Source organism: Neochlamydia sp. EPS4 (genome assembly GCF_000813665.1).
In the GTDB taxonomy this organism is placed as follows: domain Bacteria; phylum Chlamydiota; class Chlamydiia; order Chlamydiales; family Parachlamydiaceae; genus Neochlamydia.
Window position 1 is genome coordinate 1 of record NZ_JSDQ01000006.1, and the last position, 57671, is coordinate 57671.

The following is a 57671-nucleotide window of genomic DNA, read 5'->3' on the forward strand; positions in this document are numbered from 1 at the left end:
TCTTGGCAATAGCCGAGAAGGTCAGCTCGCGTTGTGGCAAGTGATAGCACGCGTATTAGAGCAAGGCTCAAGACTTTCTGCCGTCAGGTTGGCAGAAACATATGCCCTTACTTCTGTAATTGACTTGCAAGAGGGCTTTAACGAAGAAGATCTTTATAAGAATCTTTTGTGGTTATGCCAAAGCCAAGCCTCTATCGAAGATCGATTGTTTACTAAAAGTTTTTGTAAAAAAGCTCCTCACTTATTTTTGTATGATGTGACTAGCTCGTATTTAGAAGGCGAGAAAAACGAGCTTGCCGATTGGGGTTATAACCGAGACAAAAAGATAGGTAAGAAGCAAATTGTGATAGGCTTGCTAAGTTCAGCCGATGGCACACCCGTATCAACCGAAGTGTTTAAAGGCAATATGCAAGACACTTCTACCTTTTATGCCCAAATCAAAAAAGCTAAAGAACGCTTTAAATGTGAAAAAGTCACTTTTGTAGGCGATAGAGGGATGATTAAAAGCGGGCAGATCGAAAATTTACAAGAGCATGGTTTTTATTATATTACCGTGATGACAAAGGCTCAAATCTTAATGAAAAGAGGTGTGATCGAATATACGCTATTTGATAAAAACTTGGCTGAAGTCAAAGAAGGGGGGATAAGATATATTCTTAAACGTAATCCTGTGCGCACCCAGGAAATTGCCCATTCTCGTACCAGCAAGCTAGCTAGCATAGAAAAATTGGTCGCTATGCAAAATGCCTATCTACATGCGCATCCCAAAGCACAGGTAGAAGTAGCGCTGAAAAAAATTAAAGCTAAAATCGAACGTCTAGCGATTAAGACTTGCGTGACAGTTAGCGCACAAGATAGAAGCTTATCTGTATGCCTCAATCAAGAAATACTAGCTGAGGATGCTAAGCTAGATGGTTGCTATGTGATTAAAACCGATCTTGCTTGCGACGAAGTGAGCATGCAAGAAGTACATGATCGTTATAAAGATTTAGCTAGAGTAGAATCAGCTTTTAGAACAGTAAAAAGCGATCTTGAGATACGGCCAGTCTATGTACGTTCAGAAGAAAGTACAAGAGGCCATGTTTTAATTGTAATGCTAGCCTACATGATTATCAGAGAGCTTGATAAAGCCTGGAAGGACCTTTATTTAACAGTAGAAGAGGGCTTACGCAGTTTATCTACTTTAACGCTAATAGAATGGACAGTAAATGAAGGCTTAAGTTTTCAGCAAATCCCCGGACCACGTCACCAAAACAGACAAATACTTGAAGCCTTAAAAGTAGAGTTACCAAAAGCTTTACCAAAGAATCATGCGCATGTAGTCACCAGAAAAAAGCGCCGATAACAAGCATAATCTGTTAATTCAATAAATTTTTTATTACTGATTGTTTCTAAAAAAAAAATGGAACTTCCGTTTTAAAAAGCCAATATTTATCATGTTGCTAAGCATTAAAGCCTTTATTGCCTTAAGCTGTTAACATTTTAATTTGAGCTACAAGTAAAAGTTAAATTTTCTATAATCCTGTAATGTTTAAATCCTCTTGATAAATAGGAGGTATTTATTTAGGATGCAAACATATATATACCTTCACTATTTGTTGGCATGAAATTTTTTTATCGCTCAATTTATATCTGTACTAAAAAATTCTTTTCATTGTTATTTCGCCATCAAGTGTATGGAAAACACCACCTCCCTGCAGGGCCCTGCATTCTTGCTCCTAACCATGCTTCTTTTTTAGATCCCCCTCTTGTAGCTATTTCATGCGATGAGGAAGTCAACTTCCTTGCAAGAGGATCTCTTTTCAACAATACAATCTTTAAAAAGTTGATTTCCCACCTAAATTCTTATCCTGTAGGTGGCATCTCGCAAGATATAACCTCACTTAAATTAATTCTTCAATTATTAAAAGATAGTAAAAAAGTAGTAATTTTTCCTGAAGGCAAGAGAACCCCTACCGGACACTTACTACCCATAAAGCCTGGCATAGGAATGCTTATCAGCAAAAGCCAGTGCCCGATTATACCTGTCTATATTCATGGTACCTATGAAGCCTGGCCCAAAAAAAAGTGGATACCTAGGTTAGAAGGACAAACGGCTTGCGTTTTTGGTAAGCCTATCTATTGGGAAGCGTATAAAGATCTGCCCAAGAAAAAAGCACAAGAAGAAATTTCAAATGCTATCCAAAAATCTCTAAAAATGTTAAACTTCTGGTATTTGAATGGTGCACAAGGAGAACCGCCTTAATGTAGTACGCCTAGCATTGTTTTCTTTTGGAAAATAAATGCCTATTGCATATAAACAAATAGATGGTTTTTAAACTAACCGTAATTTAAATTTTTTCAATTTCAAAGGGGTAATTTTTATGTCTACATATTTGGTCACACCTTTTATATCAGGTGAATATCCTAATAAAGTTATCAAATGGACTACAGAGCATTTAGAAAAGGCCAGAGAATCTAAAAATAACAAGCAAACTTTAATAGCAGCTGGCGTGTTAGCTGCTGACACAGCTATCCATGCTATTGCCGTGCCCTTATTTGCAATTGCTAGTGCGTTTAGAGTACCTGTGCAAGTAATGTTTTCAAAGAAACCTTGGGCTATTCAGCTCCTTAATAAAACTAAGCTTGCTAGTCCTAAGAATGTAGCCAAATTAGCCCTCCGTGTATTAGCAACTGCTTTTGCAACTTTGGCCACCTTGGTTATGTCTTTCATCAAGCCTACAGAAGCTACACGAATTCATGAAACGCTAAAAATCCTTCCTAAGAAAAAAGCTGCTCCTTCAAAAAACATTGAAGAGACTGCAGGTAGCCAAGAAGAAGACCATGTTGAAGGTAGCGAGGAAGAAAAACAGCCAATTTCTATGAAGGAAGAAATAGCTGCTAAAGCTTATGAGAAGCATAAACACAATGTAGAAGCTATCCAAGATCATGAAACAGCAGAAGCTTTACACCCCGCTTCTATTATCGACAAAAAAGAACTATCGACAAACGTGCAAAAGGTAACTCATAAGACAGCTGTTGAAGACTCAGAAAAAGCTAAAGAGGAAGCAGAGCTAGCTATGCAACCGAAAGTGGGCTTTACCGAAGAGCTCGTAGCTAAAGCTAAGGCCAAGCATGCTGCAGCAGTAGAGGCTGTAGTTGAATTAGAAGAAAAAAATGGAAAAGAAAAAGCTGTAGAAGAAGAAAATGCTGTGGTAGCTGCAGAAGCAGGTATTCCAGAAGCTCCTCAAGCACCAGCAGCCGAAAAAATTGTAAGCTAAAACTTAAATTTAATTTGGACTTACTGCTGAGATAGCACATATTAAAGGGGTTTAAAAAGGGTAATCTTTCTAAACCCCTATTATTTTGGCTTGCAAATATCTTTTTTTCTCCCTCTTCGTTAGCCAAAAAAGTTTTTCTATAATAGGTCTTTTAACAACCCATTCCTACAGATTGCCTAAGCTAGGATGTTCAATAACCTGGAGCGTAAGATTTTATTTACGCGAGAGTCAAAGAAGCTTCTCATCCTCTAAACTTTTTGTTGATAACAGCTTAAGCTACTCTTCTCTTCCTAAGTAAATATATAAAGGCAGGAGGAAAACCCCTCTAGCTATCCCATAATACTAAAGGTCAACTAAAAAAGATCTCTTAGTCTATAAGCTTTCTGCTTCTAGGCTCTATATCTTAATGTTCTCTTTTTAAATAGCGCCTGCTTTTCCTAGGATTAATACATAGGAAGATTAAGGGATAGGCTATGAAATAGGTTAAAGAGAATTTTAAACGATCACCCCTGTAGTCTCCTATTTTTTTAAGACCTACGTATGATTATATATTTTAAGCGTTATAGGAAGTAGAGCTTACTTTACCACCCGTACCCGTCCAATTCGTGTGAAAAAACTGACCTCGCGGATGATCTAGGCGCTCATAAGTATGCGCTCCAAAGTAATCACGCTGGGCCTGTAATAGATTGGCTGGTAAGTTAGGACTGCGATAACCATCATAAAAAGCAAGGGCAGTGCTGAAACAAGGAGTGGGAATACCTAGCTCTACAGCTTTAGCTACTACCCTTCTCCAATCGCTTTGTGCTTTAACTAATGCAGTTTTAAAAAAATCATCTAATAGAAGGGTTTTTAAGGCAGGTTGCTTTTCATAGGCATCTTTAATATTGTTAAGAAACTTACTCCGAATAATGCAGCCGCCTCGCCACATGAGAGCCACCCCTCCAAAATTAATCCTCCAATGATAATCTTTGGCTGCCTGCTGGATAAGCATGAATCCTTGCGCATAGCTAATGATTTTAGAGGCATATAAAGCTTGCCTGATACTTTCAATAAATGCTTCTTGATTTCCCTCATACAGAGGAGAAGGTCCCGTCAACACTTTACTGGCTTCAAGACGCTCTTCTTTGATAGCCGATAAACAACGCGCAAAAACAGCTTCTCCAATTAAAGTTAGAGGCATCCCCACTTCTAAAGCATTTATGACCGTCCACTTACCCGTACCTTTTTGCCCTGCTACATCTAAAATTTTATCTATCAAAGGCTGGCCATCTTCATCGAGTTGCTTGAAAATAGCACTTGTGATTTCAATTAAATAACTGTCTAATTCTGTTTTATTCCACTGAGCAAAGACTTGCGCTATTTGCTGAGGATTTAGCTTTAAAGCATGCTTTAAAAGGCTATATGCTTCGCAAATCAGTTGCATATCACCATATTCAATTCCGTTGTGAACCATTTTAACATAATGGCCCGCACCCTCATCTCCGACCCAGTCGCAACAAGGTTCACCATTATCAGCTTTGGCGCTAATAGATTGAAAAATATTCTTTACTAAGGGCCACGCCTCAGGATTTCCACCAGGCATGATTGAAGGGCCATGCCGCGCGCCTTCTTCCCCCCCGGAGATTCCACTACCTATAAAGAGAAGACCTTTCTCTTTTAAAGCTTGAGTACGTCTATTGGTATCGCTAAAAAGGCTATTTCCCCCATCAATAATGACATCCCCCAGCTCTAAATAAGGTATTAGCTGCTGAATGCACGCATCTACAGGCTCTCCTGCTTTTACCATTAAAATAACTTTTCTTGGACGCTTTAAAGATTGGCAAAATTCCTCGATAGTAGAAGCACTTATAATTTTTGATCCTTGGGCAGGGCCGTTTAAAAAACTGTCAATGGTGGCGCGCGTACGATTATAGACGGTAACAATGAAGCCATGATCATTCATATTAAGAGCCAAGTTTTGACCCATGACTGCTAATCCAATTAAACCAATATCCGCTTGCCCCATAGATTTCCTCCCTTGAGTGATTTTTTCGTAGTTTAGTGCGAGAAGAAATGAATGTAAAGAGCAAGTGCAAGAAAAAGCAAAAGAGTTGTCCTCGGCGCGATTCGAACGCACGACCTGTTGCTTAGGAGGCAACCGCTCTATCCTACTGAGCTACGAGAACATGTTCTTCAGCATAGAGAATGTAAGAAATTTTGTAAAGTAAGCATTGGTAAGAGGACTCTCTATTACTTTATTCAGGGGAAAAATGATAAATAGCTATATTCTTCTTAAAAAAAGCCCTACTTAAGGCAAAGAAACAGCGCGCTCATTTAGATAAGCCTCCACCCCTTTGGCAATACCCCAAGCAATTCTCTTAATATAAGCTGGCTCTTTAATCTTATTCATTTCCTTTTCGTTAGTCAAAAAACCTCCTTCAATCAGTACGGCAGGCATCTTTGTCTCTCGAATGACTGCAAAATTCCCCTCTTTTACTCCACGAGATTTAGCTTTTGTGGCTTGTATAACCTGGGCTAAAATAGAAGAAGCTAATTGACTAGATTGCGTTGAACGCTTCTTATTTATTTCCGATTTATAATAAAAAATTTCAATACCATCGGCTTGCTTGGCCGGCGCAGAGTTATAATGCACGCTTACAAATAGATCGGCTCCTTGGTCATTTGCAAAATTTGCTCGCTTCTGCAAAGAGATAAATTCATCATTCGAACGTGTCAGCCTAGTTCGATACCCCATCTTTTGCAGAAACTCATTTAAAGCTAAAGAGGTAGTAAGGTTAAGAAATTTCTCATGGTATTTGGGCTGTGATAAAGAACGGGTACCAAAATCATCACCCCCATGACCGGCATCTATTACAATCAATGCAGCTTTGGAAAGTTTGGGCTTTTTAATATCCTTTATAGGATGCTTTACGCCCATCATACTCTTAGCAGGAAGCTGAGCTACAGGGGCAGAATGCACAGCAGGTTGGCTAGACAGCTCTTTGGAAGGGCACCTACATCCTCCAAGGCTTAGCAACAAAAAAATCCATAGACAGTTTTGAAAATTTTTTATCATAAATTTATTTTTTTATCATTTCATCTTTATATTTTTCCAAGCATATCTGAGCAGCAATTTTTCTATCGTCAAATTCAATGGTTTTGTAGGAAAAAATTTGATAGGCTTCATGCCCTTTACCGGCAATAAGAATCACATCCGCGGGATTAGCCATGTAGATGGCTTTTTTAATAGCCTCGTATCGATCTATTTCTATTTCCCAATTCTGTTGATTAAACCCTCGCGCAATCTCCTGGCAAATACTTTGAGGATTCTCAGAACGGGGATTATCGGAAGTCACAATACAATAATCGGAAAATTTCTCAGCCACCTGCGCCATTTTTGGGCGTTTAGAAGCATCTCTATTGCCTCCGCATCCAAATACAGTAATAATTCGGCCTTGCTTAAACTCTTGCAAACATTCTAAAACGTTTGTAAGTGCATCATCCGTGTGAGCAAAATCGACAAATATATTTAATCCTAATTCATTATAGACCGCTTGCATACGACCTGGAACGGCTGGAAAAGAGGCTATAATTTCTACCAATTTTTTCAAAGGCTCTTTTCTTACAAGGCCTACGCAAATAGCCGCCAAGCAGTTATAGATATTGAAACGCCCTACTAAAGGACAGTGGCAGGCAACTTCTTCCCCACCATAGCCGATAGTAAAGTCTGTACCCAGAGAGGTTAAGACTATGTTCTTGGCTTGTACATCTGCAGCAGCACTTAGCCCGTAAGTCAGAATTTTAGCTCTACAGCCTTTTACCATCATCTGATGCCAAGGGCTATCGATATTAATCACTGCCGTGCAAGGATAGTTTTTCCCTGCCTTATTTTTTTCAGGATTTAAAGTTTGAAATAGTTTTTGCTTAGCTTGGCAATAGTTGTCCATCGATTGATGATAATCTAAGTGATCAAGCGTCAAATTAGTAAAGACGGCCACATCATATTCAATATTAACTGCCCGGCCTTGATCTAAAGCATGTGAAGTTACTTCCATGACCGCGGCTTTACAATTTTGCAAAACCATCTCTCTTAACAACTTATGATTACTAATAACATCGGGCGTTGTGCGAGTGGCTTGGTAACGATGCTTACCTATAATATATTCAATTGTCCCTATAAGTCCGCAGGGTACCTTTAAATGATCGAGTAAATGCTTAACAAGAAAAGAAGTGGTAGTTTTTCCATTCGTACCAGTGATACCTACCATGAATAGCTCTTGGCTAGGAAACTGATAATAGTGAGCTGCTAAAAGAGGCTCTACTAAAGGTATCTGAGGATGAATAATTTGAGTAATAAAGTGCAAAGAGGGATCGAAGATGTCGGTTAAGATAGCACTAGCCCCCGCCTCAATAGCTTCATGAATGTAGTGAGCGCCATCATCCATGCGACCTTTCTTAGCGACAAATAAATTGCCAGGAGCCACCACCTTAGAATTTGCACAAATTCCGGTAATAAAAACCTCTTTAGAACCTTTAACTTCTTGAACGGAAATATTTTTTAATAGTTTTTTTAGTTTCATTCTCAACTCGCACTTCTCCTCACAGCCATTTAAATCACCTAAGTTTTTCCAGGCTCTTTGTTATTCCACTTTTCATACATTTCTTTCAACTCTCTAATTTCATGAGCCCAATGTGCTTTTTCTTGGCAACGTCTAGGGTCCCCCAGAGGATAACCGTAGGGATCATCCGGAGCTATACCTAAATAGGCTAAAGACCTCTTAGCTATTTCGCAAAACACCGGAGCAGCACAAGTTCCACCATGGTGCCATGACCCTACTCCTGGTGTATAACCATATTCAGGCTCATCTAGGGTAACAAGAAGAATAAAAGCAGGCTTATCGGCAGGAGTAAAACCAATGAAACTTGGACAATAAATTTTATCAGAATAAGCACCATTGACTATTTTCTTTGCAGTGCTAGTCTTGCCTGCTTCAGAATAGCCGGGCACATCTGCACGTCTAGCGGTACCCCCCACTTTAGTCGTGTATTTTAAGCCTTTTACTATTTCACTACAGCATTCTTTCTCTAGTACTTGAGGAAATTGCTGGGTTCTGCCTAGATGAGTATGATCTACAAAAATGGTTTGAGCTCCTTCTTCAGGATTACTAGCAATTTTACGGATAAGGGTAGGCTGCACAAGATACCCTCCATTAACAAAAACAGCAAAAGCTCTAAGCAGCTGAATGCTATTTACTTGAATGTTATGGCCAAACGCTAAAGAATAGGGGGTAGAAATCGACCATTCATCTTTACCATTAGGATGTTTTTTGCCTGGTAAAGGTACCACTCCTGCACTCTCAGCAGGAAGCTCAAGATGAGTTTTAGAACCAAAACCAAATGTTTCGGTTAGATGTTTGCGAATGAAGGAAGCCCCTAACCGTTCAACCACTTTCTCCATTAATCTTGCTGGATAAATATTAGAAGATTTCTGAATAGCCATATACATATTTAGATAGGGGTGCATATGAGTATCTACTAAAGGCTTCCCGCGTCCTTTAAAAAAGCTATTAGAAGTAGGCATCATCGCATGAGGATCGAACAGCTCACTTTCCCCTTTTTTACGCAACTCTATATTTGCTTTCAAAGCGATGGCTAGAGCGATAGGCTTAAAAGTAGAGCCAGGCTCAACAGTATCGGTCAAAGCTTTTACTTTAGTATGCTCTATCATCTGGGGATCATTGAAATAATCTTGATAATGGGGAGGATAAAAATAAGGATACTGGGCTAAAGCCAATATTTCGCCACTATAGGGATTCATCATCACTGCCCACCCCCCTTTAGCTTTAGCTTTTTTTACTCCTTTTTCAAGCTCTTCTTCGGCTATCGCTTGTAAGCAATGGTTAATGGTTAAATAAACATCCGCTCCATTCTGGGGCTTGGCAATAACTTCGCCCATTTCAAACGCATTTCTAGGAGAACGCATTAACCGTCGTTTTCCCATTCTTCCTTTAAGAAAATGATCAAAACACAGCTCTAAGCCGCCTGTAGGGATCGCTTGTTTTGTAACCTCATCTCTTTGATTTTGCACCGTATGTAAAAGCTGACCCAGTAATTTTCCAAAAGGATACGACCGTTGATAATCACTGGCAAAAAAAAGAGCATTGCGGGCAATTTTATTTCGTTTAGCATAGGGCATCCACCAGTCTAAAATTGCATCACGTGTTTCTTTTTCTAGCCACATCTTTAACTTTCTATTGCGGCTTTTATATCCAAATTGTTCACATAAATGGGAATGTTTTTCAGCAGGAAGGTCAAGGATTTGGATAAGTTTTTGCGCAATTTCAGCATGATGTTGAGGGGGAATGGATTCGACGTCTACATGCAAATGAAATTTAAGGATATCGACGACCAAAGCCTGTTCAATTTCAGGATGAGCTCTCTGTATACTTGTATTAGAGATAAATCTTCCACGCAAGAAAGGTTCATTAACAACAAAATAATGCTGCCGATTAGCTAGGTGCGTCCATTTTTCTCCTTCGGCAATTTGCAGCATATAAAACTTAGCCACAAGTAAAGAAAATAAAAAAATGATAAAAAAGGCCACACACAACAACCTTCTTCGATCACTGGCCTGAGGAGGAAGTGGGGGTCGTACAGGCATTAGGGCCCATTCTCCTCTTGCAAATCAGCAAAGTCTTTGCCCGGAACTGGCGAGGTTAAAGGCAGAACAACTACTTGCGAATTATAAGCAAATTTTAAAGAACTAAATTCTGGCATCCGCATGATTTCCATAAGATGAATGGGACTTTCGAATTGATTAATCTCATATTTTAAACGGTTATTTTCTTCATGAATTGTGCGCACTTCTTTAGCTAAGGAAGGAATTGCCATGCGCAATTCCGTTAATTCATTTTGCTTAAAAATATAACTATAAAGAGCTAAGCCGGCAAGCACAACACAGATGAAAAGCTTTATAATCAACTCTTGGAAATTACTTTCGACTCTTCTCATATTTTTTCGATCACTCTTAATTTTGCGCTACGGCTTCGAGCATTCTGGTTTATCTCTTTTTCGCTGGCTACTAAGGGCCTTCGGGTAAGAATATGGGCTTCAGGAGACTTATCTAAAAACATCCCGCCTATCCCGGAGGTTTCATATTTATCACTGGCTGCAAATCTGAAAAAATTTTTTACTAAGCGATCTTCTAGACTATGAAAAGTTATCACCGCTAGCCTTCCGCCAGGAGTTAAAAGTGAAAGCGCGTCAGGTAAAATTTTTTCCAAGACTTCTAATTCTCGATTAACGGCAATACGTAAAGCTTGGAAAATAAGAGTAAGAGGGTGGATACCTTTTTTTGCCCGATAGCGTAAAGCTGGTAGAAGAGCCTTTACTAAATCTTGGGTAGTTTTTAAAGGTTTTTCCTGGCGCACTTTTACCAAAATGCGGGCGGCTGTATGCCACTGCTTTTCTTCCCCCCACTCGCGAAATATTTTTCCTAATTCTTGTTCGGACCAGGTATTTACAATCTCTTCAGCAGTTAAATCATGGGAAGGATCCATGCGCATATCTAAAGGTCCTTCCTTAGAAAAGCTAAAACCTTTAGAAGCCGTATCAAGCTGCATAGAAGAGACGCCCAAATCTAAAAGAATGCCATCGATGGGAACAGGATAAGCAGAGAGGCTACCTTTCATGTGAACAAAGTTAAGCTTAAAGAAATCAATTTTTGATTCCCAGGTTATCAATCGACTTTTTGCTAGAGACAAAGCTACAGGATCTTGATCGAACCCAACAAGTCGATTAACTTCTGGATGGGCTTGCAAAAGAGCAGCCGAATGGCCGCCAGCACCCAAGGTGGCATCAACAAAACCGCGAATGGTTTTATCTGCAAAAAAACTTAAGAATTCAGGTAATAGAACGGAAAAATGAGGAGAAGACGACATGGAAAAACATCCTTAAAGTTTTTTAATAGAATGCAGGCAAAAGATTAGGGGAAAATATTATCTACATAGGACAACATTTTTAAACAGTCAGCATACGATTAAAAAGCATTTATATAAAGCATTTATACTCCACTAACTATTCGTCCAATCGCCAAGCTTTGCTAAATAATTATAAACATGCTAGAATAGTACTTGGGGCTTAAATAGAATAAATTATGTGTTTGTAAGCTTTTACGCTGCAAGGCTATCCTATAAAAAAGAGTGAGTTTCTATGGCAACGATTGATAAGCTAGACATTAGTGTCTACAATCTCTATGCAATCCGCACACGGATGATCGAGCAGATCAACCAACAATTCCAGCTAGATCAAGCAGCCAGTATACCTGCACAATTGCAAGTTTTAGATAATTATCCTAAACCTACGGAACTTGATGTTCTGCTAGGCATTGCTCCCCTTTACACACCCTGGGCTTATTTCTTTCCTCCTCCCCGTTTTCGCTTTATGCGCCGCTCTCCCTTCTCGTATCGTGTGATTCCCAGTTTTGGCTCCTATGATGAACAAGCCTTGCACGAGCAAAAGTTGGAAGAAGTTTTGTGTCGTACTCCTGAGGAAAAGCAAGAGAAAGAGACATTAAAAAGCTGCTTTCGCGAAATTGAAAAATTAAACAATTGGCTAAACTTTATTGTAGGTAGGGTAGGCCAGTTTTTACAAGGATAATTATGCACAAACTTAATTGGCGAGAATCTTTAGGCTGGTCGGAAGAAATTTTGGAAGAAATGCGTTCTGCTGGATATGCTTATATTCGCCAAGGCAAGTATGAGATTGCCCTGCCTTTTTTTGAAGCTTTATGTGTGTTAGATCCGGAAAGTGCTTACGATGCTCAGACGTTAGGAGCTTTGTATTTGCAAAGCAATAATGCAGCTAAAGCACTTAAATGTTTTGATAAAGCTTTAAAAATCGAAGGTGACCATTCACCTACTTTATTGAATCTGGCTAAGGCTCTGTTTATGCTAGGTAAAAAGGAAGAAGGCTTAAAAGTAGCTAATATTCTTAAGAATGAAGCTAATGCCGCGATTTCTAATGTTGCCAAAGCACTTATCCTGGCACATAGCTAATTAAAACTATTATTTACTACTCTCCTTGCAAGGCTTTTTTAAGCGTATTGACTACTTTTTCGACCTCTTCTAGTTGAAGATCATAGTAAAGAGGCAAGGAAAGAGCTTGAGAATAATAGGCTTCCATTTTAGGGAAATAGGCAGAAATGTCTCCGCAAAGGTTTATAAAGTAAGGATGCTTATAGATAGGAATATAATGAACTTGCGTTCCAATCATTCTTTCGCGCAATCTATTCATCACCTGCGCACGTGTAGTTTTATAAGCGTTAAAATTAATTTGAACTACGCATAAATGATAAGCAGTATAGGCATCGAAATCTTCTGCAAATAAATGAAGATGAGGAATTTCTTTTAATAAGGCACGATAAGCTTTCATCAATTGCCGCCGCTTTTCCACAAAGGTATCCAAGCGCGCCATTTGGCTCAATCCTAAAGCAGCCTGCAATTCTGTAAAATTATAGTTACCGGTAAGATGTTGCACTTCGTAATACCAGGGTGCTGCCTCTCCTTGTAAATAAGGCCCTTCGCGTTCAATTCCATTATTTCTAAACAGCTTAAGACGGCGATAAAAATCTTCGCTATTTGTGGTGACCATCCCTCCTTCCCCTGTCGTAATTGTTTTGGCCGCATGAAAACTAAATATAGTCATATCACTCCATCGACAAGAGCCTACTTTTTCTCCCGTAAAGTAAGTAGATCCTAAGGCATGGGCGGCATCTTCAATCACTACAGTCTCAGGATTTTGGATAGCTTGATCTATTTTTTGCATATCCACAGGTATGCCCGCAAAATGGACAGGCGCCACACAAATGCGACCGCGTGAAGAAGGGCGAGCAAGATTATATTTCAGCTGCTGTAAATCCATATTTCCGCTAGAGCAATCAATATCTAAAAAGACAGGGGTAGTTCCTCGTTGTACCGCTGCGCCTGCAGTCGCTACGAACGAATTAGGTGTGGTGAGTAGAGAGTCTTGCTGACGCAAGTTTGCTGCAAAGTAAGCACCCATTAAAGCGGAGGTTCCACTGCTGAAGGCAACAGCATATTTGACCTGACAATAATGAGCTACGGCACTTTCAAAAGCTTCCACCAGAGGGCCGCGTGTTAAATAATTGCTATTTAAAGCTTTAGTTACTTCATGAATATCAATCTGATTGATGGATGGCTTGGTATAAGGCAAAAAATTTTCTTTAGTCATAACTTTTAACAAAACCTACTCAACAGTGTTTGACAAATTGTCATCAGACAATGAAGGATATCTTTAGAGGTGTCAAGCTACAATTAGACCTTTTTACATATTTTTGATCTCTCTTTTTTCCTTCACCGACAGAAAAGCATATAATTTAATTTCTTAAAATCATAAATAAAAATTCTAACTTGTTGTTTAAGAAACGAGAAACTTTACCTAGCGAATTAGAGAAACTCCCTCAATTATAAACGAGCAGGAGTCATGCTTATCTCTTTATTCATCAACAAGCTAATTGATTAGACAATTCTTTTGGATGTTGTAGCAAGTAGTGGAGTTATATAAACGCTCCTTCTCAGACGCCATAGCAAACTCAACGCTTTAAACTCGCAGATTTAAAAAAAATTTATTAAAAAACATAAAAGGGGAGATAAATAATATTCCCCTTTAGCCAATAAAATAGTTATAAAGAGATTAACTTTATAATAAGATTATTCGTTTTTTATTTCTATCCCCTCTCTAGTTTACTTCTAATAAAATCCATCCAAGGCTCTCTCCCCACAAGATTTATTGTTGCAAGCTGCTAGAAACCATCACTTAAGAACCTAAATCATTTTAGCAATTTTTCACAAGTTACTGATTAACAGAAACTTATGAAAACAAGTTTTTTATAAGTGGATACGGAAATATTTTTTATTGCCGCGGCATCTGATTTTCAGCGATTTAATGCCAAATACCCCAAAAGGGGATGATAATTTTCTTGCAGGCAATGCAGCCCACATGATAGCTTTTTCCAACGAAATACCTCCAGAACATCTTGTGGAAACGTTGTTTATAACTTAAATACACTTTTTCCAGGACTTATATTATTGTCCTTTTGTACAATAAGAGCTTTAAAATAACTGCTCGGCTCCCGTTAAGGGACCTTTATTTATTCACAACGATTGCCCCTTTGAACTGTAATTTTTGATTAAGGATCCAAACTATGTTAGTTCTTGAGACAGAAGATATTTGGACTCAATTTTTAGAATGTGTAAAAGCAAAGTGCTCAGCCACAGCTTTCGGCAATTGGCTTTCCCCTATTCGGGTGATAGAAAATGCTGAAGATAAAATCATTCTTGAGATTCCTAACATTTTTGTTAAAGAATATCTTTTTTCCAATTTCCATAGCGAACTTTGCGCTTTTTTACCTGTTAATGCCAACGGTGAGCCTTCTATTCAATTCAAATTGGCAACGCCAGCTAAGAAAACATCCTCTACCCTTCTTAACGTACCGGCGAGTTATACCCCGCCAGTAGAAGAGCAAACTTATGAAGTAAAGTTAAACCCTAACTACCGCTTTGAAACATTTATTGAAGGGCCTGCTAACCAATTTGTTAAATCTGCTGCCATAGGGATTGCTGCTCGCCCAGGTCAATCTTACAATCCTCTCTTTATTCATGGGGGTGTGGGCCTAGGTAAAACGCATATTCTTCACAGTATTGGACACTACATTCGTCAAAATAATAAGAAATTACGCGTTCAATGCATTACCACAGAAGCTTTTATTAACGACCTTGTCGACAACTTACGCAACAAATCTGTCGATCGCATGAAAAGGTTTTATCGCTCGGATGTCGATGTTTTACTGGTGGATGATATCCAGTTTTTACAAAATCGCCTGAATTTCGAGGAAGAATTTTGCAATACTTTCGAAACTCTCATTAATCAAAATAAACAGATTGTCATTACCAGTGATAAGCCTCCTTCTCAACTAAAACTCTCTGAGCGTATGATCGCTCGTATGGAATGGGGGTTAGTCGCCCATATTGGCGTACCAGAACTTGAAACGCGGGTGGCCATTCTCCAGCATAAAGCCCAGCAAAAAGGCTTAGAAATTCCTAATGCTGTTGCCTTCTTTATTGCTGAACATATTTATAACAATGTCCGGCAATTAGAGGGAGCCCTTAATCGTTTAAGCGCCCATAGCCGACTGTTGAATCTTCATATTACAGAAGAATTTGTAGAAAAAACTTTACGCGAGATGCTACAACATGCGCCGCGTCATAAAATTACTGTCGATCAAATTTTGAAAAGTGTAGCCGCTATCTTTCAAGTACGGGTTAGTGACCTTAAAGGTTCTATGCGTACAAAAGAAGTTGCGCTGCCTCGTCAAGTAGCGATGTACCTGGCCTGTAAAATGATCAATGAATCTCTTCAAATGTTAGGCGCTGCTTTTAATAAAACTCACTCTACCCTTCTCCATGCTTGCAAAAACATTGAAAAAAAGCTCACCGCTGATGAAACTCTAAGACGGCAAATTAGCATGGTTGAACGCAACATTCATGCTTAGAATAAAAGCTCGCTATGAATAAACCTTGGCTCCAAGGAATTACCTAACAAAAAAGCTTAGTTAAGCTCTTTTATAGTTAATATTTTATAAACTAGGGATTATAAAACAGCTTTAACTTGTATAAAAAGTTTTTATAGTGTCCATTTCATGGCTTTAAAATCTAAGAAGCTCTCACAGGCTTACAACTGTTAAGATTAGTTACTTTCCTCTACATATTTAAAGGAATCACTGTAAGCGGCCACGGAGCAAGCCCAGCTTTAGATGTAGTTTTCTTCAGGCATCTGCTAAGCTAAAAATACTTGTAAATAGCTGGTTTTCCTATTTACTGCACTTTCTGATTTACATTATCTTCCGAACATCAAGAGCGTAAACAGTTCTGTCCCCAGTGACCGCTTACTAGTCACGGGCTATGATAGGTTTTACCGACCCCCGGCTAAAGTTTATCTTGTAGTCAATCGAACAAAAAATGGCTCCAGTTTGTTTCAATTGCCAGTTGATATATTTAACCTTTTAAAACTTCATTCCTTAGATCCAAGCTTTATACTTCTTAAAGCACACTAAAAAGGCTGCCTTTTAGATAGATCATCCTCAGCGGAAAGAAAAAAATTTGCTTAACAATTAACTTTCTAACTCTAAAAGAGTTATCCTAGTAATTTATATTATTTACCCTTGTTTGGTTTTTTAAAGGTTCATACCTTTTCTTCACTTTGAAAGGTATTTCATTTTTAAAAAGGTTAATTTGCAAAACATCTAAATGGTTTTGTACTTCTTTAGAAATAGGTTCTTTATGTACTATCTCTATAAAATTTGATTCATTCCAACTCTCTGCAATTAACAGCTGATCCCGCATGACCTTAAATTCAAGATACTCTTTTATTATAACTTGGTTATCCGAAAGAGTAGCTTTTTTAGCATCTAACAATTTTACATTATAAATTCCTTTAGCCCGCAAAATGATCTCTTCATCCTCAAAACAAATTTCGTATGTTTTTGTAGGTTTGGTACGCGAAGAGTTTCTAAAAGAACTTATCAATTTTTGACCCATTAACCTTTCTTGTAGATAATTTAAAGTAGAGGGTCCATAAGCGTAAGCACTAGTCTGATGCACAAATTTTAAGACAGCTAACAAGCTAGAAAATTCTTCTCGAGAATAAACTACCTCTTGGCACATCTTAGAAAACTGCTCACATCCTTTTATGATAGCCTCTTGCATAATTTCTGAATCATCTTCATGGATAACAAAATAATTCAGAAGAGCTTCTATCTCATGCCGCTCATATCCTAGCTGTTGCGTAAGGTTTTTAATAAAATCGGCAAAAAAGTTTTTTACTTCCGCTAAGATTTTCAAGCTACCGTAGATCAAAAGATCTTGACGACCTGCGATAAGCTTTAATGCTTTAGATTCTAATACATAGAGCCATTCGGTAGCTTTACCAGCCTGAGTCATTTTTGCGGAGGTAATATATTTTCCTACGCTGCCTAAATTTTCATTGAATCTAAAAGCTGCTAAAGCATTTTTATCCGACTCCCAATATTCATCTTTTTCTTTATACCATTTATTTTCTCTTTCTTCTAAAAAATAGACAGGAAACTTTTTGCTTACCCACAGTTCATGCTTGATACGTTCATCAATATTAGTAACAATATTTTTTAAAGAGTTGATGATCTGCTCATACCTTAATTTAACATAATTAATGATTCCTTGATTCCTCCCCTTTTCACTACGAGCAGCCACAGTATCCCCAAAAGCCCGTCTGAGTCCTAAATTAATTTCATTCAAGAGAGAAGCGATTTGGATAGAAGTGTCCAAATCCTCTGCCATTTTTTTAAGAGCATCTGCTTTACGATCATTCCATTTAAAAATCACTTTTCGAAGCTTGCCAGAAAAAGCAAGCGCTCTTTTCTCATTTTCTATTAGGGTCACTAATTCTTGCATAGCTTTTTGATACAAATATAGATTGAGGATAGGAGATCGACTCACTTGGCTAGCATCAATCCATTTCAATAAATTTTTCGCATTGGTAGAGGATTTTTTGCCCTCTACCGGAATTTTTCGATTTTTTCCCAAATCCAGAAGAAAACCTGCTAAAAGATCGACGATGATGTGATGCTCCTCAGAAGGTTTTACTTCCGCATTGAATAAAACTTCTTTGAAATCTAAAGCAGTAAGCCCAATGGAGCCCCGCTTACGAGCCGATGTGAAGGAAAAATCCTTTAAATTTCTTTCTATTAACGCCTCAGCGCTTAGTATCATTTCGCTAAGAGCCTTTTTAAGAGACTCATTTTTAGATAAATCCCTATAATTTTCTTTAATAAATTGAAGATTTTCTTCGAGGTTTTTTATTTTTTCAATCCCAGCTAGGTCGAGGGTAGGAAGGCTTTGGCGTTTTCTTTCCTGGCTAGCTTTATTATCTATACGAGGATGTCTCATTAGGCTATCGCTAGAGGCAGGAGAGGGAAGACTCTTACGGACTGAACGGCTATTGAAAAAAGGTTCATCTTCTTCTAAAGAAGAATTTAAAATTTTATACCTTCCAGACAAAGAGGTTGACGAGATAGCATGGCAAGCAGTTTTTTCTGAGTCTGCCAGCCCTGATCGATTTTTTGCAGGGAGGCTTGTTAGCTTAATCCGAGCCTCTTCATTAACATCATACTTGTCTTTAGGATATTCAAATTGGATGCGCTCAGTTATGTTTGCCTGAATGACTTTTAAAGAACAGATCACTTCATGATAACGCATGATAAAATAATTGTTGCGCTCTTCTTCTTTTATTCTATTTTCTGCTTTATCTAAGCTGTTTATCTCCTCCTCTTCGTCTATAGCTGCTTCATCTTCAAAAGCACGGTTTACACAGCGGCTAAGATCGTATAGTATCGTGGCAAGTTGCGGTGTTGTCTGTAACGTCTCTATCATTTGAATGACTACCTGGTTTTTCGCAGCATCTCTCCTAAAATCTGTCCGAATGGTACGATTAGTGGCAATAAAAGCTTTTTCATTCTCTAATAATTCTATTAAAGCTCCTATAGCATTTTGATAAGCCATAAGATTTTTTACTACTGAAGGACCTATTTCTTTTAAAGCTATCCATTTGACTAAATTAGTTTCATTGGTAGAATTTTTCCAATCATATCCTTCCTGTACGGGAACTTGATGATTTTTTTTCAAGACAAGTAGACACTCTCTAAGCATCCTAGCAATGGCATCATGGCCTGTCGAGGGTTGAACTTTTAGGTTGAACAAAAATTGGCTAAAATCACCTAGGGTCACTCCAATCGATACTACTTTTCTTGGAGAATAAAATAGATTACCCTCCGAACATAATTCATTATAAAATATTTGAGAAAGAGATTTTATTTCTACTAAAGCGGATCTTAATTCCCCCCTACTTTCATCGCCAAGCTTATTAGCGACTAACCGAATCTTTTTTTCTAAATCCCTCAAATAGCAGCTCGCCTCTGTCTTAATAGAAGATGTAGAAGGCAAGAAATCTTCATGCTCCTCTTCTTTCCTTAGAATAGTATTTTGTACAGGCTTAAAAGCTTCCGATACACCAGCTTTAACAGATAGGACTCGAGAAAAACTGGCGCTACGCACTTTTTCAGTGGGGGAATTTTTTAACTGCTCAAAAGTTACTTTTAAGTCTTGAGAATTTTTTTTATTAACTGCTTTTTCTTCCGAAGACAGTTGGGAATGATGGGGATTAAAATTAAGAATGGATTTTTCTATCCCAGGGTAAGGGGTCATACTAGCACTCCTAAATATTAAAATTATAACAGGCGCCTTTTAGTGTATTATAATCAAACATTTAAGGACACTTCTTATAAACCCATTTAGGATAAGGGAATGATCTATTCTCTCTATCCTATCGCATGACATTTCTTTAGATGTTAATCCGCCCTTATACTAAAAGTTATATTGTACTTTGATTTTGAAAAAGCCTACTTCTTTCTTTGCAAGATTAAAGGTTAAAGATATACTTATAGCATATTCTTGTATCTTTCGCTTACTCTCTATAGACCTTAGCACTAAAAAGGCTAAAAGTATGGATAAATCTTAAAGAGGTCGTAAAATTGAATCCTAGCTCTTCTATTACCATTGAACATCTACCTAATGAAATACTACTCTCTATTTTAAAGAAGTGCGCTAGCCCATCCTTATTCAGTGTAGGTAAAAGATGGCACCATCTCCTAACTAATGAAGTCATGCCTTCTCTTTATAAGAAAATAGGTAAAGTACATGTCCCTCAAGGAAATTTTAACAAACAGGCTCTTATTTTAGACAAAACTTATAGGCTAGAAATTGGGCTTTCTAAAGTTGCTAAAGTAAATGTAATCTTTAAACAAATCTTTGCTCTAGCTAACTCTCTTTCACCTTTAGAATTAGAATTTAAATGGGTAACCAAGGAAAAAAGATATTTTACCTTCGTTAATTACACCTCTTATCTATTAAATATTAATCGCCTGTTAATGTGGAACACACTGCCTGGTGGAAGTGAGTACTTAGAGCAAGAGAAAATCAAATATTTGTCTTTAGAAAAAAAGGGGGAGCTTTTTAAAAAGTGGATAGAAAGGCGTGGTAAAGATATTACTGGTCTAGAGATAACAACAATCGGCTTGACGTTTTTACCTTCAGAAATACAGCACTTATCCAAGCTAAAACACCTTAACCTAGAAAATAATAAGCTAACATTTCTTCCAAAAGAAATAGGCCAACTAACCCAGCTGCAGAAGCTTACCTTAAACAACAACCAGCTAACAAGCCTTCCCGCTGAGATAGGACAGCTATCCACGCTGATTGAGCTTAACATAAACGATAACTATTTAACCTCCCTTCCTTCAGAGATAAAACGAATAGCTTATCTGCAAGACCTTGACTTAGGCAACAACCAGTTTGCTGTTTTTCCCTTAGAAATCACCCATTTAGTTCAACTAAAGTGGCTTTTCTTGCAAAGTAACCAGCTCACCAGCCTTCCTGCAGAAATAAAGCAACTCTCTCAGCTAGAAATAATTAGCCTAGACCACAACCAGCTTACCTTTCTTCCTGCTGAGATAGGGCAACTCTCTCAGCTAGAAATAATTAACCTAGACCATAACCAACTTACTTCTCTTCCTGCAGAGCTAAGGCAGCTTTCTTATCTAGAAAATCTTAGCGTAATCAGCAACCAAATTGATAGCCTTCCTGCAGAACTAGGACAACTACCTAAAGGAGTAAATTTTAATTTAAAGGAAAACCCACTGAAATCCATTCCAAATGAAATAAAGCAGCGTTTTAATCCTTAATCAGAAAATTTCGCATCTTTATTACCAATAAGCTGAAGGAGTGATTACTATGGGCAGAAGGCTGTAAAGATTCTTACAGCGTTTTATATCTCGCATTCTATAAGTTAATTTCCCTCGTCATCTAACTTCTGCCAGGGAGGCCTAAAACCAGTAAAACATGCCTCATGTTAGGGTTTAAATTAAGGATTAATTCTTTTATGCTTTCATGTATAGGGCCTAAGGTAAAATCCGATTCATTAATTATCATTAACTAAACGCTTTTCCTGTGATCATAATCGCTCTGGAGTCTGAAGAGACCACCTGGACTATCATCATCCCTTGGGGTAGTTTTGTCACTCATTGCAAAACCAATTTTAAGGTGAGCAAGACTCGTGCTACTATACTTTTCCATCGTTTATGTTCTCACTTTCTTTGCTTTAAAAAGGACAAAATTAGCCTTTTAAAAAAAACTTAAGGCAATTTCCAGTATCAATAAAAATAATATTCGGGAATCGCTATAACCTGCGGAATGTGAGGCATATTCCCCTATTTCAAAGCTTAAAGGCTTAAGGAGTTCCTTTCTAATATTTTCTTGTATATTTTGGGTCTTTTCCCTACATTGCTCAAAAAACATGTATAACACTTAAAAGCGCCCTTCAATGAATCCTAGCTCTTCTACTACCATTGAACATTTACCTAATGAGATACTAGTCTCTATTTTAAAAGCTTGTGCTAGCCCTTGCTTGTTTAGCGTGTGTGGAAAATGGCACTATCTCCTAGCTAATGAAGTCATGCCCTCGCTTTATAAGCAAATAGTTAAAATGCATGTTCCTCAAGGAGATGTTAGCAAGCAGGCTTTTATTTTAGATAGGATCTATAAGCTAGAAGAAGAGCTCTCTGAGATAGAAAAAGCCAAGGCAATCTTTGAGCAAATCTTTGCTTTGGCTAGCTCATTTTCTCCTATGGAGTTAGAATTTAAATGGGAAACCGAGGAAAAAAGATATTTTACTCTGGCTAATTACTCCTCTTATGTGCTGAATATCAATCGCCTGTTAATGTGGAAAGTATTACCTGATGGAAGAGAGTACTTGGATCAAGAGAAAATTAAATATTTGCCTTTACAAAAAAAAGGAGAACTTCTCAGAGAGTGGATTGAAAGATATGGCCACGATATTGAAGAGTTATATTTAAACGAGATTGGCCTGACCTTTTTACCTTCTGAGATAGGGCAACTTTCTCAGCTACGACAACTTGATTTAAGTAACAACCAGCTTACCTCCCTTCCTGCAGAGATAGGCGATCTTTCTCAACTGCAAGAGCTTTACTTAAACAATAATCAGCTTGCCTTCCTTCCTTCTGAGATATGGCAGTTATCCCAGCTGGAAGACCTTGACTTAAGCAACAATCAACTTACCACTCTTCCTACAGAGATAGGGCAGCTGTCTCAGCTAAAATGGCTTAAATTAGAAAGCAACCAGCTTATCTCCCTTCCTCCAAAGATAGGGCAGATGTCTCAGCTGGAAGACCTTGACTTAAGCAACAACCAGCTGGCCTTCCTTCCTAAAGAAATAAGGCAACTCTCTCAGCTGCGACAATTTGATTTAAGCAACAACCAGCTCACTACTCTTCCTGCAGAGGTAGGACAGCTCTCTCAGCTATACAGCCTTTACTTAATCAACAATCAGCTTACCTCTCTTCCTGCAGAGATAGGGCGGATATCAAACCAGTTAAATCTTAAGTTAAATGGAAATCCACTGCAAAACATTCCTGCTTAAATCAAGAAGCGTTTTAAGCTGTAGCTGAAAAAGTTGGCTTCATCCCCTAATGTTTTAATGAAATGAAGAGGGTTGTTTTCAAAAAGTTTTAAGAACATAGAAAACTTCCCAGCTTAGCAAGAGACATTATCCTCTGCAGTCTTATTTGCTAAAGGAGGGAAAGAATTTTCTAACAGCGTTTTATCTTCCACTATTTCCAATTTTAAAGGATAAAAATCTATTTATAGCATTTTCTTGCATTTTTTGCTTTTCCCTCATATACTTTGACACTGAAAAAGCTAAAAAAATGTATAAATCTTAAAGAGACGGTAAAATTGAATTCTAGCTCTTCTATTACCATTGAACATTTACCTAATGAAATACTTATCCCTATTTTAAAAGCTTGCGCTAGCCCTTCCTTATTTAGTGTATGTGGAAGATGGCACTATCTCCTAGCTAATGAAGTCATGCCCTCGCTTTATAAGCAAATAAGTAAAGTGCATGTTCCTAACGGAGATGTTAACAAGCAGGCTCTTATTTTAGATAAAATTTATAGGCTAGCAGGTAGATATAGGCTAGGAGGTAAACTTTCTGAAACAGTAAAAGTAAATGCAATTTTTAAACAGACCTTTGCTTTAGCTAGCTTTCTTTCACCTCTAGAATTAGAATTTAAATGGATAACCGAGGAAAAAAGATATTTTACTCTGGCTAATTACTCCTCTTATCTTGTAAATATTAATCGCCTATTAATGTGGAATAGAATCCCTGGGGGAAAGCAATACTTAGACCAAGAAGCAATCAAATATTTGCCTTTAGAAAAAAAAGGAAAGCTTTTTAGTAATTGGATTAAAAGGTATGGCAAAGACATTACGAGCTTATGCTTAAATGTACTGGACTTAACCTTTTTACCCTCAGAAATAGGGCAGTTATCTCAGCTGCAAACGCTTGAATTAAGCTGCAATCAGCTTACCTTTCTTCCTCCAGAGATAGGGCAGCTATCGCAGCTGCAAGAGCTTCACTTAAACGATAACCAGCTTACCTTCCTTCCTCTAGAGATAAAACAACTGCTTAAGCTGCAAACGCTTAACTTATCCGGCAACCAGCTAACTGCTCTGCCTGCAGAGATAGGGCAGCTATCTCAGCTGCAAACGCTTAACTTACGAATGAACCAGCTAACTGCTCTGCCTGCAGAGATAGGGCAGCTTTCTCAGCTGCAAACGCTTAACTTACGAATGAACCAGCTAACTGCTCTGCCTGCAGAGATAGGACAGCTTTCTCAGCTGCAAACGCTTGACTTAAGCCACAACCAGCTTACCTTTCTTCCTCCAGAGATAGGGCAAATCTCCCAGCTGCAAAAACTTGACTTAAACAGCAACCAGCTTACCACCCTTCCTGTAGAGATAGAGCAGCTATCGCAGCTGCAAACGCTTGACTTAAGCCACAACCAGCTCACCTCCTTTCCGACAGAGATAGTTCAGCTATCTCAGCTGCAAGACCTTAACTTAAGAAACAACCAGCTTACCTCCCTTCCTGCAGAGATAGAGCAGCTATCTCAGCTGCAAACGCTTGGCTTAAGCCACAACCTGCTTACCTCCTTTCCAGCAGAGATAGCTCAGTTATCTCAAATGCAATACCTTGACTTATACCACAACCAGCTTACCACTCTTCCTGCAGCGATAGGACAGCTATCTCAGCTGCAAGAGCTTTACTTAAGCCACAACCAGCTTACCACTCTTCCTGCAGCGATAGGACAGCTATCTCAGCTGCAAAAGCTTGACTTAAGCCACAACCAGCTTACCTCCTTTCCGGCAGAGATAGTTCAGCTATCTCAGCTGCAAAAGCTTTACCTAGAAGGCAATCAGCTTACCTCCCTTCCTGCAGAAATAGGACAGCTATCGCAATTGCAAAGCCTTGACTTATCTAGCAACCAGCTGACCTCTCTTCCTGCAGAGATAGGGCAGCTATCTCTGCTGAAATATCTTAACTTGGAAAACAACCAGCTAACTGCTCTGCCTGCAGAAATAAGGCGGATATCAAAGCTGCAAACGCTTAACTTGCAAATAAGCCAGCCTACCTTCTTTCCTCCTCCTGAAATAGGGCGGATATCAAACCAGTTAAATCTTAAGTTAAATGGAAATCCACTGCAAAACATTCCTGATCAAATCAAGAAGCGTTTTAAGCTGTAGCTGAAAAAGTTGCCTTCATCCCCTAATGTTTTAATGGAATGAAGGAGGTTGTTTTCAATAAGTGTTAAAAACATAGAAAACTTCCCAGCTTAACAAGAGGCATTATCCTCTGAGGTCTTATCTGTTAAGAGAGAAAGAATGTTGAGCAACGTTTTATATTCCGCTATTTCCAAGTTTAAAAGTTAAGGGTCTGTCTACAGCATTTTCTTGCATTTTTTGCTTTTCCCTTATATACGTTGATGCTAAAAAAGCAAAAATATGTACAAATTTTAAAGAGGCTCTACATTGAATTCTAGCTCTTCTACTACCATTGAACATCTACCTAATGAAATACTAGTCCCTATTTTAAAAGCTTGCGCAAGCCCTTCCTTATTTAGTGTATGTGGAAGATGGCACCATCTCCTAGCTAATGAAGTCATGCCCTCGTTTTATAAGCAAATAGGTAAGGTTCATGTTCCTCAAGGTAATATTAAAGAGCAGTCTCTTATTTTAGAGAAGATTTATAAGCTAAAAGAAGAGCTTTCTGAAACAGCTAAGGTAGATGCAATCTTTAAACAAACCTTTGCTTTAGCTAGCTCTCTTTCGCCTTTAGAATTAGAATTTAAGTGGATAACTGAGAAAAAAAGATATTTTACTCTGGCTAATTACTCCTCTTATCTTTTAAATATTAATCGCCTCTTAATATGGAAAAAATTACCTGGTGGAGAGGAATACTTAAACCAGGAAGCAATCAAATATTTGCCTTTAGAAAAAAAAGGAAAGCTTTTTAGTAATTGGATTAAAAGGTATGGCAAAGACATTACGAGCTTAAATCTAAGAGAAATTGGCTTAACCTTTTTACCCCCAGAGATAGTGCAGTTATCTCAGCTACAACGCCTTTACTTACAAAACAACCAGCTTACCACTCTTCCTGCAGAGATAGGACAGCTTTCTCAGCTGCGAAGGCTTGGTTTAGGCAGAAACCATCTTACCACTCTTTCGGCAGAGATAAGGCACTTAGCTAAGCTGCAAGTGCTTGCCTTAGACAGCAACCAGCTCACATACCTTCCTGCAGCGATAGGGCAGCTATCTCAGCTGGAAGAGCTTCACTTAGAAAACAACCAGCTCACCTACCTTCCCCCAGAGATAGGGCAGCTATCTGAGCTGGGAATACTTAACTTAAGCAACAACCAGCTCACCATCCTTCCCGCAGCTATGGGGCAGCTATCTCAGCTGCTAATACTTTACTTAAATAGCAACCAGCTCACCTCCCTTCCTCCTGAGATAGGACAACTTTCCCACCTGCAAAAGCTTGACTTAAAAAGCAATCAGCTTACCGCTCTTCCAGTAGAGATGGGGCAGCTATCGCAGTTGCGAAGGCTTGGCTTATCTAGCAACGAGCTGACCTCTCTTCCTGCAGAAATAGGGCAGCTATCGCAGTTGCAAGAGCTTTACTTAGAAGGCAACCAGCTTACTTCCCTTACTCCAGAGATATGGCGGCTTTCTCACCCGACTTTGACAGTTGCATACATTCGAAACACTTAAGTTGCTAACGATCAAAAGCTTTTAATTTATAGTATTGTGCATGCAAATATTGTTAATCTACTCATTAAAAGCTGATATAAAGGAGCGCATGTATATAAGAATGAAGACATCTAAAAAAGCAAAATATCCCACTTTGCAAGTTGTTGAGGGTGTAAGGGAAGGCAAAAAGGTAAAGCAGCGCACGATTGCTCATTTAGGAGTGATCAAAAACCAACAAGATTTACAGCGACTTAAGAATCTAGCGGATAAGCTTATTTAGGGATTAGAAAAAGAAGGCCTTGAAATTGACCCTAGCTTCGAAGTTAAAGAATTAAAACATAAAAAACTATATATAATGCTTTTGGATTAGTTCTCGATTGACTGATGGACCTAACAGGTTTTAATAAGGTCATCCATTCAGCTGGGCGAAAACATCATTTCAGCCTAGAGGAAAGTATTAAGCTCATGCTGGTGCAAAAACTTGATTTACCTAGCAGTAAGCAAAGAACCTATAAGCGCCAAGAAGAGCATGGTTTTCAAGGAATTGATTTATAGCCTATTTATCGCTCGATGGGTGCTATTGCCTCCTTGGAGGAGGCTATTCAACAACAGGCTTTTCTCATCCTCAACAACTTACGTTTCTAGATGAGGTCGCTTCTTCTTTCCTTAAGTAATAGAGTTTTTGCTTTTATTGATCCTTTCGGATGATTACTTTTTAGCAAAGCTTGGCGAGCCAGTAAATTAGAAGACTTGGCCTTAATTGAAGTATTTTCCCACGACATCCATTAAACTCTCCCCTGCTTAGCAAATAAAAAAAGCTCTATAGGATGTTTGATACCTGCTAAAGAGGGATTAGCTTTTTTGGAATATAAAAGAAGAGCTTTAATGAGGAGATAAGCGTATTGATGGGATATTAAGTGGATTTACAGAACGAAAGCCCATAAATAGCTTTAGGGAATCCTTCATAAAGAACTTCTGCGCAACAATTCAAAGTATGACCAGTCCTCACCTTATCTTTGACTAACAAAATCACTTTATCTTGCACATTAATTTCTTTTTTTAATAAAAAAGAATTGGTACTTAAATAATTCCCTCGCTGTTTTGCTTTTCCTTCATAGTCCTCATTCCACAAACTTTTATACAAAAGGGATTGCACCGGGCGCTTCACTATCTCTCCTAAAGATTCTGCTAATAAAAGGCTTGTATTATACCCTTGTGAGATACGCTGCGTAAAGGTTAAGGGTACGGGTACAATTAAATCGGGTAACGGCCATTTTAGATTTAAGAGCTGTAAAACCATGTAAGCTGCTGCCCCTTGAGCAAGATAGGGTTGATTCGCATACTTAAGCTTATTTATTAGAGAAGCTGCCACATCCTGATCATCAAATGCTGCTGCATATTTTTTTAGAACAGGTGGTTGCATAAAGCAAAGATAGCAAATAGGATGTTCAGGTTCATACTCTGCACTAAAGCAGCAGGGACAGCGCTCTTCCATATTTATAAGAGTCAGTTGAAGAGCACACTTAAAGCAAAGGCCCCCTTTACCATGGCAAACAGGAGTAGCACAATGCATGCATCTTAAAGGATAAATAAAATCGACAAAAGCAGCTAAAATATTGCCCAGCTTGGCCATTATCTTACAGGAATCTCTTCAAACATTTTTTGCATTTGCTGCTCCATATAAACATTTATAGTAGAATGGTATTCAGGATAGTTTAATTTAAACCATGCGTTTAACTTATGGACCACTTGCAAAAAATCTGGCTTACTATAAGCAGAATTTTTCATGCGCTCATCTTTTGTAAGCTTACCCACATCTAAATGTATAGCCCTATCTTGTACAAAGCCTGTATTATGCATGACGCCATGATCTCTATCGTAAATGCCTTTGTTATATTCTAAGAGATAAAGATCGAAGATCTGTTGGATGCGTTTTTTTACCCCCGACATATCTTGTGCCCCCATGAGGGTCATCATTTCTGCACGAGTAGTATTAGCCTTCTCTTGAAGAATAAAAGGTACCTGATCTAAATCGACCTGCCTCTCTATGCCTATTTTATCTTTAACAGCCACAATTTTATGCAAGTTAACACTCTTATTTAAATGTATATAAATTAAACCGGCCTCATGAGCATGAATGTTATAAGCTAAGCGATAACCATCAAAAACACTATTTAATAACCTATGCTTACGCTCTCTTTGCTTGTCTTTGTAAACTTTCAGCGGACCTATGGGAGGAATAAGAGAAATAAAAACAGAAGGTTTAAGATGCTTAAATTTAAAAAATTTTAGAATATATTTATCGTCTGCGCTCTTAAAAGCATAGGACTGAGCCCCTTTTCCAACATAGTAAAATTTTTGATCCAAAATATTATCGAGTTGCTGTTGCTCTTCTTTAGGCAGAGAGGGAACTTCCCATTCGTGGCGATAAGGCATATTATAGCTAATATTAGATAATCGAAAATCATCGGTCATTTTAAAATATAAGCGTGTTAAGCCAAAGAGCCCTAAACTTATCAATAACACCCTTACCCATTTATTGAGGAATTTATTTCTTGTATTTTTAAAGAGCGTTTTGCACATGCTATTCTTCCTAGCCTCTGGATTAAAGTAAAAAAGTCAAATTATAAATTATCAGCAAGTATGTGTAAAGCATAAGTCCCTAGACACACTGTTAATCGATCCATCTTAAAACCACACCCTTTACCCCTAGAAAGCAAAACCTCATTTAATTTTTTTGGTTTAATGTTTTAGCTGCTTTTAGAGCCAGTGGCTGAATACCTATGATCTCTAACCCCTTAAGAATACGAACATTTTTTATATCAAACTAATCCACCAAGCTTTAATTAGATAAATTGCTTTCAACTCCTGAATGACTCGGCTTTTAGTAAGCGGTCACAGGAAGCAGCGTTATTCAACCTTTTGATACTGAGTAAAAAAATGCAAATTAAAAAGCTCAGCAAATAAAATACAGGTATTAGTGCGTATTATTGACTTTGCAGACGTCCAAACAATCGCATCTGAAAAGCTGGATTATCCATAACCGCCTACCGATTTTATCAAAAACTTAGCAATCAAAAATCTATTAGCCGATTAAACTTTTACAGGGTTTAGATGGAATGAAAAAATTATAATTTTTTAAAAACCTAGCCTGCCAGCAAAGGCTTTGAGGACAATTAACTTTCTATTAATTAACCTACAACTCATAAAAAAATACTACAAAAAAATTTAACGAGGCCATTCTCCTCTCACCTTTTCGTTAATTTAAATTTTTTCATTTAATTTTTTCTTGCAGTTTTGGTACCCTCCAATTTTTACAAGGAATAGATATGCTCAGACGATTACTCAGTTCCCTCCAAAAGCTTGCTGAACCAGGCAAGCCCCTTCATAAGCTTCACCCTTTAATCAATGCGAATGATACTTTCCTTTACGAAGCGGCTGTGAATACAAGGCGAGCTCCCCATATCCGAGATGCTATTGACGTTAAGCGCTGGATGATCCTTGTGGTTATTGCTCTGTTGCCCTGTATTATAATGGCCATATGGAACACCGGTTTACTTAAATATGTCTATAGTAGCGGCGACTATAAATTAATGAATGAATATCTAGAGGCAAGTAAAAATTTCCAGGCTTATTGGGCTTTTGCTACATACGATAGCCGCTATATCCCTATTATTATGGAAGGGCTTAAAATCTTCCTTCCTCTAACGCTTCTTTCCTATGCAGTGGGAGGCTTTTGGGAGGCTTTCTTTGCCTGCGTAAGAAAGCATGAAATTTCAGAAGGGTTTCTCGTTACAGGTATTTTATATGTACTTATCCTTCCTCCCACTATCCCTTATTGGATGGCAGCGGTGGGTGTCTCTGCCGGTGTAGTCTTAGGTAAAGAGATTTTTGGAGGCTCGGGCATGAATATTGTTAATCCCGCACTCGCATGCCGAGCGTTTCTCTTTTTTACTTTTCCAGGAAAAATGAGTGGCGACGTATGGGTAGGATCTAATCCTACTATTATACGCGAAAGCCTGCTTAAAATGAATCAAGAAGGGCAGACTACAGCCTTTGATGGATATTCCCAAGCGACAAAATTAGCTATTTTTAATGTCCCTCAGGACATTAAACGTATTCATATCGATACGATTGCTACCCATACTATAGGAACAGATGTAAGCACAATCCAGACCATTCGTACGCAATTTGATCAATGGAATTCCCTTACTCATCAAAATGCCACGCTAGGCCAGCTTACGATGGATCAAATAAAAAGCTTTGTGACTAGCCCTCTTGCTGAAGGAGGGTTGGGTCTTTCCAGTGGATATTATGAAGATGCTTATCGCTTCTCTTCCTTAAATTACGGCCTGGGGAATAATCATGACTGGAGCTTTTTTCTAGGCAATAAACTAGGTTGCCTAGGTGAGACCTCCACTTTAGCTTGCCTTTTAGGCGCTCTATTTCTTATATGGACTGGCATTGGTTCATGGCGAACCATGTTAGGAATGCTGCTAGGCGCATTTGGGACGGCTCTTTTATTTCAGCTAAGTTCAAGCTATTTGTTCCCTAACCAGGGAGCATGGACAGCCGCCCAGTTTGGTTTTCCCGCCTATAAACATCTTCTATTGGGAGGGCTTGCTTTTGGATTGGTTTTTATGGCGACTGATCCCGTTTCCTCTCCCTCCATTCCTCTTGCCAAATGGATATACGGAATTTTCTGTGGCATGGTGACTTTAGTCATCCGTGTCATCAATCCGGCTTATCCTGAAGGGGTAATGCTAGCTATTTTAATGGGCAACGTCTTTGCCCCTTTATTTGACTACTATGCCGTCAAGCACTTTAGAAAAAGGAGCATTAGCCGTGTCCGCATCCGTTCCTAAAAAAGCCATGAGCAATACTTACACTATCTTTTTTATGATTGTTTTAAGTTTTGCCTGTGCCCTTATTTTATCGATTTTGGCAAGTGTCTTAGAAAAGCCTAAAGAAGTGGCCAAAGAGCTAGATAAAAGCAAACAAATGATGATTGCTGCTAAGCTTTTGGATCACCAGGATTATTTCCTTGTACAAGACCCTCAAGGGAATTACCTCTCTGCCACCTATGAAGAAGGAAGGTTAGTTCCTAGCAATTCTTCCCAGATGGCTACCAAAAGCCAACTGCTTGATATTTATAGTAAACGTATAATCCCCTTGCTGGTAGACAAAGAGGGTAATATCAAAACTTTTGAGGAAGAGAAAATCAACTATAATGATTATCTTGCGGCTTACCGCAAAACGGGTTACCATCAACTACCTCTTATGCTGGTTTACAAAATCCTTCCCAATCCGGCTGATAAAGAGAGCAACATCAACTCTGCAGCGGAAGGATATGTTATACCTATCAATGGCTTGGGCTTATGGGATGCCATTTATGGCTATTTAGCTATCAAACCTGATGGCAACACGGTGATAGGCATTTCTTGGTATGATCAGAAAGAAACGCCTGGTTTGGGGGCCAACATTTCTGAAGCCTACTGGCAAAGTCTTTTCCCTAATAAGCAAATTTTTCAACAGAATGCTGATGGCAAAACTGATTTTAAGTCAGCGCCGCTCGGCCTTACTGTTGTCAAAGGCAAAGTTGCCGAAAGCTTAGGCACTATCCCTAAAGCCAAAAGCGCCGTTGATGGCATGGCAGGTGCTACTCTTACAGGTAATGGAGTCACCGATGCCTATCGCAATGTCCTTGCACCCTATCGTCCCTTTCTTACTAAGCTTCATCAGACTTACTCTCTTTCTCAAGAAAAAATGCATAACTGATAAAGAGGCTCTCTTGCCGCCTTAAAAATAAACGATAAGCAAAGCAACCCTTGAAACAAATAGTATTAAAGATTATAAGAAAATTCAATTGTAGATGAAAAACATAACGCTGTCTTTTGCTTAAGGAGGAAGATCGAATGGTATCGACAAATGCATCTGCTCGTTCATATTTGACTTCTCAGCTTTGGGGAGGCAATCAAATCCTAGTAGCGGTACTGGGCATTTGTTCGGCTTTAGGGGTAACTAACAGGCTCTCTGTCTCACTCACCATGGGCCTTTCGGTAGCCTTTGTCACCGCTTTTTCTTCCTTATTTGTTTCACTTCTTAGAAAAGTTACTCCCGATAGCGTACGTATGATTACCCAACTAGCCATCATTTCTGTTTTTGTAATTATCATTGATCAATTCTTACAAGCCTATTTTTTTAGCATCTCTAAAGTTTTAAGCGTTTTTGTGGGACTAATTATTACTAACTGTATAGTCATGGGACGTACCGAGGGTATGGCAAAAAACGTAGGACCCCTCTGTGCATTCATGGATGGGCTAGGCGCTGGCTTAGGCTATGCATGGGTGCTAATGGTAGTAGGTGGTATTCGAGAATTGTTCGGCTTTGGACAGCTGTTTGGCTACCAAATTATTCCCTATAGTTGGTATGCGACAGCTACCCACCCCAATGGGTATGATAATTTTGCTCTGATGGTTAGCCCCCCAGCTGCTTTTTTTATTATAGGCGGCATGATCTGGGTATTTAACACACTCAATAGGAACGAAGGATAAAAGTTTATGTGGATGGGAAATTACGAGCCTTTAAATTTATTAGGCCTTCTTTTACAAGCTGTATTTATTGAAAATTTCCTTTTAGCTAACTTTTTAGGCATGTGCACCTATTTAGCCTGCTCGACCAAATTAAAAACAGCCAATGGTCTAGGCTTAGCGGTTGTATTTGTCCTCACTGTTTCCGGCATCCTCAATTGGTTTGTCCATCGTTTTGTTACAGGTGCAGGAGCTCTTAGCTGGCTTTCTGTTTTTGGCCTTGAAGCTTCTCAAATCAACCTAAACTTTTTAGAATTTTTACTTTTTATTTCCGTTATTGCAGGCTTTGTGCAAATCCTTGAAATCATCATAGAAAAGGTTGCTCCCGCTTTATATATGTCTTTAGGACTTTATCTACCCCTGATTGCCGTTAATTGTGCCATCTTAGGAGCCTGCCTTTTTGCTGTTACGCGCGATTATCCTTTTTGGCCCAATCTGGTGTATGTTTTTGGCTCAGGTCTCGGTTGGTGGTTAGCCATAGCTCTTATTGCCGCTATCCGCGAAAAACTAGCCACCTCGAAAGTAATCCCCGCTCTTAAAGGAATGGGCATTACTTTCATGATGAGTGGATTAATGGCCATGGCTTTTCAAGGATTTACAGGGATTAAACTAGCCATACCTACAGGCAAGCCATCAAATGCCGACACGCAGATGATGCCATTTTCCCAGGTAGAAAAGATATATAGTGAGACGCCTTTAAAAAGCTAATTAATCACGGTTATAGCAATTAAAAAACTTTCTTCTTAGGCCTACTTACCATCCTTCTCTATTTTATAGGAGGAGAGTCCCTTTTCATTCTAAATTTCTTATTCGAAAATAAAGTTAAAGGAATAAATGCTTGCGTATAAAATTATTCTCTAAAGGCCTCAAGAACCTTTAAAAATTGAATAGACGCTCATTATTCTCCTCCTAAAAAGCCAATAGATACCCTACTAGCTTGGATGATGTTAGCGTGCTTATATTCTGAGTAATTGACTTAAATATTCTAAAGTTCCTATCTGTTGCATGAAGTTTTTTAAATACGTTACATTAAAGTAAGCATTGTCAGGACATTTCTATATAAATAAATTTTTAGTTTATTTGCATAAAACTTTCAAAAAACATTTTTCTTCCCTTTTTAGTGTTAAAAATAGTGCGATCTTCAGGATTTTCTCCTTCTAAAAATCGTAAGGGATAAGAATAGTGGTCACTGATTCTTCAATCGATAAGCTTACAAAAGCCTAGTATGTTAACTAGGGGCGTACTAGAAAAAATTACCGGGCCTCTTAAATCTTTAAGAAACAAGCCCCATAAAGCGAGGCAAGGCCTATTAGTCCGAGGGCTTTAAACCTCCTATCTAGTGGTTAGTCTTATTCGCTTTTTTGTTCTCAAGAAAAACCTAAAAACAAGCCAATTTTTATCTTTTTCTATCTTCTCATTCTGTAAGCTGCTTAAATTTTCATTAAAATAGGATAGGAGGCTACTGGCTACCTTATGGGTTTTTTTCATTTATCGCCCTCTTTTCCTCATAAACTATTATAATTAAAAAATTAAAATCAGCTTTTTATAAAACTATTTATAATAAAAAAATAAAATATTATAATTAAGTTAATAAAAGTAATTGTTTTTAAGAAAATAAGGCGGGTAAACTGGAGGAAATGTATGAATCCAGAAAAACTAGGCATGCGCTTGGAAGGCAATCATCAATATTTCCTTAATTCAACCGAGCAGGCCTCATCAAGTGAAAAAGAAAAAAGCATTCAAAACCAGGAAACTCCCTCAGAAGTTGAAGAAAAAATAATAGAAACAACTCCTTTTACGATAGATAAAAAAAACACTTTAGAGCTTGAAGCAAAAAAGCGGCATTTGGAAGTCCAACAAGCTTTACCAAGAAATGAAACTAGTAGCGAGCGCCCAACAAAAAAAACCAAAGCAGATACCACTCAAAGTAGTGCTTTAGCTGAAACAGAAGATATTTTAAGCAAATCCTTAAACCCTGAACCCTACTACGAGGCAATGAAAAAGTGTTTTGGCCAGGCAACAGCTAATAAAAGCATCCCTAAGATTAAACAATTAATTGCTCAACAAAAGGTGAAGACAGAAAGAGACCTTGCCAATGTTATCTTTAATATGGTTGCGAATAAATTTGCGTTGAATAAGCCAGTGACGGGAGAAGAAATCACAAAAATGCATGCCGCTTTGTTTGAAGAACCCTTAAAAGAATTTAGCGAGCATTTTTCTTCATTAAAACAAATCCCAGAAAAACCTCATGCAGCCTATCTTGTGAAAAGCTTATCTGACTGCTTCCAAGCTCTTTCTGCCTATAAGACATGTGAGGATGCTTCGCAGGCAGCAAGGGACTATCTTGACAAAAAACCAGAACCAGCCAGCTATCATCGAGGGTTGCCAGGATTTTTAAGGGACTGTCCTCCAAGCGAAATACCAGAACAACTTAAAAAAATAAAACAAATGAACGAAGAGATTGGTAATCTCTTTGAGCAAGCTTATGAAAAGTATCAAAAAGAAATCATTGATTATCAAGAGGGGCTAAAGCAATTTCCTCTTCTAAGTACTCATGCTCTCGGAAGCACAAATGTTAACGAGACATACATTTTACAAGCCAAGGGCGAGAAACTTTTTATATTCAAGCCTTGTATACAAGACAATTTTAGCCAAGATCCTACGATGGGTAGCAGAGAACAAGCAGCTTCTGGCATTAATTTAAATGGGATGTTTCCTATTCCAAAGACGGTGCAAATCAGTTTCAACAACTGGCAAGGCTCAGCTCAACTTTTTCTGCAAGAAGCTAGAAACATTTCCGAAATAGAGCAAATGCAAGCAACTGTTTCCCCAAGGGAGATGCATGCTTTGGCTATCTTTGACCTTATTTCTGGTAATGGCGATAGGCACTCGGGTAATATCTTATACAAAGCCATAGAAAATTCCTCCCCCACCCAATATAAAGCTTATGGAATTGACCACGATCGCTGCTTTAAAGGTATAGGGGAACCATTGAAAATGGAGTATTTGTCTCACCCTGCATTTAAAGCCCCATTCGACCAAAACTTGATAAGATTAGTGGATAAGACAGCAAGAGAAGGCTATGCAAAATATATGCAAAGCCGCGAAATGCCAGAAGAAGCGCTTGAATGGATGAACGAAGCTTGCCAAATTTTAGAAAAAGCTATTAAAGAAAATAAAAACTCTTTAGGGATCATCAAGCAACTTATGGAGAAGTGGAATCAGAAGCTTGAGAGGCAGGATGAAGGGTTTGATCATTATTGAGCCAACTCTCACCTTTTATAAAAAAATAATAAATGCTAACTTTAAATAAAGTAATTGAGAGAAAAAACATGCAAATAAAGCTTTTAATCAACCCTCGTAATCAGGGCATTGCTGCGGAATTAATTCCTGGGGTAGAAATAAAAATTCATGAGAAATGGATGCTTGATGCTATTACGGCTTCAGGAATTACTGTTTCCAAGGAGTTTAAAGAGCAATACCACACCGGATGGTATATTTATCCCACTGAAAATAAAGCTATTTTTGCTAAAGTTTTCGAGCAGTTTTACTTTGTGCATGGGTTACAGCAACAGGGTTATTACTGGAGAGAAAAAGACGAAGATGATCAGCTTTCCTTGGAAGAAAAGTTAGCGAAGATTATCATGTTAAGTTAGGTAGACTTTGCTAAAAAGTGGTAGCCTTTAGACAAATAATAGAGTGTTTTCTCTAGCAAATTTTATCCTATAAGAGGTTGAAGAATTTGTTTCATGAGAGCTACCATCCATTTCTCAAGAAAATTTGGCATAGTATTCTTGGGCCTCTATGAGCTTATTAAGCTCATCTAAGCTATCCATTTCTATCTTAAAAAGCCACCCTTCCTTTTCAGGAGAGATATTTACTAGATCTGCTGCCGAAGACAGGGCAGCGTTAGCCTCTATAATGGTGCCTGAAACAGGAGAATAGATATCTGTAGCGGCTTTAGTAGATTCAAGAACAGCAGCTTCTTCGCCAGCCCTTACTTTTTTGCCTATTTTCGGCAATTCTACATAGACAATTTCGCCCAATTCTTTCTGTGCATGCTTAGAAACACCTACAATTCCTATGCGATCTGCAACTTCAATCCATTCATGCGTATCGGCAAATTTCATTTTCTCTCCTAGGAAAAAAGCAATTTTTATAGTTTTAATTTGCATCAAATTTAAGGAGGCTACATCCTTACATCCATTCCCAACTTTAAATCTTTGTAGCTTAAACGATCCTTTGAATCGTCTCAATGGATAGTTTGAAGAAAATGGTTTTGCCTCTACTTGACCAAGCTTAAACTGCTCCATAAGGAAGGTTGTTGCTCGATTTGAAAGTCACGGGTGACCACTGAAAAATGTTGGGAAGACTCATTTTTGCGGTTAACTTTATAAGTAAACCCTAAGCGATCGAATTGCTCGGGATCATAGCCGACCAAGCAATGACTAGGAATAAAAATTTTCAGTGTATAACTTTGAGAAGAAAGCTGGCTCTTGACTTTCAACTCGTTAGCATCGCAAAGTTCATGCTTATCTTCTGTTCTAAAGCGTGTCATTTCACCTGCTTGAATGCCATCAACAGCTTCTGGTAGGAAGAAAAAATGATGGCAAAAGCGTGTGTTAAATCCGGAGGTTTTCACATCCCGGGTATCAATCATTAATTCCACACTATCGCCTCGGCTTATATCAGGATGATAAGCTTGTTTAAACGGCTGTGAGACTGCTACTAAGCACTCTAGACCTTGTTCATTCCATCCTAAAGAAACTTTAGAAAAATGCTCTTCTCCACAAAGGTAGCTAGTATCTGCTAGCAAATACTTTTGGCCGCTAATACCCTTAGGCGCATAATGACAATCACCTTTCAATTGAAAAAAATTAACCGGTGATAATGAGAATGATTCTTCTTCAAACATATATCTTTATATTTAAACCGCTTTAAAGAAAACCTTTAGGGATGTTTTAGCTATTTCTTCAGCTTACCTATTTGGCTTTTAGGAGTCCTAATGAATTTTCTTTAAAGCATTTATTTTTTATTCTTCTTTAGCTTTATTCATGTAATCAAGTGACAAAGCTTTCTTTTCTTTAAGCATCTGCAGCAATTTTTGCATATAGATACGCTGTCCCTCAGCAGAGAGGACATTATACAATTGATGCACTTTGGGTCCGGCCACTGCGCTAGTCGAAGCTTCTCTTTTTTCTAAGTGGAAAAAATTAATATCTCCATTTCCTGGAGTATTGACTTGGCTCCATGCCCCCACTTGCATAGCAAAAATTTCATGAGCATTCAAATCACTGTTTAAGTCGCTACGTAAGCCGCGGTAAGCTGTTTGAATTAACTTCCATTGGTTCTCTAAAGGCTGGCGTTTCGCTAGCTTCTCCTCAGATCCTTCCTGAGCGGTATCAATCCAATTTTGCGCATTAGAAGGATCTTTTTCCAAGCTACGGCGAACCTCACGCATGTAAGCATATAAACGCAATGAGGCCAAGTAATCCCCTAAGAAAATAGGAGGTGCCGGTTGAGGAGCCGTGGCTTCCCTATAATCTGCTTCAATAGCTTTACGTATTTTTGCAAAATATTGATCCGCTACCAGATCCTGTACATCTGCTAAAGGTTTCCACGAGCCATCAGTTTTTTTATATTGTGAAGGCTCTTTCTCACGAATTTTTACGTAATAAGCTTCTAACTCTTTCTGTAGTAAGGGCTCTAATACATCTTGCTCCTCTGCTTCAGCGAAAGTCATAATTTCATGCTCAGAAGCCCGATCAATAACCCTTATACGATAATAGGTGAGATTATCAGGAGAATACTGCGTAAGCTTTTCTGCTGCTGAATTGATAGCTTCTCCTTGTAAAGAAGCTTGCTCTAATAGCTGTATAAGTTCTGGCCGTTTTTCTCCCACAGCAAAGGCTACTTTGCCACCCTTAGTGCCAATTGACACCTCGCTTTTCTTAGCAGCAGCCTTCTCTAATGCTTGCTTTATCCATTCAGGATGGAGATCAACGATCGCAGCGCGGGCAAAAGCATCCACCAGCCCTCTGGTTTTATCGTCTAAATCATCTAAAGCTAAGAAACGTTCCTCGCGCGTGCTCCCTTTTCTAATCCCTAATTCTGGAAATTTCTTTTTTAATATCTCCCAATTGTGCTCTTCAACTTCCCAATTCCAGGTGTCTTTAATGCTGACCTTAGCTTGAAGATCTCTTTTATTTACCTGTGCTACTTCCAGAATATAACGCTTATGCAGTAATTCGGGAAACTTTTTGGCTATTGCTTCCCGGGTTAAAAATTTAGTCGGTAACACTAAAAGGTGTTTGGTATCTTCTGGACGTTGGCTGACGGCGTTAAGATAAATTTCTAGCTTTTGCATTTTGCGATAGCTATCCATTCGCAAGCTTTCTGGTAGTTGAAAAATTTGCCCTACAACTCCTTCCTTTGTATATCCTTGAAGTTTTGTGATGCTAAATGGATCCACGACTAGCGCATTACCAATATCATGGAAAAGCCGGCGAAATAACAAAACATCTCGCCAAACTTTTATTGCTTTATTTTGGTCCATCCCCATACGGCGTAACTGCTCATCGAAATATTGCTGTAGGTTAGCTACTCCTAAATTAGGATTGTTTATATTTTCCTGATAACTTTTGGCAGCATGTTGCATCAACTCCGCTAAAGCTTCTTCTTTTGAAACTCTATAGCCTTTTTGTTCAGCTATTTTAGCACTGTTGATAATGAATTGAGCAATAAGACGCACAAAACGAGGGCCAAACCAATCCTCTGCCGTATGGTATCCAAAAAGAGAAAGGTCTTGATAGTCAAGATTATCATCAGAAGGCAGCCAAGAATATTGTCTTTCTTGATAGCGTAAAACTTGTCTTAACAAGGGGGCCGGAAATTGCTTCTCTTGTAGGAACAAACTTATACGCGCTTGCAACGCCTCCATCTCCACGGGATTAGTAGTTGCTTGCAAAAGATTATAATTAGCCTTCATCTGAGGAGCAAAATAAGACCAGGCGGACTCGACATTGATAAATCCGGCTTGCGGATGACTGTAAAGAGAAGAACGTTTTTCTTTCTCAGAACGTGCCCTTAAATCTTTTGCCAGCTCAGCAGAATAGTGTGATGCCAACACCAATCCCATTCCACTTTCTAAAAAATCCTTATATATAACCCCATCATTTAAGAAATTAGGTCCCCAAACTCCTCCTAAAAGAAGTTTATCTTGCCTATCCGTGCTAATAAAATTAGATAGCTCATCAAGCTCTAAACGCTTTACTGCAGTACCGTCTACGGCTGTAAAAACCGTTTGTTCATGAGGATATTCGGTGTTAAGCGTGTTAAAAGTGCCGAAGAAAGAAAATGAAATGACAATCATCACCGTAATGACAATGAAGAAATAACGTTGATGCTTTCGTAAAAATTCTAACATGATTATGGCTATCTCCTTAAAAATCAGAAAGAGAAGATCCTAACAAAAAAGCTGCTTTCTCTCAAAGGATATCTCTTTTCTTCTTTTTAATAGGTAGAGGCCTCCACCTAATTTTCTTAATTATTGACTTTTTTAAAATAGCCTTACAGAGAGAAGAATTTAAAGAAGGCCCCTTCACGAATAGATAGGAATATTTTCTTAAGCCCCTTGAAGCATACTATAATAAAGGCTTCTTATTCTCAACATTTACCCTGCGATAAAAAACGCTTATTCTCTAACCGCGCATGAAGCACGAAAGTATTGTCCTGGCTAATGCCCCGTTCATTAAAAATCTCTCTATATTTCCGCCCATTCTTTTCTAGCAATTTTTTTCAAATTGTAGAACCAGTAAATGTCTTAGCTGGTGACGAATCTCTTCCAATTGGTTAGTACCTGCCCCTTCTTCTAAAACATAACTATAACTTTTCATCGCTTCCAACACCTCTGTCCCTGTTTTTAGTACAGCTTTAAGCAGCGACTCATCAGGAAAAGCAATAGATAAAGTACCTTGATGTAAAAAACCCTCACGGGTACGTCGTTGTGCCGCCCCACCGATCTTTTTACCTTCAACCATCACGTCATAAACAGTAGGCTTTGCCATGCAAAAATGACGGCAAAGCTCATTGTTAAAAAGAGGTTCGATCTTTAAGAAAGTAGTCACAATTTCATTTTTGAATGCTTTTACCGCTTCGGCCACCTGCTGATTCACCCAAGCATAATTATCAAGCGTGTTTAAAGAATAGCGAGGATGTTTAGCAGGTATGATGACTGAGAAAGCTAGATCGGTCAAATGAAAAACTATTCCCCCTCCTGTCGGCCTGCGCCCTAACTGCAGTCCATGCTTTTGCACTCCTTCGACATCTAAAAAATGTAGAGGATTAATAAAATATCCATAGGTCGCACAAGGACCCTGCCAGCCATAAAAACGCAAGATAGGATTTGCCGTGCACCCGATGTTTTGCAAAAGCTTTAAATCCCTATCCATATTGTTTTGAGCGGTGTCTACAGCGTCCTGAAGGATGATCCACTTCATTGCTTAAGCCTATGCTTTAATTTCAAAAAGTTAATAGAGAAAGATCTAGCAGCTTCATTAGTTTCGGATAATAAGAGAATTGAGTTTATCTGATAATCTATCGCCGAAAACATATCCCCGATGTTTTAAACTATGCGTATGGGGATCTTTATCATTTAACACATAGATGGATCTTGGCTTAGCATAGGCAATCATTAAATAACGTCCCCCTTGCGCATGCGAAAGATAGCTTAAATCAAGGGGAAGATCGGGCTTAAAGAAAACTCCATTGCCTAATGTTTGGGGAAGAATAACAGGTGGGATTTCAAGCGATGAGGAAGGTTGCAAACAAATAACAAGGCCACAGACTAAGGGCTGCACACAGCTTTTATCTTGGAGAGAACCTACACTTTGTAAAAATTGATTGTAAAGAGCATCGGTGTTTACGTTAGCTTGCCCAGATTGACCGACAAGCAACTGATCATACCCTATACGTAGTCCTCGTGCTTCCATCAATTCCTGAGCAATTTCTGCTAAGCGTCGATTTAACACCTGTTTCTTGATTCGCTCATCTTTCCGATAGAGATCCCGCCCGCAAAGGAATACATTTTCAGTATTTTGCGATTGCGGAGCAATATTTTTAAAAGTTAAAGAAAGGAGGCCATCAATTGCCGTATTAAGCTGTTGAATTTGCTCTAAGGAAAAAAGGCCATCAAACTCAATGGTCCCATGTTTGTAGAAATAATCTCGGTGAGATTTATCAGTGGCTAGTTTCATTATGTTTAAAATTTGGGTTAAATGTTTGCAAAGTCTAGAAAAAAGAATAACATAAAAAACAGTTAATTATCTTGAGAAATATACTTTTTTTCCATAACCGCTTGTAGCAAAAATTAAAGTTTTATTAAAAGCTACCTCAAAAATAAAAAGTGGAGTAAAATTTAACCCATGAACGCATACGATGAACTCATGAAACGTGCTACCGAGATAGAACATAAGATTGGTTATACCTTTAAAGACCGAGCTTTATTAGCTTTAGCTTTTGTGCATAGATCTTACGTCAACGAAAACAAAGAAGTGGGGAAACACAATGAACGCTTAGAGTTTTTAGGAGATTCGGTTCTAGGCATGCTCATTGCAGACTATCTTTATTGCTACCTGCCCTCCACTTCGGAGGGTGAGCTCTCTGTTCTTCGCTCCCGTTTAGTAGAAGCTAGCTCCTGTTTTAATTATGTGCAAAAATATGGTTTAGGCCAATATTTGCTTCTAGGAAAGGGTGAGAGAATGAATGATGGGCGAGGGCGTGAATCTATTCTAGCAGACTTATTTGAAGCGATCATTGGAGCCATTTACTTAGATGGAGGCTTAGAAGTTGCCAAGCACTTTTTATTTAAAAACTTTTCGGCAGAAATCGAAGCTATATTAAAAATGCCTTTGCGCAACTTCAAAGCACTTTTTCAAGATTACTGTCAAAAGAACTTTCAACAAACACCTACTTATAAAGTTTTAGGAGAGGAAGGACCTGATCATAGTAAAATTTTCAAAATATGTGTGATGGTTCATGATCAAGCTAAAGGATATGGACACGGCTCTTCTAAAAAAGAAGCTCAGCAAGCCGCAGCAGCAGATGCACTCGCCCACTATCGCGTTATTGCTAATCAAAAAATTAAAGAGGCCTAAATAGTTTATGGCTGCTAAACAAAAAAGTGCCTGGTATTGCTCTGAATGTGGCCACAAGCAATATAAGTGGACTGGCCAATGTCCTCAATGTACTTCTTGGAATTCTATGCATGAAGAAGTAGAGGTAGTAGGCGCCAAAACACGCTTTGAAGCCCAACAGCCTATACGCACTAGTAAGCCCGTGCGCTTAAAAGAAGTTTCTCATAAAGAAACACCCCGAATCCGCACCTTACTGCATGAGTTTGATCGTTTAATTGGTGGAGGACTCGTTCCTGGCTCTCTTTCTTTAGTCGGTGGCGACCCTGGCATTGGAAAATCTACTCTTCTTTTGCAGATCTCTCAGGCACTAGCTATGCAAGGTTCTATTATCTTGTATGTTTGCGGAGAAGAATCTGTCGAGCAAACCTCCATGCGTGCGCAACGCTTAGGCATTGATAGCGAAAATTTGTTCCTTTTAAGTGAAACCAATTTTTCCGCTATTAAAGCTCACATCGATCAGGTAAAGCCCGACATTTTAATAATTGATTCCATTCAGATTGTCTATAAAGGGGAAATTTCTTCAGCGCCTGGATCAGTTTCACAAGTACGCGAAACGACTACAGAGTTTATGCATATCGCCAAAGGGCATCAGATTGCCACTTTTCTAATTGGCCATGTAACTAAATCGGGCGAAATAGCGGGCCCTCGAGTTTTAGAACACTTAGTAGACACTGTGCTCTATTTTGAAGGAGATAAACAGAATAACTATCGTATGATTCGAGTGGTGAAAAATCGTTTTGGCCCCACGGATGAAATTGCCGTATTCCAAATGCAACAGGCGGGCTTAGTGGAGGTGCCTAATCCCTCACAAGTTTTCTTAGAAGAACGTCGCAAAGAGGCGATTGGCTCTGTGATTATTCCTACTATAGAGGGAACGCGCGCTATTTTAATAGAAACCCAAGCTTTGGTCACCGAAACTTTCTTTAGTACTCCTTCTCGCCGCTGTACAGGAATTGATCAGAATCGGCTAGCCTTGTTATTAGCGGTCTTAGAAAAGCGTATGGGCTACCAATTACATAGGTGTGATGTATTTGTGTCGATTGCGGGGGGCATGCGTATTACAGAACCAGGCATTGATCTAGGTGTCTTATTATCTGTAGCCTCTTCGATGCGTAATCTACAAGTTGATGCGGAAACTACCGTAGTAGGCGAGGTGGGCTTGGGGGGAGAGATTCGGAGTGTGACCCGCATAGAAAGCCGGCTTAAAGAGGCTATTCATATGGGCTTTCAACACTGCTTAATCCCTAAAAGAAATATTAAAGGTATCCCTCCAGAGATTTCCCAAAAAATCGGCATTATAGGCGTTGAGTTTGTAGAAGAAGCTGTCCAACAATTGATTAGATAAACCGTGCACTTAAAATTTTTAATAGATAGTATTTGCCTAGATAGAGATCAGCGATTCAAGGGAAAAAATTATGCAAAGCTTGTCAATTAAAGTAGGTGCACGTTCTTCTGCCTTATCTAAAGCTCAGGTTAAAGAAGTTTATCAAGAACTTTGCCGCCATCATGCTCATATCCTATTTGAAAACACCTATCTTGAAACAACGGGGGATAAAGATCGCATCACTTCGCTGCGCTACATGGGTAAGACAGATTTTTTTACCAAGGAAGTTGACCTTCTCCTTTTAAGCCGGCAGTGTCGTTTAGCTATACACTCAGCTAAAGATCTTCCCGAGCCCCTTCCTCCAGGCTTAGTGATCGCAGCTATCACCCAGGGAGTAGACCCTGCAGATGTATTAGTGCTAAGGCCAGGTCAAACTATTGAGGACCTTCCTCCAAGAGCCTGTATTGCCACCTCCTCTCTACGTCGTGAAGAAAGAGTAAAAGAACTACGTAAAGACCTAACCTTTTGTGATTTAAGAGGAACTATCCCCGAAAGATTGGAGTTGCTTGAAAAAAGGCAAGCTGATGGCGTAGTAGTAGCTGAAGCAGCTTTAATTCGTCTTAATCTTACCCATCTAAATCGCATTAAGCTACCAGGGGAAACTGTCCCTTATCAAGGCCAATTAGCCCTCATATGTCGAGAAGATGATACTGAGATACTTGAACTAATGAGCTGCTTAGATAGCCGCCAGCCAAAGCCGCAAATACTTTATCTGGGCATAGATCTTCCTGAACAACAAGAAAAAAGCCTTAACTTTATTCATTACCCTATTATTCGCATTCATCCACGTGCCTTCCATCAAAGTGATATTCAAGAAGGCTTTCAAGATTTTTTATCTTATACGCACTTAATTTTTACTAGCAAAAATGCAGTGCATATTTTTTTTAAACTTTTTTCTCACTATAAATATACAACCCATCATTTACATAATAAAGAAGTCATTTGCGTAGGCTCTCAGACAGCCAAAGCCTTTGCAAGCTATGCCAACCTTTCTCCTTTAATTCCTTCTGTAGAAACGGCTGAAGGAATGATAGATCTTTTGCAAGGTTTACCCCTCGTCAATCCTTATTTTTTTTGGCCCCATTCTGCTCTTTCGCGCTCTGTTCTCTCCGATTTTTTTATCCAGCAAAAATGGCGTTTTCGTGAATGCATTCTTTATGATACTTTCCTTAATAAAAATTTGCGCCCCCTAGATTTAACCCTTATCGATGAAATCCATTTCACCAGCCCCTCTACAATAAATGCTTTTATAGAAAAATTTGGGTGCATTCCTAAGAACAAAAGACTTAAAGCTATTGGACCTATCACTCAGCGCCATTTAATGCAAAGATTAAATTCTTCTTAGTTCTTTAAATCTTTAGAAAGATTAAGGATTCAAGTTTGGCGGGGGTTCTATCCCACCTAGGTAGCCTTCCCCCCCCATTTTAGCTCACAGATTTTTTCTATCTTTTAGGACTGCTCAAGATCAACAGGAGCTAAATAATCCAACTTTTTAAACTATATAAGGACTTTTCTCGTTAAAATTTTGCCTATCCGTCTGTTTGATAAGCAAGAAAGTAAACTTAAAATCAAGTAAAGAGAAAACTGTAAAGAAAAAGATAAATGCTTGTCATATTTACAAGAGAAGCTTTTTTAGATTTCCTCATTGGAATACTATAGAACAAAAAATCCAAGAATAAAACAAGCTGAGAAGCATATCACAAGAGATTGGGAGAGAAGTTGATGAATTAATAAGAGAAACTTCTGCTACTTTTATACAAAGACATATAACTCCTTTTCTAACTTTCAAAATAAAAATTGATTAAAAAATTAAGAAAAACTAACATTTCATAAAAACTCAGGCTAGCCCTTAAAAAAGCAGGCTAAGTTTACTCTTGAGGAGATAATTTACCCTATAACTTTAAGGAGCTTATATGATGGCACCAACCTCTACATCTAGCATCCAGGCAAAATTTCATCCCACAATCTCAGCGAATATAGAAGATCCTGTATCAGGAGAGTTGCTGACTCGAGCGGTTACTTTGTTTCCTTGTGGTCATACCTTTAACGAAGATACCGTCATCCAATGCTTAGCACGCAATAAACTTTGCCCCCTAGATAGAACACTTATTGAAAGGCATGCACCTAACTACATAGTGAGGCAGCTAGCCGAAACGACTAAGTCCTACCCTTTAAAATCTCTTAAAGAAGGTTATATTAACCTCTTACTCCATCTTCTAGAAAAACCTCAAATTCAAGAAGTTTTAACTTTAAAGGAAATGCTAGAGAGTCAAGTGGAAGAGCTGATGAGCCATGAGAGCGAAGAGCTAACGGAGAAAGAAAAGATAAGTTATAAATGGATGGAAAAATTATTAGGAGAAAATGAAAAGATTAGGCAATTTGTCGTTGAAAAGCTGCGGCAAATCTACCAAAATTCAGCATCCCTTCTCACAGTCTCTCCTCCACCTCCTACTTCTGCATCTTCTTTACCTACTCTCTCACTTAACGAAATACAAGCTCTTTCTTCTTTATCTATAAATCCTCTTTCCACAGCTTCTCTGTATAAGGGGATCGTCCAAATCCATTTTCCTGAAAGAAATAGAAATTTTACAGAACAAGCTCATATGTTGGAGCAGATTTATAAAATTGAATTCACTCTTTCTGTTGAAGAAAAAGTGGCTCACATCTTTCAGCAAATCTTTAACTTAGCCACCTCTCTTTCCCCCTTAGAATTTGAAGGAGATTCAAAAGAAAGTAAGGATTTTACTCTCTCTAATTATTCTTCCTATCTACTAAATATTAATCGCCTCCTACTCTGGCAAACGCTACCGGGAGGAAAAAATTACTTACACCAAGACCACATTAAAGCTCTACCTTTAAAGAAAAAAGGCGAGCTATTAGCGCAATGGATGGAAAGACATGGTGCAATTATTACTGAATTAGATTTACGTTTTTCAGACTTAACCTTTTTGCCACCAGAAATAGGGCAGCTTTCTAAGCTATGCGATCTTATATTAATTAACAGCAACGTAACCGCTCTTCCTGCCGAGATCGGACAGCTTTCTCAGCTGCAATATCTTAACTTATTGGACAACGAGCTAACCGCTCTTCCTAACGAAATGGGGCAGCTATCCAAACTAAAATCGCTTCGCTTATGCTACAACAAGCTAAACTCTTTTCCTGCTGGGATCGAGCAACTTTTTCAGCTGCAATACCTCGACTTAAGCGGTAACAACTTAACAGCTCTTCCTGCCACCATTGGGCAACTTTCTAATCTGCAAGGACTGAGCATAAACGATAATCAGCTAACTGCTCTACCTACAGCAATCGGAGAACTTTCTCGGTTACAATATCTCGACTTAGACAAAAACCAGATAACTGCTCTTCCTCGAGCGATCAAACAGCTTTCTCAGCTACATAGATTGAAATTAAATGGCAACCATCTAACTACTCTTCCTGCACAAATAGGGTTTCTGTCTAATTTGCAAAGACTTGATTTAATTAGTAATCAACTCACCTCTCTTCCTGCTGAGATAGGGCGACTTCCTCAATTGCAGGAGCTTTACTTAGATAACAACCAGCTCACCTCTCTTCCTGCTGAGATAGGGCGATTATCTCAGCTAAGGGCGCTTAGCTTACGCAATAACCAGAGACTAAGCCCATTTGCTATATTTATGCACCTTTCTAAGCTCAAAAACCTTAATAACTTAAGTTTAGATGAGTAAGATGACCATCTTTTCTAGAAAATATTGAAGAGAAATATAATAGTTGTCGAATCTTAGCAACTTTAAGCTATTTCTAAATTAGAAGATTATAAGCTGCCCTGCAGTCCTTTTTTGCATCTTAGTAACCTGGGGTTAGAGTTTTTATGCATCTTTAACAATATGCAAACTAAATTTCTCTTCTTCAAAAAAAGAGTGCTTTGTCATTTATAAACCCTCATCCTTAATAGATCTGGAAAAAATGTTTTAAGGTATAGACAAAGCTTTTCTCATTAAATTAATAACCCATTTGCTATGATGAGAGGAAATAAAACTTCACCTTTACGCTAATGAGCTTGCCATTTATCTACGGTAGAGCCAGCGGCATACCTAGAGGGTCCATGCAAAAATAAAAAAGTAAATGATCAAAAATCCGCTTAGTTTTTACTCTCAACTTTAATATTCTCAAATCCTTAATTTTATAAGCCTTTTTGTAAAAAGGAAAATTTTGCTTAGGCCTTGTCAAAATTACTTTCATAGGACACAATGTAGATTCACATTTTTTTCAAACTTCAAGGAGTTTTTTTTATGGCCTTCAAATATCAACTTCCCCCTCTACCCTATGATTTTGGCGATTTAGAACCCGTCATTAGTGCAGAAATCATGAACTTACATTACACTAAACACCATCAAACGTATGTCAATAATCTTAATAAGGCTCTTGAGCAGTATGAAGAAGCCCAAGGAAAAGCCGAGAAATCTAACGATCCTACCGATTTAATTGCTCTGCAATCTGCTATTAAATTTAATGGCGGTGGACACATTAATCATAGCATTTTTTGGACAAACCTAGCACCTAAGAGCCAAGGCGGCGGCACAGTACCAGATGGTGATTTGCAAAATGCCATTAAAAAAGATTTTGATTCATGGGAAAAATTCATTGAAGAATTTAGCGCCCGCACTGTGGCAATTCAGGGTTCTGGATGGGGATGGCTGGGCTATTGCAAGCAACACCATCGATTACAAATTACCACGTGTGAAAACCAAGATCCTTTATCTCCTAAAGGTTTGATCCCTCTACTTGGGATTGACGTCTGGGAACACGCCTATTATCTCCAGTATAAAAACGTAAGAGCCGAATATGTGAAAAATATTTGGGAGATTGTTAATTGGAAAAATGTCGAGGAGCGTTATAAGCTGGCTAGTGCCGCTAAAACAACGTAATTTGAATTTTAAGCCAGAAAGAAATTTTTCCTTTCTGGCTCTCTTTTTATTCCGCTATTTTCACTCAAAAAACTGCTTGTTTGCAAGATTTAGATTGAATTGCAAAGCTTTTTCCTCTATAGTTTCTTTTTCTACTTCATTATTAAGAGAGTTAAATAATGGGATTATTCTCAAGGAATAAACCTAAAATAAAAATTCAAACAACCAAAAAAGATGGATATAGTGGATGGCTAAAATGTACACATTGCCATGAGCTTATCCACGCTAATGAGTTGCAGCAAAACATGAATTGCTGTCCTAAATGTGAATACCATTACCGTCTAACCACCGAAGAGCGAATTAAAAATCTTAGCGACGAAAATTCTTTTCAAGAAATGTATAAGGATTTAGAGCCAGTAGATGCACTAAATTTTGTAGATACAGAAACTTATCCCAAGCGTTTAGCAAGTGCCCGAGAAAAATCAGGACATAACGAAGCAGCTATAGTAGGCACGTGTAGAATCAATGGCAACCCAGTAGCTTTAGGGATATTAGATTTTAACTTTATGGCAGGATCCATGGGGTCGGTAGTAGGGGAAAAGCTGACCCTCTTGATGGAATATGCATTAGCCAACAGAATGCCTCTCCTTATTGTCTCTACTTCTGGCGGGGCTCGCATGCAAGAATCTATTCTCTCCCTCATGCAAATGGCTAAAACATCGGCAGCGCTCGCTAAGCTTCACGAAGCTAAAATCCCTTACATTTCTGTTTTAACGAATCCGACTACAGGTGGAGTAACAGCTTCCTTTGCCTCTTTGGGTGATATTATTATGGCAGAACCTAACGCATTAATTTGCTTTGCCGGTCCGCGAGTAATTGAGCAGGTTATTGGGCAGCAGCTGCCGCCGGGCGCTCAAAAGTCGGAATTTCTTCTCCATCATGGAATGATCGATTGCATCGTTAATCGGCAAGAATTAAAGCATAAAATTTCCGAAGTTCTTTACTTTCTTACTAATAACGAAGAAAATAACCATAAAGATGAACATCCTCTTCTTGCTTATCTTCCTTTAAACAATCTTACTAAAGCCGATAAACCTCGTAGGTAATCTTTATGAACCCTGCCCTTTCTGTTGAAGTTCTCGTCTTATCCCCCGACGTTAGTTGTTTACCTCAGTATGCTTCTGCGGGTGCTGCAGGTGCCGACGTGAGAGCCTATCTCAAAGAACCTCTGGTTCTTGCTGCCGGAGATTCTTGTTTAATTCCTACTGGCCTCAGGATGGCTATTCCTCAAGGGTATGAGATCCAAGTAAGACCTCGCAGTGGCTTAGCTTTAAAAAATCAAGTGACTGTTCTTAATACTCCTGGTACAATTGATGCCGATTACAGAGGTGAAATAGGAATTATTCTTATTAATCATGGTAAGCAAGATTTTATAGTGACTCCCGGCATGCGTATCGCCCAATTTGTTCTGGCACCTGTAACTGTAGGAAACTTTATTTTGTCCGAAAAGCTTACAGACACTGCGCGCGGTGATGGTGGCTTCGGCCATACAGGAATCCATTAATTAAGGCTAAACTGCTCTTACCTATCAAAGGTATAAGCTATGAATATAGAAAAATGCTTACGTAAATGTAGAGCTCTTTTCATGCAATAACCGCCTTTAGGGTAAATAATAATGATCAAAATTTCAAAGTATTTGGACTCTCGAAATATTCTTTTTATGTCAGCGGAAGATCGCGATGAAGCTCTCCATGCTATGGTAGAAAATCTTCATCAAAATCGTTTTTTACATGACAAAGAGGCTTTTTACCAAGCTATCCTTGAAAGAGAAAAGGTTGTTTCCACAGGCATTGGCATGGGAGTTGCTATTCCCCATGCAAAGCTAAAAGGATATGAAAGCTTTTTTATTGCTATTGGCATTTTGCAAAAAGGAGTGGATTGGAATTCTTTAGATGGCAGTCCGGTACGCATCATTATAATGATTGGCGGCCCCGATGACAAACAAACCGAGTATCTTCAAATCCTTTCTGCACTAACAACTGCCGTTAAAGATGAAAATAGAAGAAAAAAATGTTAACATTGAATTCGGCAGAAGCTATTATGACTTTGTTTAAAGGATTTTAAATGCGGAGGTGAGGGTGGACTTAAAAATCAAAGATGTGGCCGATTTATTAAATGTTTCTGAAAAAACCATTCGTCGTTGGTTAACTGAAGGAAAAATACCTTCTTACCAGATTAACCAGCAGCATCTCTTTAACCGCAATGAAATTGAAGATTGGGTGTTAAGTCAAAAAATCCCTGAAGCTTCCTTTGACCATCCTACTGCTATTCCTGATCCTTCTCCTATCAAAGGTGGTATTAAGCAGTTTAGCCTTTATCGCGCTTTACATAAAGGTGATGTGTTAATCGATATTATGGGTGACACTAAAGAAGAAGTTATTCGCCAGACCATGCAAAGAATGGCCAAAAGCTTGAATTTAGATGCAGAAGGTATCTCCCACCTTCTTTTAGATCGTGAAAAGCTTCAGCCTACAGCTTTAAATAATGGGATAGGCATCCCCCATACTCGTGATTTTCTTCTTAACGCCCATTATGATGTAGTCGTCGTAGCCTATTCCAAAAATCCTATCGATTATGGTGCCCTAGATGGCAAGCCCGTTCACACTCTCTTCTTTCTTTTTGCCTGTGATGATAAGCGTCACTTACACTTACTTGCCAAAATTGCTCATTTAGTTAATCACCCTAATACATTAGAATTCCTGCAGAGCAAGCCTCCTAAAGAGGAATTTTTGAATTACATTAAAAATTTTGAATCGTCTATTAAATAAAAAGCGTGGCAGAAAAGATTGCAACAGGCGACGCTAGCCTTTCGTTTTTTTTCTTTTATTGTTAAAGCTGCGACAAGATTAGCTTTTAATTGGATAAATCTTCCAAGGCTTGCAACACAGCCTTTGTATAACCTTTATAGTTATACATAAGGTCGTCGACGGTGATTTCATAGGGAAAATCTGGTGTGACGCCAAGATTTTCAATCGGTCGATCGCCTGCACGATAGACTATAGATCCGGTGTAAGAAAAGCTAGCAATGCCAAAAAGGTTAGGATATTCGTGCTCTAAAACAAATCCTCCGGCGCCTGCTGTCGGCGAGCCAAAAACCTTTGCACGCTGGTTATCTTGTAAAATGGCTGGAAAAAGATCAGCGCATGAAAAATCTAAAGCATTCACTAAAATTAGGATAGGCTTATTGTAGTGAGTATGCGGATTAGGTGGAACAGAAGTAATCCCACAATAGTGGAGAGGTTGAGTAAAGGTTCGTCCTGCGTTCCATTCATCAAGAATGGTCTGAAAAAAAGCGGTAACCCCCTCAGTATTTTCAGGAGAAATTAAAAAGCTCGGACCATTCTCGATTAAATCGTTAAGTATATGGTGAGGATTGTTTACAATCATCAGCGCTTTAGCGACATCTTGCTGAGTGATTGTAATCCGTTCCAGAGGCAAATCAAGAGAATATTCACTGAGCAGAGAGAGTAAAAAGAGCAGGTGAGCTGATGATCCTCCCGGATTGTTAAGTTGATCGATAACCAATGCATCTGTCTCGTTTTGGAAGTGCTGGATGATTGTCTCTAATTCCTTATATTCATTTTCGTCAGCAGTATAGATAGGGATACGTAGGTAGCCGATCTTTTTATTACTAGCTGTTTGAAAAATATAAGAATAGTAATGTAAAGAAGTAGCTCTCCATAGCACCTCCCCTAATTCTGGGACGAAACTTTGATATTGCCCCAGTGCTATATAATCGCATTCACTATTATCTTCTTCCAAACCCCAATTTTCTTTTTTAAATTTATTAATAGATTTTTTGGCTATTTCCATTTGCCTATGTAAGGGAGTGATTCTCTCTTTATCAAAGAGATCAAGACCTTTTTTCCTAGCATACACCCCTCCAGAGCTTGTAGAATAAAAGTTAGCTGGAAGAAAATGATTTGTAATGCGTTCAGGCACGTATAGCCATTCAGGTGTATAAGTATTTATCCGACCTGAACGGTGATGCCTAACAGTAATAGGCACGCCTCCCTGCTCCACTTCATAGCCCATGCTGGCTAAGCGCAAGGTTAGATATTGCTCAGACAAACGCTGATCGGTTGCGTTTAAAGCTTTTCCAAAAGATTTCAAGCTAAATTTTTTAAGGTATTCATCAATCGGCATATTTCCAAATGCTAATACTTCGTCACCTATTTGCATATTCGCAAGCATGTCCGCAAGGCTCGGATCTATTTTTGCATAACTTTGAGAATTTTTTGGTAACCAAGCAACAAAGTATCTTCCCTCTACTCCTTCTAGCCGGAAGGGCAAAAAGGACATTTCTGTCGCATAAAAGTCTATTTTTACATGGTAATCTTGCATGGAATTAAAAAAATCCAGCAAGATCTTTTGATAATCACGGATGGATAAGCTACTTCTTCTCAGTACTTCATTCTTAGCTGCTTGTGCTTCTACCTCTAAATCCCAGCCTATATAATTTTTTTTCCATTCAGCAGGTGCATATTTTGATGCTAATATACTTTTTATAAGGTCTATATTTCCTAGCATTTTAGCATGGTAAGTTTCGGACGCTAAGAGAGTAGACCCTAGATAAGAAAGTAAAAAGCTATATAAAACCGCAAGGAAGATTCTGTTAATCATTAGTCCCACTATCTAGATTCAAAAATTATCTCCTCTAAAATATCAGTAGGATTGGGTAAAAGTCCATCCATACTGCAAGATACAATTCCATTAACAAAATCGATAAAGTTGGCATGGTCTTTTGTATAATCCTCAGTAGTCCAGCGGTAAGCCACATCGGGCTTAACCCCTCTATTTTCTAAAGGCTGTTCATTGTAGCGACAAACAAGCGATCCTGTAAAAACTAAATCAGCTATTCCAAAACGGTTGGAATACTTTCTACGTACGATAGTACCTCCCGCTCCAGCCGTTTGCCCACCTAAAATTATTGCCCCCTTATTGTCTTGTAATAAAGCGACTAGAAGCTCTGCGCAAGAAATACTCAAAGGGTTAGTTAAAACGAACAAAGGCTTGGTGTATTGCGTAGTTGGGTGAGGATAAATAGTTTCTACTCCATCCAGAGGGTATAAATCGGTAAAATATTTACCCTGTTTGAACTGATCTTGAATATATGTGGCATATTTAAAAAGGTAGCAAGCTAAGCGCTTATCGACAGCATAGCCATTAATATCTGGCCCTAAAACCTGGGTAGCGTCATGGTCGGTAACGATATTTTTTAAAGAAGAAGCGGTCTGCACAGCAAGGTATACATCTTCTTGCGTAATCGATAAAAATTGTTTTAAATTGGTCAGCGGCTTACAGGTTAACATAGAGGCTAAAGCATAGGTATAAAAAGAAAAGCCACCAGGATTGTTCATGACATCTACGATTAGGGCGTCTGTGCAGCTTTCCATCTTAGCAATAATTTGCTGGAACTGCTCTACTCTGTATTCATTCCCTAGAAAATCAGGGATGCGTATATATCCAATGTTTTTACTCCCGTTTAAAGAGTAAATATACGCTTCAAAAGCGGGCAAATCTGCCCTCCATAATACAGGCCCCAAAGCAGGAAAAAGATTTGCCTTAGCACCTAATAACTTGGCTTTATCAGCTAAACAAGAAGAATGATTGACCAAACTAGCATAAAAAGGCAGAATGCGCTCTTGATAAAAAAAACGATGTTTATTCCCCTCCTCTCTTTCTAAATTGAGAGGTATGCTCAAAGAATAGTTATTTATGATCTCTTCAGGAGCATACTCCCAGTTTACTACAAAAGAGTGAGCTTGTTGGCTATCAGGCTTTCTAAAAACTATTTCTATTGGACCTTGAGGAACATCTTGCACTCTAAAAGCTTCACGTAAGGTAAGCTGCCATTCGCTAAGATGTTGATAAGTTTCATTGTGATTAGCTCCAAAGGCTGATAACCTAATCTCTTCCACTACTTCCTTGACTGGACTACCGTCAAAAGATAAGATCTCATCTCCCACCTGTAGGCTTACTTTCTGCTCTTTAGCCCACAAATTATCTACCCATACAACAAAATAATGGCCCTGTACACCTTGCACACAAAATGGCAGAAAGGCATATTCTGTAGCATAAAAACGAACATATGTATGTAAATCTTGTACGGAATTAAATAAGTCGCGAATAATTTGATGATATTGCTTGGTAGATAAGGAGGAGGAAGAGAGGATTTTTTCTTTGGCTTTTGTTACTTCATGATCTAAATTCCAATGTAGATATTTCTTTTTCCATCCAAAAGGGGCATAATTGATTTCAAACTCATGCTTAATGATTTCCAAATCAGCAATCATTTGTGACTGCCGAAGAGAATAATCTTGCGCCTCTACTAAATAAATAGATGCGATTAAAAAAGCTAAAACATAGATAATCTTAACCATCTAAACCCTCTCTACTATGCATAAAATACTATAGGCTTCCCTCTATTTGCTGGTAAACAATAAAAAATTTATGCAAGGGAATTCACAACATATTTTAAAAGCAAAGAGAGTTCTTAAGGTTTGCTTGCTAGCAAACCTTAAGGTTTAGATAAACTTTTAAACAGTAGGAGTAGTTAAAACCTTTTTATCTATTATTTTTCTGTTTAAATTAATAAGTTCTTCTTCATGAATAATTAAATGATCTTCATCCGCTGTAACCGTACAACGGCAACCTTTTTCAGGATGCATTAGCAGTTTTTCGGCTAAAGGATCTTCTAAATACTGCTCGATGGTGCGTCTTAAAGGCCGAGCTCCCATTTCCGGCTGAAAGCCTTTCTCAACCAAGAAATTTTTAGCTTTATCATCCAGAGTAATGTAAACTTCGCGTTTTTGTAAGCGATTTTGCATTTTTTTGATTTCAATCTCAATAACCTGCATTAAAGCTTCACGATTAAGCGGACGGAAAATAATCATGTCATTTAACCGATTAAGAAATTCTGGCTTAAATTGTTTTTTAACAGCCCCTTCAATTTTATCCTTAATGCGCTCGTAATCTAAAGATCCTTCCTCTGCACCAAAGCCTACTTCTGTAGTTTTTCTAATCAGATCAGCACCCAAGTTAGAGGTCAGGATAATAATGGTATTACGAAAATCTACTTTACGGCCAAATGAGTCAGTTAAACGCCCTTCTTCTAAAATTTGTAATAACAAATCCATTACATCTGGATGAGCCTTTTCAATCTCATCAAAGAGCACAACCGAGTAAGGACGCTGGCGAACTTGTTCTGTCAACTGTCCGCCTTCTTCATGTCCTACATAACCTGGCGGAGAGCCGGTCATACGGCTGACAGCAAATTTCTCCATATACTCTGACATGTCAACTTGAATAAGTGCATCTTCGCCCCCAAACATGTTGATAGCAAGTAAGCGAGCTAAAAGAGTTTTTCCTACTCCTGTAGGCCCTAAAAAGAGAAAAGCTCCTATGGGGCGATTAGGATCTTTAATATCTGCGCGACTACGACGTACCGCTCTGCAAACAGTTTTAAGAGCTTCATCTTGGCCAATGATGCTACCTCTAAGATGCTCTTCCATTTTAAGAACTTTTTGAGTTTCTCCTTCAGTTAGACGACTGATAGGAATTCCAGTTTGCTTTGCCACCACTTGAGCGACATCTTCGTCTTCAACAATCACCTCATGCTCTTCTTTATTCACTTCCCATTGATTACGCAGCTGCTGAAGTTGTTCCCTCAAGGTTTTCTCTTTGTCGCGTAATTTTGCAGCTTTTTCATATTCTTGCTTAGCGATCGCTTCTTCTTTAGCTAGCCGTGTTTCTTCAATTTCTGCTTCAAATTTACTTATATCTTGTGGCTGATTCATCATTGAAATACGCATTTTAGCTCCCGCTTCATCTAATAAATCAATCGCCTTATCTGGCAAAAACCTTCCATGCAGGTAACGATCTGAAAGAACAGCAGCGGCAGTCAACGCGTGCGGGGTATAAATACATTTATGGTGATCTTCATATTTACTTTTTAAGCCATTTAAGATTTCGATTGTATCTTCTACTGAAGGAGGCGCCACTACAATTTTTTGAAAACGACGCTCTAAGGCGGCATCTTTTTCAATA

The 57671-nt window shown here is 38.6% G+C and carries 44 protein-coding genes and 1 tRNA gene (1 of these 45 running past the window's edge); 26 read left to right on the forward strand and 19 right to left on the reverse strand.

The window, feature by feature from the left end:
* The 3 genes from DB42_RS00345 to DB42_RS00355 form a co-directional block, all read left to right on the forward strand.
* Window positions 1-1345, forward strand: a 1345-nt coding sequence (locus DB42_RS00345; RefSeq protein WP_044881237.1) for an IS1634 family transposase, incomplete at its 5' end; no start/stop codon positions are given.
* Window positions 1346-1603: 258 nt separating this feature from the next.
* Window positions 1604-2245: a lysophospholipid acyltransferase family protein gene (locus DB42_RS00350; RefSeq protein WP_042243918.1), complete on the forward strand. Its 642-nt coding sequence runs from the start codon at window positions 1604-1606 to the stop codon at window positions 2243-2245.
* Window positions 2246-2363: 118 nt separating this feature from the next.
* Complete coding sequence (locus tag DB42_RS00355) at window positions 2364-3260, forward strand: hypothetical protein (RefSeq protein ID WP_039383262.1); 897 nt, start codon at window positions 2364-2366, stop codon at window positions 3258-3260.
* Window positions 3261-3813: 553 nt separating this feature from the next.
* Here DB42_RS00355 and gnd read toward each other — a convergent pair.
* The 7 genes from gnd to rsmH form a co-directional block, all read right to left on the reverse strand.
* A complete protein-coding gene (gene gnd / locus DB42_RS00360; RefSeq protein ID WP_044881313.1) occupies window positions 3814-5265 on the reverse strand; it encodes a decarboxylating NADP(+)-dependent phosphogluconate dehydrogenase in 1452 nt (483 codons plus the stop codon).
* 86 nt (window positions 5266-5351) lie between these two features.
* Window positions 5352-5425 (reverse strand) — tRNA-Arg (locus DB42_RS00365).
* 122 nt (window positions 5426-5547) lie between these two features.
* Entirely contained in the window at window positions 5548-6279 is a 732-nt protein-coding gene (locus DB42_RS00370; RefSeq protein ID WP_162180732.1) for an N-acetylmuramoyl-L-alanine amidase, read from the reverse strand.
* A 40-nt stretch (window positions 6280-6319) separates the two neighbouring features.
* Entirely contained in the window at window positions 6320-7819 is a 1500-nt protein-coding gene (locus DB42_RS00375) for a UDP-N-acetylmuramoyl-L-alanyl-D-glutamate--2,6-diaminopimelate ligase (RefSeq protein ID WP_044881238.1), read from the reverse strand.
* Between the two features lie 38 nt (window positions 7820-7857).
* Entirely contained in the window at window positions 7858-9900 is a 2043-nt protein-coding gene (locus DB42_RS00380) for a penicillin-binding protein 2 (protein WP_044881239.1), read from the reverse strand.
* Window positions 9900-10250: a hypothetical protein gene (locus DB42_RS00385; protein WP_042243908.1), complete on the reverse strand. Its 351-nt coding sequence runs from the start codon at window positions 10248-10250 to the stop codon at window positions 9900-9902. Before DB42_RS00385 ends, DB42_RS00380 begins: the two co-directional genes overlap by 1 nt.
* The gene (rsmH, locus tag DB42_RS00390; RefSeq protein ID WP_044881240.1) at window positions 10247-11179 is read right to left on the reverse strand and encodes a 16S rRNA (cytosine(1402)-N(4))-methyltransferase RsmH; all 933 of its coding nucleotides are present in this window, start codon (window positions 11177-11179) and stop codon (window positions 10247-10249) included. The genes DB42_RS00385 and rsmH overlap by 4 nt, the downstream gene beginning before the upstream one ends.
* Before the next feature lie 271 nt (window positions 11180-11450).
* On the opposite strand from rsmH, the gene DB42_RS00395 reads away from it, so the two are divergent.
* On the forward strand, window positions 11451-11897 hold the full coding sequence (locus DB42_RS00395) for a DUF5399 domain-containing protein (RefSeq protein WP_039383253.1): 447 nt from the start codon (window positions 11451-11453) through the stop codon (window positions 11895-11897).
* Between the two features lie 2 nt (window positions 11898-11899).
* On the forward strand, window positions 11900-12295 hold the full coding sequence (locus DB42_RS00400) for a tetratricopeptide repeat protein (protein ID WP_039383251.1): 396 nt from the start codon (window positions 11900-11902) through the stop codon (window positions 12293-12295).
* A 16-nt stretch (window positions 12296-12311) separates the two neighbouring features.
* Here DB42_RS00400 and pseC read toward each other — a convergent pair whose 3' ends face one another.
* Complete coding sequence (gene pseC / locus DB42_RS00405) at window positions 12312-13490, reverse strand: UDP-4-amino-4,6-dideoxy-N-acetyl-beta-L-altrosamine transaminase (protein ID WP_044881241.1); 1179 nt, start codon at window positions 13488-13490, stop codon at window positions 12312-12314.
* 973 nt (window positions 13491-14463) lie between these two features.
* Between pseC and dnaA the strand changes: the two genes are divergently transcribed.
* Window positions 14464-15810 carry a chromosomal replication initiator protein DnaA gene (gene dnaA / locus DB42_RS00410; RefSeq protein WP_044881242.1) on the forward strand — a complete coding sequence of 449 codons (1347 nt, stop codon included), beginning with the start codon at window positions 14464-14466 and terminating at the stop codon, window positions 15808-15810.
* A gap of 646 nt (window positions 15811-16456) precedes the next feature.
* Here the strand turns inward: dnaA and DB42_RS00415 are convergent.
* Window positions 16457-19555 carry a hypothetical protein gene (locus tag DB42_RS00415; protein ID WP_044881243.1) on the reverse strand — a complete coding sequence of 1033 codons (3099 nt, stop codon included), beginning with the start codon at window positions 19553-19555 and terminating at the stop codon, window positions 16457-16459.
* Window positions 19556-19881: 326 nt separating this feature from the next.
* Here DB42_RS00415 and DB42_RS10100 point away from each other — a divergent pair, with 326 nt between their 5' ends.
* The 5 genes from DB42_RS10100 to DB42_RS11060 all read left to right on the forward strand — a co-directional run bounded on the left by DB42_RS10100 (window position 19882) and on the right by DB42_RS11060 (window position 26792).
* Complete coding sequence (locus DB42_RS10100) at window positions 19882-21090, forward strand: leucine-rich repeat domain-containing protein (RefSeq protein WP_052435842.1); 1209 nt, start codon at window positions 19882-19884, stop codon at window positions 21088-21090.
* Window positions 21091-21728: 638 nt separating this feature from the next.
* Window positions 21729-22844 carry a leucine-rich repeat domain-containing protein gene (locus DB42_RS10105; RefSeq protein ID WP_052435843.1) on the forward strand — a complete coding sequence of 372 codons (1116 nt, stop codon included), beginning with the start codon at window positions 21729-21731 and terminating at the stop codon, window positions 22842-22844.
* A gap of 314 nt (window positions 22845-23158) precedes the next feature.
* Complete coding sequence (locus tag DB42_RS00430; RefSeq protein WP_155117345.1) at window positions 23159-25009, forward strand: leucine-rich repeat domain-containing protein; 1851 nt, start codon at window positions 23159-23161, stop codon at window positions 25007-25009.
* 285 nt (window positions 25010-25294) lie between these two features.
* Window positions 25295-26533, forward strand: a complete 1239-nt coding sequence (locus DB42_RS00435) for a leucine-rich repeat domain-containing protein (protein WP_052435844.1) — start codon at window positions 25295-25297, stop codon at window positions 26531-26533.
* 88 nt (window positions 26534-26621) lie between these two features.
* Entirely contained in the window at window positions 26622-26792 is a 171-nt protein-coding gene (locus DB42_RS11060) for a hypothetical protein (protein WP_155117346.1), read from the forward strand.
* Window positions 26793-27425: 633 nt separating this feature from the next.
* Here DB42_RS11060 and DB42_RS00440 read toward each other — a convergent pair.
* Window positions 27426-28145, reverse strand: coding sequence for a ComF family protein (locus DB42_RS00440; protein WP_044881244.1), 720 nt, complete (start codon window positions 28143-28145; stop codon window positions 27426-27428).
* Entirely contained in the window at window positions 28145-29095 is a 951-nt protein-coding gene (locus tag DB42_RS00445; protein ID WP_044881245.1) for a hypothetical protein, read from the reverse strand. Before DB42_RS00445 ends, DB42_RS00440 begins: the two co-directional genes overlap by 1 nt.
* A 746-nt stretch (window positions 29096-29841) precedes the next feature.
* Between DB42_RS00445 and DB42_RS00450 the strand changes: the two genes are divergently transcribed.
* The 6 genes from DB42_RS00450 to DB42_RS00475 all read left to right on the forward strand — a co-directional run bounded on the left by DB42_RS00450 (window position 29842) and on the right by DB42_RS00475 (window position 36758).
* Window positions 29842-31377 carry a Na(+)-transporting NADH-quinone reductase subunit B gene (locus tag DB42_RS00450; protein ID WP_044881246.1) on the forward strand — a complete coding sequence of 512 codons (1536 nt, stop codon included), beginning with the start codon at window positions 29842-29844 and terminating at the stop codon, window positions 31375-31377.
* On the forward strand, window positions 31358-32290 hold the full coding sequence (nqrC, locus tag DB42_RS00455; RefSeq protein ID WP_044881247.1) for an NADH:ubiquinone reductase (Na(+)-transporting) subunit C: 933 nt from the start codon (window positions 31358-31360) through the stop codon (window positions 32288-32290). Before DB42_RS00450 ends, nqrC begins: the two co-directional genes overlap by 20 nt.
* A 137-nt stretch (window positions 32291-32427) precedes the next feature.
* On the forward strand, window positions 32428-33066 hold the full coding sequence (gene nqrD / locus DB42_RS00460; protein ID WP_042240070.1) for an NADH:ubiquinone reductase (Na(+)-transporting) subunit D: 639 nt from the start codon (window positions 32428-32430) through the stop codon (window positions 33064-33066).
* Between the two features lie 6 nt (window positions 33067-33072).
* Window positions 33073-33810: an NADH:ubiquinone reductase (Na(+)-transporting) subunit E gene (nqrE, locus tag DB42_RS00465; protein WP_044881248.1), complete on the forward strand. Its 738-nt coding sequence runs from the start codon at window positions 33073-33075 to the stop codon at window positions 33808-33810.
* A gap of 933 nt (window positions 33811-34743) precedes the next feature.
* Complete coding sequence (locus DB42_RS00470) at window positions 34744-36366, forward strand: hypothetical protein (RefSeq protein ID WP_044881249.1); 1623 nt, start codon at window positions 34744-34746, stop codon at window positions 36364-36366.
* Window positions 36367-36434: 68 nt separating this feature from the next.
* Window positions 36435-36758: a hypothetical protein gene (locus DB42_RS00475; protein WP_044881250.1), complete on the forward strand. Its 324-nt coding sequence runs from the start codon at window positions 36435-36437 to the stop codon at window positions 36756-36758.
* Window positions 36759-36872: 114 nt separating this feature from the next.
* On the opposite strand, the gene gcvH is transcribed toward DB42_RS00475, so the two are convergent.
* The 5 genes from gcvH to DB42_RS00500 form a co-directional block, all read right to left on the reverse strand.
* Complete coding sequence (gene gcvH / locus DB42_RS00480; protein WP_044881319.1) at window positions 36873-37232, reverse strand: glycine cleavage system protein GcvH; 360 nt, start codon at window positions 37230-37232, stop codon at window positions 36873-36875.
* 155 nt (window positions 37233-37387) lie between these two features.
* Complete coding sequence (locus tag DB42_RS00485; protein ID WP_044881251.1) at window positions 37388-38017, reverse strand: hypothetical protein; 630 nt, start codon at window positions 38015-38017, stop codon at window positions 37388-37390.
* Window positions 38018-38134: 117 nt separating this feature from the next.
* Window positions 38135-40528, reverse strand: a complete 2394-nt coding sequence (locus DB42_RS00490; RefSeq protein ID WP_044881252.1) for a hypothetical protein — start codon at window positions 40526-40528, stop codon at window positions 38135-38137.
* Between the two features lie 358 nt (window positions 40529-40886).
* Window positions 40887-41600, reverse strand: coding sequence for a lipoate--protein ligase family protein (locus tag DB42_RS00495; RefSeq protein ID WP_044881253.1), 714 nt, complete (start codon window positions 41598-41600; stop codon window positions 40887-40889).
* Between the two features lie 57 nt (window positions 41601-41657).
* Complete coding sequence (locus DB42_RS00500; protein WP_044881254.1) at window positions 41658-42356, reverse strand: hypothetical protein; 699 nt, start codon at window positions 42354-42356, stop codon at window positions 41658-41660.
* 168 nt (window positions 42357-42524) lie between these two features.
* On the opposite strand from DB42_RS00500, the gene rnc reads away from it, so the two are divergent.
* The 9 genes from rnc to DB42_RS00550 all read left to right on the forward strand — a co-directional run bounded on the left by rnc (window position 42525) and on the right by DB42_RS00550 (window position 52390).
* A complete protein-coding gene (gene rnc / locus DB42_RS00505; protein ID WP_044881255.1) occupies window positions 42525-43256 on the forward strand; it encodes a ribonuclease III in 732 nt (243 codons plus the stop codon).
* A 7-nt stretch (window positions 43257-43263) separates the two neighbouring features.
* Window positions 43264-44640, forward strand: a complete 1377-nt coding sequence (radA, locus tag DB42_RS00510) for a DNA repair protein RadA (protein WP_044881256.1) — start codon at window positions 43264-43266, stop codon at window positions 44638-44640.
* A gap of 70 nt (window positions 44641-44710) precedes the next feature.
* Entirely contained in the window at window positions 44711-46024 is a 1314-nt protein-coding gene (gene hemC, locus DB42_RS11395; protein ID WP_162180733.1) for a hydroxymethylbilane synthase, read from the forward strand.
* A 568-nt stretch (window positions 46025-46592) separates the two neighbouring features.
* Complete coding sequence (locus DB42_RS10110) at window positions 46593-48383, forward strand: leucine-rich repeat domain-containing protein (RefSeq protein WP_052435845.1); 1791 nt, start codon at window positions 46593-46595, stop codon at window positions 48381-48383.
* A gap of 564 nt (window positions 48384-48947) precedes the next feature.
* Window positions 48948-49583: a superoxide dismutase gene (locus DB42_RS00530; RefSeq protein WP_044881257.1), complete on the forward strand. Its 636-nt coding sequence runs from the start codon at window positions 48948-48950 to the stop codon at window positions 49581-49583.
* Between the two features lie 158 nt (window positions 49584-49741).
* Entirely contained in the window at window positions 49742-50668 is a 927-nt protein-coding gene (gene accD, locus DB42_RS00535) for an acetyl-CoA carboxylase, carboxyltransferase subunit beta (RefSeq protein WP_042238358.1), read from the forward strand.
* A 5-nt stretch (window positions 50669-50673) separates the two neighbouring features.
* Complete coding sequence (gene dut / locus DB42_RS00540) at window positions 50674-51126, forward strand: dUTP diphosphatase (protein ID WP_044881258.1); 453 nt, start codon at window positions 50674-50676, stop codon at window positions 51124-51126.
* Window positions 51127-51237: 111 nt separating this feature from the next.
* Window positions 51238-51639: a PTS sugar transporter subunit IIA gene (locus DB42_RS00545; protein WP_238578965.1), complete on the forward strand. Its 402-nt coding sequence runs from the start codon at window positions 51238-51240 to the stop codon at window positions 51637-51639.
* A gap of 61 nt (window positions 51640-51700) precedes the next feature.
* Entirely contained in the window at window positions 51701-52390 is a 690-nt protein-coding gene (locus DB42_RS00550) for a PTS sugar transporter subunit IIA (protein ID WP_039383163.1), read from the forward strand.
* Window positions 52391-52475: 85 nt separating this feature from the next.
* Here the strand turns inward: DB42_RS00550 and DB42_RS00555 are convergent, their stop codons facing one another.
* The 3 genes from DB42_RS00555 to DB42_RS00565 all read right to left on the reverse strand — a co-directional run.
* Window positions 52476-54245 (reverse strand): protease-like activity factor CPAF, encoded by a 1770-nt coding sequence (locus DB42_RS00555; RefSeq protein ID WP_044881259.1) that lies wholly within the window; start codon window positions 54243-54245, stop codon window positions 52476-52478.
* Between the two features lie 8 nt (window positions 54246-54253).
* Window positions 54254-56005, reverse strand: a complete 1752-nt coding sequence (locus DB42_RS00560; protein WP_044881260.1) for a protease-like activity factor CPAF — start codon at window positions 56003-56005, stop codon at window positions 54254-54256.
* Between the two features lie 156 nt (window positions 56006-56161).
* Window positions 56162-57671, reverse strand: partial view of an ATP-dependent Clp protease ATP-binding subunit gene (locus tag DB42_RS00565; RefSeq protein ID WP_044881261.1) — the 3' portion only. It continues 1058 nt past the right edge of the window; the window shows 1510 of its 2568 coding nt (coding positions 1059-2568); the start codon falls outside the window, past its right edge; it ends in the stop codon at window positions 56162-56164.

What these genes read in the sequence shown, in the direction of transcription:
- DB42_RS00500 (WP_044881254.1), bottom strand. Translation starts at nt 42,356, where the DNA reads ATGAAACTAGCCACTGATAAATCTCACCGAGATTATTTCTACAAACAT.
- DB42_RS00450 (WP_044881246.1), top strand. Translation starts at nt 29,842, where the DNA reads ATGCTCAGACGATTACTCAGTTCCCTCCAAAAGCTTGCTGAACCAGGC.
- DB42_RS00375 (WP_044881238.1), bottom strand. Translation starts at nt 7,819, where the DNA reads ATGAAACTAAAAAAACTATTAAAAAATATTTCCGTTCAAGAAGTTAAA.
- DB42_RS00545 (WP_238578965.1), top strand. Translation starts at nt 51,238, where the DNA reads ATGATCAAAATTTCAAAGTATTTGGACTCTCGAAATATTCTTTTTATG.
- DB42_RS00530 (WP_044881257.1), top strand. Translation starts at nt 48,948, where the DNA reads ATGGCCTTCAAATATCAACTTCCCCCTCTACCCTATGATTTTGGCGAT.
- DB42_RS00400 (WP_039383251.1), top strand. Translation starts at nt 11,900, where the DNA reads ATGCACAAACTTAATTGGCGAGAATCTTTAGGCTGGTCGGAAGAAATT.
- DB42_RS00495 (WP_044881253.1), bottom strand. Translation starts at nt 41,600, where the DNA reads ATGAAGTGGATCATCCTTCAGGACGCTGTAGACACCGCTCAAAACAAT.
- DB42_RS00555 (WP_044881259.1), bottom strand. Translation starts at nt 54,245, where the DNA reads ATGATTAACAGAATCTTCCTTGCGGTTTTATATAGCTTTTTACTTTCT.
- DB42_RS00350 (WP_042243918.1), top strand. Translation starts at nt 1,604, where the DNA reads ATGAAATTTTTTTATCGCTCAATTTATATCTGTACTAAAAAATTCTTT.
- DB42_RS10105 (WP_052435843.1), top strand. Translation starts at nt 21,729, where the DNA reads ATGAATCCTAGCTCTTCTACTACCATTGAACATTTACCTAATGAGATA.
- DB42_RS00355 (WP_039383262.1), top strand. Translation starts at nt 2,364, where the DNA reads ATGTCTACATATTTGGTCACACCTTTTATATCAGGTGAATATCCTAAT.
- rnc (WP_044881255.1), top strand. Translation starts at nt 42,525, where the DNA reads ATGAACGCATACGATGAACTCATGAAACGTGCTACCGAGATAGAACAT.
- dnaA (WP_044881242.1), top strand. Translation starts at nt 14,464, where the DNA reads ATGTTAGTTCTTGAGACAGAAGATATTTGGACTCAATTTTTAGAATGT.
- DB42_RS11060 (WP_155117346.1), top strand. Translation starts at nt 26,622, where the DNA reads ATGTATATAAGAATGAAGACATCTAAAAAAGCAAAATATCCCACTTTG.
- DB42_RS00490 (WP_044881252.1), bottom strand. Translation starts at nt 40,528, where the DNA reads ATGTTAGAATTTTTACGAAAGCATCAACGTTATTTCTTCATTGTCATT.
- DB42_RS00445 (WP_044881245.1), bottom strand. Translation starts at nt 29,095, where the DNA reads ATGTGCAAAACGCTCTTTAAAAATACAAGAAATAAATTCCTCAATAAA.
- DB42_RS00470 (WP_044881249.1), top strand. Translation starts at nt 34,744, where the DNA reads ATGAATCCAGAAAAACTAGGCATGCGCTTGGAAGGCAATCATCAATAT.
- rsmH (WP_044881240.1), bottom strand. Translation starts at nt 11,179, where the DNA reads ATGTCGTCTTCTCCTCATTTTTCCGTTCTATTACCTGAATTCTTAAGT.
- radA (WP_044881256.1), top strand. Translation starts at nt 43,264, where the DNA reads ATGGCTGCTAAACAAAAAAGTGCCTGGTATTGCTCTGAATGTGGCCAC.
- dut (WP_044881258.1), top strand. Translation starts at nt 50,674, where the DNA reads ATGAACCCTGCCCTTTCTGTTGAAGTTCTCGTCTTATCCCCCGACGTT.
- DB42_RS00385 (WP_042243908.1), bottom strand. Translation starts at nt 10,250, where the DNA reads ATGAGAAGAGTCGAAAGTAATTTCCAAGAGTTGATTATAAAGCTTTTC.
- DB42_RS00560 (WP_044881260.1), bottom strand. Translation starts at nt 56,005, where the DNA reads ATGGTTAAGATTATCTATGTTTTAGCTTTTTTAATCGCATCTATTTAT.
- DB42_RS00395 (WP_039383253.1), top strand. Translation starts at nt 11,451, where the DNA reads ATGGCAACGATTGATAAGCTAGACATTAGTGTCTACAATCTCTATGCA.
- gcvH (WP_044881319.1), bottom strand. Translation starts at nt 37,232, where the DNA reads ATGAAATTTGCCGATACGCATGAATGGATTGAAGTTGCAGATCGCATA.
- nqrE (WP_044881248.1), top strand. Translation starts at nt 33,073, where the DNA reads ATGTGGATGGGAAATTACGAGCCTTTAAATTTATTAGGCCTTCTTTTA.
- DB42_RS10110 (WP_052435845.1), top strand. Translation starts at nt 46,593, where the DNA reads ATGATGGCACCAACCTCTACATCTAGCATCCAGGCAAAATTTCATCCC.
- DB42_RS00475 (WP_044881250.1), top strand. Translation starts at nt 36,435, where the DNA reads ATGCAAATAAAGCTTTTAATCAACCCTCGTAATCAGGGCATTGCTGCG.
- DB42_RS00415 (WP_044881243.1), bottom strand. Translation starts at nt 19,555, where the DNA reads ATGACCCCTTACCCTGGGATAGAAAAATCCATTCTTAATTTTAATCCC.
- nqrD (WP_042240070.1), top strand. Translation starts at nt 32,428, where the DNA reads ATGGTATCGACAAATGCATCTGCTCGTTCATATTTGACTTCTCAGCTT.
- gnd (WP_044881313.1), bottom strand. Translation starts at nt 5,265, where the DNA reads ATGGGGCAAGCGGATATTGGTTTAATTGGATTAGCAGTCATGGGTCAA.
- pseC (WP_044881241.1), bottom strand. Translation starts at nt 13,490, where the DNA reads ATGACTAAAGAAAATTTTTTGCCTTATACCAAGCCATCCATCAATCAG.
- DB42_RS00440 (WP_044881244.1), bottom strand. Translation starts at nt 28,145, where the DNA reads ATGGCCAAGCTGGGCAATATTTTAGCTGCTTTTGTCGATTTTATTTAT.
- DB42_RS00485 (WP_044881251.1), bottom strand. Translation starts at nt 38,017, where the DNA reads ATGTTTGAAGAAGAATCATTCTCATTATCACCGGTTAATTTTTTTCAA.
- hemC (WP_162180733.1), top strand. Translation starts at nt 44,711, where the DNA reads ATGCAAAGCTTGTCAATTAAAGTAGGTGCACGTTCTTCTGCCTTATCT.
- DB42_RS00380 (WP_044881239.1), bottom strand. Translation starts at nt 9,900, where the DNA reads ATGCCTGTACGACCCCCACTTCCTCCTCAGGCCAGTGATCGAAGAAGG.
- accD (WP_042238358.1), top strand. Translation starts at nt 49,742, where the DNA reads ATGGGATTATTCTCAAGGAATAAACCTAAAATAAAAATTCAAACAACC.